52 protein-coding genes, 1 rRNA gene and 2 pseudogenes are annotated in these 57,671 nt (G+C 37.4%); 26 read left to right on the top strand and 29 right to left on the bottom strand.

The window, feature by feature from the left end; genetic code table 11:
• Window positions 1-219 precede the first annotated feature (219 nt).
• Together H4J52_RS07460 and H4J52_RS07455 are read right to left on the bottom strand one after the other, a co-directional pair.
• On the bottom strand, window positions 220-786 hold the full coding sequence (locus tag H4J52_RS07460) for a CHASE domain-containing protein (RefSeq protein ID WP_310649976.1): 567 nt from the start codon (window positions 784-786) through the stop codon (window positions 220-222).
• Window positions 787-827: 41 nt separating this feature from the next.
• Entirely contained in the window at window positions 828-1,262 is a 435-nt protein-coding gene (locus tag H4J52_RS07455) for an MASE1 domain-containing protein (RefSeq protein WP_182224458.1), read from the bottom strand.
• A 767-nt stretch (window positions 1,263-2,029) separates the two neighbouring features.
• Here H4J52_RS07455 and H4J52_RS07450 point away from each other — a divergent pair.
• Window positions 2,030-2,812: an ABC transporter substrate-binding protein gene (locus tag H4J52_RS07450; RefSeq protein ID WP_220461073.1), complete on the top strand. Its 783-nt coding sequence runs from the start codon at window positions 2,030-2,032 to the stop codon at window positions 2,810-2,812.
• A gap of 58 nt (window positions 2,813-2,870) precedes the next feature.
• Here the strand turns inward: H4J52_RS07450 and H4J52_RS07445 are convergent, their stop codons facing one another.
• Window positions 2,871-3,689 carry an ABC transporter substrate-binding protein gene (locus H4J52_RS07445; RefSeq protein ID WP_182177548.1) on the bottom strand — a complete coding sequence of 273 codons (819 nt, stop codon included), beginning with the start codon at window positions 3,687-3,689 and terminating at the stop codon, window positions 2,871-2,873.
• 355 nt (window positions 3,690-4,044) lie between these two features.
• Here H4J52_RS07445 and zur point away from each other — a divergent pair, with 355 nt between their 5' ends.
• The 4 genes from zur (at window position 4,045) to H4J52_RS07425 (ending at window position 8,063) form a co-directional block, all read left to right on the top strand.
• The gene (zur, locus tag H4J52_RS07440) at window positions 4,045-4,479 is read left to right on the top strand and encodes a zinc uptake transcriptional repressor Zur (RefSeq protein WP_182177550.1); all 435 of its coding nucleotides are present in this window, start codon (window positions 4,045-4,047) and stop codon (window positions 4,477-4,479) included.
• Window positions 4,480-4,644: 165 nt separating this feature from the next.
• A complete protein-coding gene (locus H4J52_RS07435) occupies window positions 4,645-6,999 on the top strand; it encodes a M1 family metallopeptidase (protein ID WP_182224438.1) in 2,355 nt (784 codons plus the stop codon).
• Window positions 6,999-7,523, top strand: a complete 525-nt coding sequence (locus tag H4J52_RS07430) for a DUF6702 family protein (protein WP_182177554.1) — start codon at window positions 6,999-7,001, stop codon at window positions 7,521-7,523. The genes H4J52_RS07435 and H4J52_RS07430 overlap by 1 nt, the downstream gene beginning before the upstream one ends.
• A 75-nt stretch (window positions 7,524-7,598) precedes the next feature.
• Window positions 7,599-8,063: a chemotaxis protein CheX gene (locus H4J52_RS07425; RefSeq protein WP_182177555.1), complete on the top strand. Its 465-nt coding sequence runs from the start codon at window positions 7,599-7,601 to the stop codon at window positions 8,061-8,063.
• A gap of 88 nt (window positions 8,064-8,151) precedes the next feature.
• Here the strand turns inward: H4J52_RS07425 and metE are convergent.
• The 3 genes and pseudogenes from metE to H4J52_RS20415 form a co-directional block, all read right to left on the bottom strand.
• Window positions 8,152-9,129 (bottom strand): annotated as a pseudogene (metE, locus tag H4J52_RS20425) (5-methyltetrahydropteroyltriglutamate--homocysteine S-methyltransferase).
• A gap of 2 nt (window positions 9,130-9,131) precedes the next feature.
• Window positions 9,132-9,497, bottom strand: a complete 366-nt coding sequence (locus H4J52_RS20420; protein WP_404851826.1) for a hypothetical protein — start codon at window positions 9,495-9,497, stop codon at window positions 9,132-9,134.
• A pseudogene (locus tag H4J52_RS20415) lies at window positions 9,455-10,345 on the bottom strand (hypothetical protein). Before H4J52_RS20415 ends, H4J52_RS20420 begins: the two are co-directional and overlap by 43 nt.
• Window positions 10,346-10,504: 159 nt before the next feature.
• On the opposite strand from H4J52_RS20415, the gene H4J52_RS07415 reads away from it, so the two are divergent.
• Window positions 10,505-11,272, top strand: coding sequence for a LysR substrate-binding domain-containing protein (locus H4J52_RS07415; RefSeq protein ID WP_182224437.1), 768 nt, complete (start codon window positions 10,505-10,507; stop codon window positions 11,270-11,272).
• Window positions 11,273-11,379: 107 nt separating this feature from the next.
• Here H4J52_RS07415 and alr read toward each other — a convergent pair whose 3' ends face one another.
• From alr to rpmE, 6 genes are all read right to left on the bottom strand, one after another.
• A complete protein-coding gene (gene alr, locus H4J52_RS07410; RefSeq protein WP_182177559.1) occupies window positions 11,380-12,546 on the bottom strand; it encodes an alanine racemase in 1,167 nt (388 codons plus the stop codon).
• A complete protein-coding gene (gene dnaB, locus H4J52_RS07405) occupies window positions 12,546-13,964 on the bottom strand; it encodes a replicative DNA helicase (RefSeq protein WP_182177561.1) in 1,419 nt (472 codons plus the stop codon). The genes alr and dnaB overlap by 1 nt, the downstream gene beginning before the upstream one ends.
• 138 nt (window positions 13,965-14,102) lie before the next feature.
• Complete coding sequence (locus H4J52_RS07400; protein WP_182177563.1) at window positions 14,103-15,050, bottom strand: DUF4097 family beta strand repeat-containing protein; 948 nt, start codon at window positions 15,048-15,050, stop codon at window positions 14,103-14,105.
• Between the two features lie 24 nt (window positions 15,051-15,074).
• A complete protein-coding gene (locus H4J52_RS07395; RefSeq protein WP_182177565.1) occupies window positions 15,075-15,611 on the bottom strand; it encodes a hypothetical protein in 537 nt (178 codons plus the stop codon).
• Window positions 15,608-16,174 carry a sigma-70 family RNA polymerase sigma factor gene (locus tag H4J52_RS07390; protein ID WP_182177700.1) on the bottom strand — a complete coding sequence of 189 codons (567 nt, stop codon included), beginning with the start codon at window positions 16,172-16,174 and terminating at the stop codon, window positions 15,608-15,610. The genes H4J52_RS07395 and H4J52_RS07390 overlap by 4 nt, the downstream gene beginning before the upstream one ends.
• A gap of 224 nt (window positions 16,175-16,398) precedes the next feature.
• Window positions 16,399-16,611, bottom strand: coding sequence for a 50S ribosomal protein L31 (gene rpmE / locus H4J52_RS07385; protein ID WP_070374999.1), 213 nt, complete (start codon window positions 16,609-16,611; stop codon window positions 16,399-16,401).
• A 255-nt stretch (window positions 16,612-16,866) separates the two neighbouring features.
• Between rpmE and priA the strand changes: the two genes are divergently transcribed.
• From priA to H4J52_RS07360, 5 genes are all read left to right on the top strand, one after another.
• Entirely contained in the window at window positions 16,867-19,083 is a 2,217-nt protein-coding gene (priA, locus tag H4J52_RS07380) for a primosomal protein N' (protein ID WP_182224436.1), read from the top strand.
• A gap of 159 nt (window positions 19,084-19,242) precedes the next feature.
• Window positions 19,243-19,797 carry an SPOR domain-containing protein gene (locus tag H4J52_RS07375; RefSeq protein ID WP_182177569.1) on the top strand — a complete coding sequence of 185 codons (555 nt, stop codon included), beginning with the start codon at window positions 19,243-19,245 and terminating at the stop codon, window positions 19,795-19,797.
• Between the two features lie 133 nt (window positions 19,798-19,930).
• Window positions 19,931-20,449 (top strand): ATP-dependent protease subunit HslV, encoded by a 519-nt coding sequence (gene hslV / locus H4J52_RS07370; RefSeq protein ID WP_182177571.1) that lies wholly within the window; start codon window positions 19,931-19,933, stop codon window positions 20,447-20,449.
• 55 nt (window positions 20,450-20,504) lie between these two features.
• Window positions 20,505-21,833, top strand: coding sequence for an HslU--HslV peptidase ATPase subunit (gene hslU, locus H4J52_RS07365; RefSeq protein WP_182224435.1), 1,329 nt, complete (start codon window positions 20,505-20,507; stop codon window positions 21,831-21,833).
• Window positions 21,834-21,952: 119 nt separating this feature from the next.
• Window positions 21,953-22,318 (top strand): gamma-butyrobetaine hydroxylase-like domain-containing protein, encoded by a 366-nt coding sequence (locus H4J52_RS07360; RefSeq protein WP_182177575.1) that lies wholly within the window; start codon window positions 21,953-21,955, stop codon window positions 22,316-22,318.
• A 137-nt stretch (window positions 22,319-22,455) separates the two neighbouring features.
• Here the strand turns inward: H4J52_RS07360 and H4J52_RS07355 are convergent, their stop codons facing one another.
• Together H4J52_RS07355 and H4J52_RS07350 are read right to left on the bottom strand one after the other, a co-directional pair.
• On the bottom strand, window positions 22,456-24,315 hold the full coding sequence (locus H4J52_RS07355; RefSeq protein ID WP_182223590.1) for a methyl-accepting chemotaxis protein: 1,860 nt from the start codon (window positions 24,313-24,315) through the stop codon (window positions 22,456-22,458).
• 102 nt (window positions 24,316-24,417) lie between these two features.
• Window positions 24,418-26,421 carry a bifunctional diguanylate cyclase/phosphodiesterase gene (locus H4J52_RS07350; RefSeq protein WP_182177579.1) on the bottom strand — a complete coding sequence of 668 codons (2,004 nt, stop codon included), beginning with the start codon at window positions 26,419-26,421 and terminating at the stop codon, window positions 24,418-24,420.
• A gap of 203 nt (window positions 26,422-26,624) precedes the next feature.
• On the opposite strand from H4J52_RS07350, the gene rraA reads away from it, so the two are divergent.
• A complete protein-coding gene (gene rraA / locus H4J52_RS07345; protein WP_182177581.1) occupies window positions 26,625-27,110 on the top strand; it encodes a ribonuclease E activity regulator RraA in 486 nt (161 codons plus the stop codon).
• Window positions 27,111-27,163: 53 nt separating this feature from the next.
• On the opposite strand, the gene H4J52_RS07340 is transcribed toward rraA, so the two are convergent.
• Together H4J52_RS07340 and hutI are read right to left on the bottom strand one after the other, a co-directional pair.
• On the bottom strand, window positions 27,164-29,263 hold the full coding sequence (locus H4J52_RS07340; protein ID WP_182177583.1) for a GGDEF domain-containing phosphodiesterase: 2,100 nt from the start codon (window positions 29,261-29,263) through the stop codon (window positions 27,164-27,166).
• 204 nt (window positions 29,264-29,467) lie between these two features.
• Window positions 29,468-30,703, bottom strand: coding sequence for an imidazolonepropionase (hutI, locus tag H4J52_RS07335; protein WP_182177585.1), 1,236 nt, complete (start codon window positions 30,701-30,703; stop codon window positions 29,468-29,470).
• Between the two features lie 236 nt (window positions 30,704-30,939).
• On the opposite strand from hutI, the gene hutC reads away from it, so the two are divergent.
• The 6 genes from hutC to H4J52_RS07305 all read left to right on the top strand — a co-directional run bounded on the left by hutC (window position 30,940) and on the right by H4J52_RS07305 (window position 38,249).
• Entirely contained in the window at window positions 30,940-31,662 is a 723-nt protein-coding gene (hutC, locus tag H4J52_RS07330) for a histidine utilization repressor (protein ID WP_182177587.1), read from the top strand.
• Window positions 31,663-31,677: 15 nt separating this feature from the next.
• On the top strand, window positions 31,678-33,186 hold the full coding sequence (gene hutH / locus H4J52_RS07325; RefSeq protein ID WP_182177589.1) for a histidine ammonia-lyase: 1,509 nt from the start codon (window positions 31,678-31,680) through the stop codon (window positions 33,184-33,186).
• Between the two features lie 11 nt (window positions 33,187-33,197).
• Window positions 33,198-35,210 (top strand): urocanate hydratase, encoded by a 2,013-nt coding sequence (locus H4J52_RS07320; RefSeq protein WP_182224434.1) that lies wholly within the window; start codon window positions 33,198-33,200, stop codon window positions 35,208-35,210.
• A 675-nt stretch (window positions 35,211-35,885) separates the two neighbouring features.
• Window positions 35,886-36,338, top strand: coding sequence for an NfeD family protein (locus tag H4J52_RS07315; RefSeq protein WP_182177593.1), 453 nt, complete (start codon window positions 35,886-35,888; stop codon window positions 36,336-36,338).
• A gap of 46 nt (window positions 36,339-36,384) precedes the next feature.
• On the top strand, window positions 36,385-37,302 hold the full coding sequence (locus H4J52_RS07310) for a slipin family protein (protein ID WP_182177595.1): 918 nt from the start codon (window positions 36,385-36,387) through the stop codon (window positions 37,300-37,302).
• Window positions 37,302-38,249: an SPFH domain-containing protein gene (locus tag H4J52_RS07305; protein ID WP_182177597.1), complete on the top strand. Its 948-nt coding sequence runs from the start codon at window positions 37,302-37,304 to the stop codon at window positions 38,247-38,249. The genes H4J52_RS07310 and H4J52_RS07305 overlap by 1 nt, the downstream gene beginning before the upstream one ends.
• Window positions 38,250-38,352: 103 nt before the next feature.
• Here the strand turns inward: H4J52_RS07305 and H4J52_RS07300 are convergent, their stop codons facing one another.
• From H4J52_RS07300 to H4J52_RS07285, 4 genes are read right to left on the bottom strand one after another with little or no spacing between them, the layout of a single operon-like run.
• Window positions 38,353-38,652 carry a hypothetical protein gene (locus H4J52_RS07300; protein ID WP_182177599.1) on the bottom strand — a complete coding sequence of 100 codons (300 nt, stop codon included), beginning with the start codon at window positions 38,650-38,652 and terminating at the stop codon, window positions 38,353-38,355.
• Window position 38,653: 1 nt separating this feature from the next.
• On the bottom strand, window positions 38,654-39,487 hold the full coding sequence (locus H4J52_RS07295) for an NAD(P)H-binding protein (protein ID WP_182224433.1): 834 nt from the start codon (window positions 39,485-39,487) through the stop codon (window positions 38,654-38,656).
• 8 nt (window positions 39,488-39,495) lie between these two features.
• Entirely contained in the window at window positions 39,496-39,996 is a 501-nt protein-coding gene (locus H4J52_RS07290; RefSeq protein WP_182177603.1) for a nuclear transport factor 2 family protein, read from the bottom strand.
• Window positions 39,997-40,015: 19 nt separating this feature from the next.
• On the bottom strand, window positions 40,016-40,906 hold the full coding sequence (locus H4J52_RS07285) for a bifunctional GNAT family N-acetyltransferase/hotdog fold thioesterase (protein WP_182177605.1): 891 nt from the start codon (window positions 40,904-40,906) through the stop codon (window positions 40,016-40,018).
• A gap of 48 nt (window positions 40,907-40,954) precedes the next feature.
• Here H4J52_RS07285 and H4J52_RS07280 point away from each other — a divergent pair, with 48 nt between their 5' ends.
• Complete coding sequence (locus H4J52_RS07280; protein WP_182224432.1) at window positions 40,955-41,707, top strand: spermidine synthase; 753 nt, start codon at window positions 40,955-40,957, stop codon at window positions 41,705-41,707.
• A gap of 11 nt (window positions 41,708-41,718) precedes the next feature.
• On the opposite strand, the gene dtd is transcribed toward H4J52_RS07280, so the two are convergent.
• The 3 genes from dtd to H4J52_RS07265 all read right to left on the bottom strand — a co-directional run bounded on the left by dtd (window position 41,719) and on the right by H4J52_RS07265 (window position 44,119).
• Window positions 41,719-42,156: a D-aminoacyl-tRNA deacylase gene (gene dtd, locus H4J52_RS07275; RefSeq protein WP_182224431.1), complete on the bottom strand. Its 438-nt coding sequence runs from the start codon at window positions 42,154-42,156 to the stop codon at window positions 41,719-41,721.
• Entirely contained in the window at window positions 42,153-43,121 is a 969-nt protein-coding gene (gene pip, locus H4J52_RS07270) for a prolyl aminopeptidase (protein WP_182177610.1), read from the bottom strand. Before pip ends, dtd begins: the two co-directional genes overlap by 4 nt.
• Before the next feature lie 140 nt (window positions 43,122-43,261).
• Entirely contained in the window at window positions 43,262-44,119 is an 858-nt protein-coding gene (locus tag H4J52_RS07265) for a virulence factor BrkB family protein (protein WP_182177612.1), read from the bottom strand.
• 100 nt (window positions 44,120-44,219) lie between these two features.
• On the opposite strand from H4J52_RS07265, the gene H4J52_RS07260 reads away from it, so the two are divergent.
• The gene (locus tag H4J52_RS07260) at window positions 44,220-44,453 is read left to right on the top strand and encodes a hypothetical protein (protein WP_182177614.1); all 234 of its coding nucleotides are present in this window, start codon (window positions 44,220-44,222) and stop codon (window positions 44,451-44,453) included.
• An 8-nt stretch (window positions 44,454-44,461) separates the two neighbouring features.
• A complete protein-coding gene (locus H4J52_RS07255; protein ID WP_404851973.1) occupies window positions 44,462-45,103 on the top strand; it encodes a DUF2959 domain-containing protein in 642 nt (213 codons plus the stop codon).
• A gap of 121 nt (window positions 45,104-45,224) precedes the next feature.
• On the opposite strand, the gene H4J52_RS07250 is transcribed toward H4J52_RS07255, so the two are convergent.
• From H4J52_RS07250 to typA, 3 genes are all read right to left on the bottom strand, one after another.
• Window positions 45,225-45,410, bottom strand: coding sequence for a hypothetical protein (locus H4J52_RS07250; protein ID WP_182177618.1), 186 nt, complete (start codon window positions 45,408-45,410; stop codon window positions 45,225-45,227).
• Window positions 45,411-45,461: 51 nt separating this feature from the next.
• Window positions 45,462-45,644: a hypothetical protein gene (locus H4J52_RS07245; protein WP_182177620.1), complete on the bottom strand. Its 183-nt coding sequence runs from the start codon at window positions 45,642-45,644 to the stop codon at window positions 45,462-45,464.
• Between the two features lie 311 nt (window positions 45,645-45,955).
• Complete coding sequence (typA, locus tag H4J52_RS07240) at window positions 45,956-47,770, bottom strand: translational GTPase TypA (RefSeq protein WP_182177622.1); 1,815 nt, start codon at window positions 47,768-47,770, stop codon at window positions 45,956-45,958.
• Window positions 47,771-48,112: 342 nt separating this feature from the next.
• Between typA and glnA the strand changes: the two genes are divergently transcribed.
• The 4 genes from glnA (at window position 48,113) to glnG (ending at window position 52,720) form a co-directional block, all read left to right on the top strand.
• Window positions 48,113-49,519 carry a glutamate--ammonia ligase gene (gene glnA, locus H4J52_RS07235; RefSeq protein WP_182177624.1) on the top strand — a complete coding sequence of 469 codons (1,407 nt, stop codon included), beginning with the start codon at window positions 48,113-48,115 and terminating at the stop codon, window positions 49,517-49,519.
• A gap of 113 nt (window positions 49,520-49,632) precedes the next feature.
• Window positions 49,633-50,154, top strand: a complete 522-nt coding sequence (locus tag H4J52_RS07230; RefSeq protein ID WP_259367834.1) for a DUF4124 domain-containing protein — start codon at window positions 49,633-49,635, stop codon at window positions 50,152-50,154.
• Window positions 50,155-50,229: 75 nt separating this feature from the next.
• The gene (gene glnL, locus H4J52_RS07225) at window positions 50,230-51,324 is read left to right on the top strand and encodes a nitrogen regulation protein NR(II) (protein ID WP_182177626.1); all 1,095 of its coding nucleotides are present in this window, start codon (window positions 50,230-50,232) and stop codon (window positions 51,322-51,324) included.
• Window positions 51,314-52,720: a nitrogen regulation protein NR(I) gene (glnG, locus tag H4J52_RS07220; protein ID WP_182177628.1), complete on the top strand. Its 1,407-nt coding sequence runs from the start codon at window positions 51,314-51,316 to the stop codon at window positions 52,718-52,720. Before glnL ends, glnG begins: the two co-directional genes overlap by 11 nt.
• Before the next feature lie 19 nt (window positions 52,721-52,739).
• Here the strand turns inward: glnG and H4J52_RS07215 are convergent, their stop codons facing one another.
• Together H4J52_RS07215 and epmA are read right to left on the bottom strand one after the other, a co-directional pair.
• A complete protein-coding gene (locus H4J52_RS07215) occupies window positions 52,740-53,123 on the bottom strand; it encodes a MerC domain-containing protein (protein ID WP_182177630.1) in 384 nt (127 codons plus the stop codon).
• 80 nt (window positions 53,124-53,203) lie between these two features.
• Complete coding sequence (epmA, locus tag H4J52_RS07210) at window positions 53,204-54,163, bottom strand: elongation factor P--(R)-beta-lysine ligase (RefSeq protein WP_182177631.1); 960 nt, start codon at window positions 54,161-54,163, stop codon at window positions 53,204-53,206.
• Between the two features lie 1,543 nt (window positions 54,164-55,706).
• Here epmA and H4J52_RS07205 point away from each other — a divergent pair.
• Window positions 55,707-55,946 (top strand): hypothetical protein, encoded by a 240-nt coding sequence (locus H4J52_RS07205; RefSeq protein ID WP_182224429.1) that lies wholly within the window; start codon window positions 55,707-55,709, stop codon window positions 55,944-55,946.
• 1,413 nt (window positions 55,947-57,359) lie between these two features.
• Here H4J52_RS07205 and rrf read toward each other — a convergent pair.
• A 5S ribosomal RNA gene (rrf, locus tag H4J52_RS07200) occupies window positions 57,360-57,474 on the bottom strand.
• Window positions 57,475-57,671: the final 197 nt, after the last annotated feature.

Genomic DNA, 57,671 nt, shown 5'->3' with positions numbered 1-57,671 from the left:
TTTAGTAGGGGAGTAATTAAAGTGATGATACCAATAGTACAAACGATAAACATGATGCCAAGGTTGCTCCAATCTATCAGGCCTTGTTCAAACTTCTTCGTACTCGAAAATGATAATTGAGCTATTTTATTGAATGAAATTATCTCCACGCTGCAGCTAAAAACCAGGTAGAGTCATAATTTTTTACTATGAAAAAATATTACTTTTGCCATAACTTAATTAGTAAGTAAAGTTATTTTGATCAAGACTTTGGTGCACACCAACGAGTAAAAGATCTAATTCAAAAACGGCCTCAACGAAGCCTTTTAATAGAACAGTGTTAGTTTGAAACTCTTTTTTGTAAACTGGGTAATAAACAACAACACCGGTAAATTTATCTTTTTGCTGTACTAGCGACAATAGAGGTGTAATAACATGTTTTTTAAGGCTGATGGCTTTATTGGCACTCGCACTTACAGGTGGGTGCGTCGAAACATCTAAACCTACTGCAGATTTATTTGCTTCAAGGGGATCGATAAAAGTAATGGGAAAATATTGACTCTGATTAGGTGAGCGTTGAAACCCTTGCTCGGTAGATTTTTTGATATAGCTTTCAGTAATCCCCTCTTCTGACAGTGCCAACTCAAATGCTTTTCTGCTGTCAGAGCTTATTAACGGTACCCAAGCTAATGCTCTTAGGCTGATGTTTCGTTGTTCTATTGTATTGGTGAAGGCTTTAAACTCTGCCCGTGTAACATTCTCACTTGCTTGGAATCGTCCGCCTAATGCGGTTAAATGATGCTTTATACTCGATTGAATAACATTAACCTGCTCTATAAATGGTTGAGTCAGATTAATAAATTACTGCTCTTTTCTAACTGTTTATTGTAGCTTGATAAAATATAAATCCAGCTAATAGCTCCTAATACAGAAAGGGTTGTTAAAATAGCGGCTGTTTGATGCTTTGCTCTTCTAACATAAACATTCTTCCTAAAAAATAAAATAACCGGGGTTAGAAAGATAATACCGATGAAATCGCCAACCCATTTTGCTGCCCATATATAATAAAGGACTTCTGTGGGAATTTTTAGCCATACCCAACGCGATATCATCACGATAGTACTCGTAACAAATGCTGATAAAGGCCCGGCGAAGATTAAAAACTTAATCATTTCATTAGGGATATGTGTTTTAAGTGGCAAGGTAATAAAACGTAAAACTAATTGCTTACTAATAACTAATTGTAAAACACTTACCAGAGATAAAATAATGATTAAATAGATTGAAAAAGAAGAGTTTTAATTGAGTTGGTAAATACTGACCAACGAGGATAACATCGACCCTATTAAAATGGTGTGCCCATATAAAAAATATAAGCCAAGCATTACACCCGGTACTGGCCAAATGAGACTCGCAACGCCAAAGGTGATGGTAAACAGCGAACCAAATTTTACCAATGAAAAATGAATGCAAAAAGCAATGATTACAAATAATATGTTTTTCACATAAAGTCGCTCATCTAACTTCCCTGAATAATTGAATTATCTCTTTAATAACAATCTGTTCTTAAACTGAACTTTCTTAGATATTGCTATTATCATTAAGGCATCATGGTTGCTTTTATTCTTGATATCAAGAGCAAAAAATACAAAAGAATACAATCTACCCTGCTCCATTTGATTACCCACAATTGCTATAGAATAACTTGATAAGGGTAAATAAATTATAGTTAGAGGTATCACTTTAGCTATTGCTTTGCTCATAAAACGTAAATTACCGCTAAAGCTTTAATTTTACTTTTGCGGTCCTCTTGTCGGATTTACTTCTGACGACTACAATCAGTTGGCACTGAAGTCCGTTTTTATGTTTAAGTCATTACCTCCCCTTGAATAAGTATCTACCTTTAAATTACGTTTCATCGCTCTTAGCGTATAATTAGATAATAAAGTAATTCAATTAGCTAAATTAAAAGCGTCTTTCGGGTCCACACTAAAAACGTTATAATTTTGTGCTCAACATGACACTTACTTATTTATTTATAAGGACAATGATGAAAATGTTCCCCATGACACTATTATGGATAATTATTTTTACTACGGATTTATTTGCTGAGACCATTCGTATCACTAATGGTGAGTGGGAACCATTTCTATCTAATTACAGTTACCAATATGGTCTTAACTCTCATATAGTCACTGAAGCATTTAAGTTGGAAGGTATCGAGGTAGAGTGGGGGTTTTTCCCTTGGAAACGAGCTAATGAATATGCCAAAGAAGCAACAGATTGGGATGCTTCTTGTTGCTGGTGGCCTGACGATGAGACAAAAAAAGAGTTTTTAGTGAGCGACGCTATAACAGAAACGTCTTTTGTTTTTTATCACCTAAAAAGCTATGAGTTTCATTGGCAATCAATGCAAGACTTAAAAGGAATGAAAATAGGAGGTACAACAACGTATGATTATGGCAAAGCGTTTATGGATGCTATTGCTACAGAATACTTTACTGTTGATTTCACCTCAAAAGATGAATTCAATTATAAGAAATTATTGGCTGGGCGCATACAAATATTCCCAAACGATCCTTCTGTTGGTGATGCTCAGATTAGAAACTACCTATCACCTGATGAAGCTAACCTTTTAACTCATAGCCCGAAAGAATTTGGTCGCAGCACACTCCATTTAATTATGAGTAAAGATCATAAGCGCAATCAATATTTTCTTGATAAATTTAATAGTGGTTTAAAAAAACTAAAGGCCAGTGGACGTTTTCAACAGATGTTGGAAGACTTGAAAGCAGGAAAGTATGATAAGAAAAAATTTATTTTTGAAGAATAAGGTGGGTCACCTCATGAGAATAAAAATTGCACCGTCGCAACGCTGTGTTTGCCTACAATCATTCTTTAGCTTGATTTACACCAAACCACTTAGTTTTTAACTTGTCGAGTGTGCCATTTTCAATGATTTTTCGTTTACCCTGACTATAAACTTTGAGCAAATTAGAATGCTGTTCCTTACCTTTCATGGAAACCACGTACTCTGAGCTTGAATCGATAATCGGTGTTTTTATAAATTCCCCTTCCCAACCTTCTTCTTTCAAAACATAATCCCAGGTGTCTTTGTAACCAATAAAACCATTTATATGTCCCTTTTGAAGCATTTGAAAGCCACTTGATATATTGCCTATTTGATATTTAATAACATCGCTAAGCGCATTCCAATTTTTTCCATAATTGAAGCCTCGTTTTTCGCCAATTATTTTTTCACTTAATGAATTAAAACCCTTCCATTTGATAGAAGCATTTTTGTGTGAGTAAATGACATAATCAACGGTATTAATGGGTTCCCTTGAATAATTATACTTTTTTAATCTTTCATCTGATTTACTCATAGGAAAGAGTAGTTCTGCATGACCAAATTCAAGAATTTTTATGGCTCTATTCCAAGGAACGATCGTATATTTGATTGCATAGCCCATAGCATGGAAACTCTCTTGAAAAACCTCCCAACTGAAGCCCTTAACTAGATCTGTATTCTTTTGAGTAGAGGTAACTCCTTTAACTGCTTTGTTACCGTCAACAAAAACATAAGGGCCGTAATCGACCAAACTTACCACAGACACAACTTTATCTAAGCGAACCGTTAATTGAACATTGGCGCTCACCACACAGGAAACTATTAATAGCATAGCTGTAAATATTCGTTTAAATCTCATCTGGAATTTCCCTTCACTTGAGAGACCTAACTCCTCGTTAATAACACAATATTTTTAACAAAAAAATTTGAGGGTAGAAGTAATACTTAGACCATAAATGTTTATTAATAAAGTGGGAAGGGTAAAAATATACAGCGATATAAAGATTCATATGGCGGTTAATTACTCGTATTCTTTGGCGATATGTCCAATCAAAAAATGACGAGTAATGTTATAAAGTAAACGCTGAAAAGCACTTACAACTACTTTTCCTTAGCATGGTTAAGCAATTAACCATTCAAGCATATTACATCATTAAAACCTCTGTGTTAGACTGATAAAAAATCATCCCATTAATGCAAGTACCTACGCCATAATGAATGCAGAAGAATTACTAAGCCAAGCAAAAGAGTCCTGCAAAAAGCGTGGCGCACGATTTACGTTGGCTCGCGAGCAAGTATTTAAACTATTAACTAGACATAGCGGTGCTGTTGGCGCTTATGATCTTCTTGATGAGCTAAAGTTGATTGACCCCGCAGCAAAACCTGCCACTATCTACCGCGCCCTAGACTTCCTTAACAAACAAGGATTTGTCCACAAAATAGAGTCTCTCAACTCTTTTGTTATGTGCCATCACTTTAGTGAATGTAATCATCCTGTACAGTTATTAATTTGTGACACTTGCGGGCATGTTGAAGAGATTCAATCCTCTAATTTAGACCTTGCTTTACGTTCAATGGCAGATGCAACAGGCTTTACGATTAGCCATCAAATTGTTGAAGCTCACGGCGCCTGCCAAACCTGCAGTTAAAGTAACTTTATCGAATTGTAATTAATACTTTACCCTCGCCCATTGGACCTATATATCGAGCGATTGGTCGCATAAAAACGACTTCCCCCCTTAACTTTTTGAGCCTATTCATGTTATAAATATGCGGTTAAGCGTGTATACATTATAATAATACTCAGGAAGCCTATGAAACATTCAATCAAATCAGCATTGCTTTGCTTATTTGTTGCTGCCAGTAGTGGTAGTGCGATAGCAAAGAATACGGTCGATACCGATAAATTTCGACAATTAGAAGAAATCTTACCAACACCCAATACTTACAGAACAGCATCAGGTGCGCCGGGACATCAATACTGGCAACAACAAGTTGATTACAAAATTAACATTCAACTTGATGATAAAACGCAAACATTAAAGGGTAGCGAAACAATTAGCTACACCAATAACTCTCCAGATACTTTAAAGTACTTATGGATACAGCTTGATCAAAATCGCTTAAAGCGCGACTCAGACAATCGCTTAACAAGCACTGCGCCTAATAAAAAAGTAACTTACAACGGCTTGCGTGGCGCCATTGAGTCAACTGAATTTGACGGTGGTAATAAAATCACCGCGGTTACCGCGTCAAACGGTAGCGCACTTGACTACACGATTAATGGCACGATGATGCGCATTGATTTACCTAAAGCATTAAAATCAGGTGACGATGTTGAATTCAACATCAGCTGGAACTACAACCTACACGAACAAAAAGTGCTGGGTGGCCGTTCAGGTTACGAATACTTTAAAGAAGACGACAACTACTTGTATGAACTTGCAGGCTGGTTTCCTCGTGCAGCAGCATACTATGACGTTATGGGCTGGCAAAACAAACAGTTTTTAGGTAACGGTGAGTTCACTTTAGAATTTGGTGACTACGACGTTAAAATTACGGTACCTGCTGACCATATTGTTGCCGCTACTGGTGAATTACAAAATGAAAGTAAAGTCTTAACAAAGACACAACAAAAACGCTTAATAAAAGCTAAAAAAGCGAAAAAGCCTGTCTTAATTGTTACGGTTGAAGAGGCACTTGAAAACGAAAAGTCTCGTTCAACAAAAACAAAAACCTGGCATTTTAAAGCGAAAAATGTGCGTGATTTTGCTTTCGCTTCAAGCCGTAAATTTATTTGGGACGCTCAAGGTTATAAAGAAGGCGGTACCGATACCATGGCGATGTCTTTTTACCCTAATGAAGGTAATCCATTATGGGAAAAGTACTCGACTGAAGCGATTATCCACACTATGCAGCAGTATAATAAATACACTTTTGCTTACCCATACCCTGTGTCAATTTCAGTAAATGGTCCTGTTGGCGGCATGGAATACCCGATGATAACGTTCAACGGCCCTCGCCCTACACTTGATAAAAAGACCGGTGAAAAAACTTACTCTCGCAGCACTAAATACGGCTTAGTGGGTGTTATTATCCATGAAGTAGGTCATAACTACTTCCCAATGATCGTTAACTCAGACGAACGTCAGTGGACTTGGATGGATGAAGGTTTAAACACTTTCCTACAGTTTTTAGCACAACAAGCATGGGAAGAAGGTTATCCTTCACGACGTGGACATGCTGCTGATATTACTAACTACATGAAAAGCACGAACCAGGTCCCCATTATGACTAACTCTGAATCAATTCTTCAGTTTGGTAATAATGCCTACGGTAAGCCTGCAACAGCATTAAATATTTTACGTGAAACGGTAATGGGCCGCGAATTATTTGATTTTGCCTTTAAAGAATATGCACAACGTTGGATGTTTAAACGCCCAACACCTTCAGACTTTTTCCGTACGATGGAAGATGCCTCAGCTATTGACCTAGATTGGTTCTGGCGCGGTTGGTTTTACACAACAGATCATGTTGACATCGCTTTAGGTAATATTCATTTATACCGTCCTAATAGCCAAAACCCTGATACAGAAGCGGCTTGGAAACGGGCATTAGAAAGTGAAAAACCAACTTTTATTAGTGACCTGCGCGATAAAGGTCAATGGCTTAGAACGACTGACAAGCCTGAATTGTTAGACTTTTATAATGAAAATGACAAATTTACGGCAACCAATAAAGCACGTAATACCTACAACAGCGCAAATAAAAAGTTAAAGCAATGGGAAAAAGACCTACTTGTTGATGAAAGAAATTTCTACATCGTTGATTTTGAAAATAAGGGTGGCTTGGTCATGCCTATTATTGTGCACTTAACTTTTGCAGATAAAACAACAGAACAAGTACATATTCCTGCAGAAATCTGGCGTAAAAATAGCAGTAATGTTTCTAAATTATTCATTACTGATAAAGAAATTACCGCGATTGCCATTGATCCAAACTGGGAAACAGCTGATGTAGATGTTAATAATAACTATTGGCCAGCACGCCCTATTAAATCAAGCTTTGAGTTATACAAACGTAAGAAAAAAGATATGATGCGTGACTACAATGTAAAATTAAAGTCTGCAGATGATGAGAAAGAAGACAAGGAAGAAGAAGATAAATAATGATAAAAATTTCATTATTTAAAAGCTTTATTTTTTGTTTATTGTGTGGGGTTGCGCTTTCCAGTGCAGCCCACCGCTACTTCTTTGGATTAACTGACTTGTCAGTTAATCCAAGAACCCATAATATAGAAGTGATTCATCAACTAACGGCTCACGACATCGAAAACGCCATTGCTGAACAGCAGCAAATACACTTTTCACCCGAGCACGCAGCATACGAACAGATGATCCAAAACTATGTCGAAGCGCACTTCAAACTTATTGACGTTCAAGATAATAAGTATCACGAAATAAAACTTAATTGGATTGGTTTAGAAATAACTAAAGGTAACGTTTATATTTACCAAGAAGCTAATTTTGAAAAATTTTTATCGGGATTAGTGGTAAAAAATGATTTACTCGTCGATACTTACGTTCAACAGATAAATACTGTAAATTACAAAGACGAAACGATTATTGGCAGTTTAACTTTTTCGAAATCCGTTAAAACGGCGAAAATTGCGATAATAAAAAACAATAACTAGTAGGAACGATTTATATTTGCTAAATTAACATGCAAAATCAATTTACTAGTATAACTAAGCCCTTGGGAAACATTCATGAATGTAGAGTTTATCAACCCTTTCTTATCTTCAATGCTCAATGTAATGTCTACTATGGCACAAATGGAATTAGTACCAGAAAAACCTCGTTTGAAAAAAAATGAAGTTGCTATGGGTGATGTTTCAGGTTTAATTGGCATGGTGAGCACGCAAACTAAAGGTTCACTATCCATTACTTTTGAAGGAAAGTTGGCACTTGCGACCATGAAAAAAATGGTGGGTGAAGGTCCTGACGAAATTAATGAAGAAATTACTGATTTAGTCGGTGAAATTACTAATATGGTTACCGGTGGCGCTAAGCGCATGCTTAGTGAAAAAGGTTTTGAGTTTGACATGGCAACGCCTATGGTTGTTTCTGGCAAAGATCATACCATTAACCATAAAGCTGACGGTCCTATTATTATTATTCCGTTAAATTCTGAATTTGGTAAAGCTTTCATTGAGTTTAGTTTCGACAAATAATAATGTAGTTATTTTCAACGCCTTTAATCTAAAGACCCAAACCTCGTTTAGTCATAAACGAGGTTTTTTATTTTTATACGCTATAACACTATTTAGCGCGTAACAATTTAGCGGTAGTGACCATATTAGCTAAAGCTAATTCTCTTTCCAGCCACCTTCTCGTTTTCAAGCCACAATCTGGATTTATCCATAAACGCTCTTTAGGAATTTATTGTTGCGTCTGCTCAGCTAACTTAGTCATCCACGCAAAGCTAGGCACATTAGGTGAATGAATATCATAAACTCCGGGGCCTAAATCATTGGGGTAGTCTTGTTGCTCAAATGTATTGAGTAATTGCATATTTGAACGAGATGTTTCTATAGTAAGTACATCCGCATCTAATTTGATAATTGCCGCCATTATTTCATTAAACTCTGAATAACACATATGACTGTGAATCTGTGTTTCAGCTTTAACATTAGCCGCGGTTGCCCAGTGTAAATACTCTTGCCATTGGCTGTTCTTTAACGGCATTGCTTCACGTATTGCGGGTTCATCTATTTGAATAATCGCTGCGCCATTTTCTTCAAGTTCCTTGACTTCATCAGCAATCGCTAGCGCTATTTGCAGAGTGACCTCTTTGCGTGAAATATCGTCACGTACAAATGACCAAGAAAGGATAGTAATAGCTCCCGTGAGCATCGCTTTTACAAGCTTCATGGTTAAAGACTGTACGTATTTTATCCACTCTAAGGTCATTGGCTGCTTTCGGCTTACATCACCAAAAATAATTGCTGGTTTTACACAATGGGACCCATAACTTTGCACCCAGCCAAATTGACTAAACACGACACCATTAAGTTGCTCACCAAAATATTCAACCATATCGTTACGTTCAGCTTCACCATGAACCAGCACATCGAGATCTAACGTCTCTTACTTCGCAATTGTCTGTCTGATCTCTTTCTTAATAAGCCACTGATATTCAACTTCAGAAATGACGTTATTACGCCATTGACCACGTATTTTGCGAATATCACCTGTTTGTGGAAATGAACCTATCGTTGTGGTCGGATAGTGAGGCAAATTTAATTTTTTTGTTGGACTGCTTTTCGATCGGTAAATGACTGAGAGCGATAAACGGCATTAGTATCAATATTTTCAGTACGCTTTCTCACCATTAAATTTTCAACAGCGGGTGAGTTTATTTTTTGTTGGTGGCTAGCAGAGTAATTTGAAATATCGTCAATATTTCCTGATTGAAACGCTACTTTTAATAATGAAAATGCCTGACATTTTTGTTTCGCAAAGGCTAACCAAGACTTTACCCCATCATCAAGTTTGAGTTCTTGGTCTAAATCTACGGAGCAATGCACTAAAGAACAAGAGGGTGCAAGCCATAAGCGTTCAGCTAAAAGATCAGCAATATCTTTATATTTTTGATAGTTTGCCAATAAATTATTTTTCCAAATATTTCGACGCCCAATGATATCACCCAGTGATCAGGTAATTCGTTAATAATATGTTTAACCGACGTTGGCTCTGCAATGGTGTCAATATCTAAACCATCAACATTAAATTGCTTTATTTCACTAATAACATGATCGATTGATGAAAAATAAGTAGCAAGTAAAATCTTTTATGAGGCATTTTCTAGAGTTTTATAAGAGTCTTTAAAAGCGACTACCCATTCAGAAGAAAGCTCTAGCCCTAAAATAGGCTCATCAATCTGTCACCATTCAACATTGGTTGCTGTTAGTTGTTTAAAAATAACTTGATAAGTCTTAATAAGTTTTGGGAGATACTGTAGTTTTTTATCAGCATCGCCAGCACTTAAGTACAAATAGGTTAAAGGGCGTATGAGCACTGGTTTAATAGCAGTTCCCAACGCTTTGGCTTCGACAGTCTGTGCTAAAAGCCCTGTTAAATCGACGTTAAACTCAGTATTTTCATCAAGTTCAGGAGTGATATAATGATAATTGGTGTCAAACCACTTAGTCATGTCACTGGCTGAACAATCACAACCACTAGGAGCTTTACCCCGAGCGATTCTAAACTCAGTATCGATCATATCATCACTTCCTTGAAAACGTTGCGGAATTGAGCCTAATATCATGGTTGTATTAAGCATTTGATCATAATATGCAAAGTCGCCAACAGGTAAAATATCGATTCCAGATTTTTGTTGAACTAACCAATTACTTTTTCTTTGTTGCTTACATGATTCAATAAAACTTTCTTTGGTTAAACGCCCTGCCCAGTAGTTTTCTAATAAGAATTTTAACTGCCTTTTTACGCCAATTCGCGGAAAACCTAAATTATGAATTTGTCATATTATCTCCATGATATATTAATATTTACATCAATCACAAAAGGCGTCTAGATGGCTATATAGTTACAATTATTGAATATGATGTACTTAACAAGCGCATAAATTTCAACAAGGAGATGAAGAAAACTCATGAGCTTTGAATTAAAACAGCTAAAATCAATTTTGGCTCTGGAAGCCGGTGGTAATATGCGTAAAGCAGCTTATCAACTGTGTTTGAGCCAATCGGCACTCTCTCATCAATTTAGAGAATTAGAGCACAGGGTCGGTGGAGAATTATTTATTCGAAATTCAGTACCACTAATTTTTACTCAAAAAGGCCAAGTATTGTTGAGCTTAGCTAAAAAAATATTGCCACAGGTAAGCAAGGCTCATCAGCAATTAATGCAGAAAAATATGACTCATCACAACATAGTTATCGATATACAATGCCATGCTTGCTTTCAATGGTTATTACCGATAATCCAAAAGACCAGTAATACCTTTCATTATTATGAGTTTGAGTTTGAGTTTGGTAATAGCTCTTTTTTGTCGAATCATCAATCACAAGCAGGTTTGCTATTTAGTGATGATGAAAATAATAATACTTATAACGCGACACAAAAAATAGGCAGCGTTGAATTACTCGCTATTTTACCTAAGCATCATGCATTAACACAAAGAAAGTTTATTGATGCTGAAGACTTTGCTTTGCAGACGTTACTCACTTACCCCGTTGAAAAGGATCGACTTGATATTTTCAATTTATTGTTACGACCAAAGCATGTACAACCAGCTCAGATAAAACAAGTGGATAATAGTCATGTGATTTTACAAATGGTGGCAGCAAATATGGGGATTGCTATATTACCTAATTGGTTGGTTACCAGCATGGCTGGTTCAATCGTTAGTCGACGTTAAACTACTAACAAAAAAAGGAATAACAAAAATACTCTATCTTCATTACGACAGCAATAATATCGGAAAAAAATGACTAAGCATTCGATTACCGGATATAAGAGATGCCTTTACTGCACTGACAAGGTAATGTGTACTCGGCGAGTAATATTACATAAAAGCTCATAAGGAATCGTTGTCGCACATTTGGCTATTTCAGCGACCGATAATTGCTCTCCCCATAACGTCACCACATCACCGACTTGCTCTTGTGAATTAATCCCTAAATCAATCGTTATCATGTCCATTGATACACGTCCTACTAAGGGCACCCTGCGCCCATTAACCAGCACAGGGGTGCCATTTTGGGCATGCCGCGGATAACCATCGCCATAGCCAATAGCAACAACACCAATAATGGTTTTTTCTTCACTTTTCCATGCGTAGCCATAACCAACAGACTCTCCCGCAGCTAATTCTCGTATAGCAATCAAGCTTGATTTCAATGTCATGACAGGTTGGAGGTCGCAGCTTTTATGCTTATTAATCAATGCGCTTGCTGAGATACCCTTTGCTGTGTTTTCAAGTGGCAAAGGAGAAACCCCGTAAAGCAATAGTCCTGGGCGGATCCATTGATAGTGGCTCATTGGCCATGCAAAAATACCCGCAGAATTTGCTAATGTTCGCTCTTCATCACAGCCCATTGTGACCTTTTCAAAGAGTGATATTTGCTCACTCGTCGCTTTACTACTTTTATCATCCGCACAACCTAAATGACTCATCAGTACCATGTTCTCTTGGACGTTTTCTGAGCCTAATAGTTGCTGATAAAAATGCGTAAATTCTTCAGGGTTAATACCTAATCGATGCATACCCGTATCGATTTTTAACCAGACTTTCAAGGGAGATGCTAGCTTTGCCAATAAAAGGGCATCAAGTTGTTGACGGTTATGAATAACCGTTTGTAAATTATTTTCCGCAAGTATGGTTAAGTCTTTTGCATTAAAGAAACCTTCTAGCAACACAATCGGCTGAGTGATACCTGAAGCTCGAAGTGCCAACGCTTCATCAATTCTTGCCACCGCAATGGCGTCAGCAGTCATCGAAGAGTCTCCGTACTCATTTATCATACCTTGATCAGAAAATAATGCGTGAGCAATACGTTCTAAGCCATGGCCATAAGCATTTGCTTTTAGCACCGCCAGCACTTTTGATCTCGGTGCTAGCGACTTAAGTTGCGCTAAATTATATTTTAGCGCTGATAAATTAATGATTGCTGTTGCTGTTGTTAGCGCCATTAATCTTCATCTAAAACATGCGGACCCGCATAATTGTCAAAGCGTGAAAATTGCCCTTGGAAAGTTAGTGGCACACGACCAATTGGGCCATTACGTTGTTTACCAATGATTATTTCTGCCATACCTTTAAATTCAGAATCATCATGATAAACTTCATCACGATAAATAAACATGATCAAATCAGCATCTTGCTCAATAGAGCCCGACTCACGAAGATCCGAGTTAATAGGACGTTTATCTGAACGTTGCTCCAAACTACGGTTAAGCTGAGAAAGCGCAACAACTGGTACTTGCAATTCTTTTGCTAATGCTTTTAATGACCGTGATATTTCTGCTATTTCTAGCGTTCGGTTATCAGCAAACTGTGGTGCACGCATTAACTGTAAATAATCAATCATTATCATACTTATACCACCATGATCACGAGCAATACGACGTGCACGAGAGCGAACGTCAGTAGGTGTTAAACCAGCGGCGTCATCAATAAACATTTTACCTTTATCAATAAGTAAACCCATCGTTGATGACAAGCGCGCCCAATCTTCATCACCTAATTGTCCCGTACGAATTTTGGTTTGATCAATACGACCTAAAGAGGCAAGCATCCTCATCATCAATTGTTCTGCGGGCATTTCTAAACTGAAAATCAATGCAGGTTTATCTTCTGTCATCGCCGCATTTTCTGCAATGTTCATCGCGAATGTGGTTTTCCCCATTGAAGGACGTGCAGCAACAATAATGAGGTCTGATTTTTGGAAACCAGCCGTCATTTTATCTAAATCAGAAAAGCCACTAGAAACACCAGTAACACCATTATTAGGCGCAGAACAAAGCTGCTCAATACGATCAACCGTTTTTTCTAAAACCGAGGTAATGTTTTCTGGTCCCTCTGATTTATTAGCGCGCTGCTCAGCAATAGCGAATATTTTAGTTTCAGCAAAATCAAGAAGTTCTGCACTCGCACGTCCTTGAGGATCATAACCCGCTTCAGCAATTTCATTCGCTACACTGATCATTTCACGTGTAACAGCACGCTCTCGCACAATATCCGCATAAGCAGTAATGTTAGCAGCACTAGGCGTATTCCTCATCATTTCTGCGAGGTAAGCAAAACCACCAGCGTCTTCGAGTCGTTGCTCGTTTTCTAGTGCTTCAGATAAGGTAATTAAATCAACAGGGTTGCCTAATTCAATTAACGCAGCAATGGTTTCAAAAGTGATACGATGCGAACGACTGTAAAAATCTTGGGCAACAACACGTTCACCGACACGGTCCCAAGTCTCGTTATCAAGCAGTAAACCACCCAGTACAGATTGTTCAGCCTCAAGTGAATGAGGCGGAACTTTTAAAGCATTCATCTGACTATCTTGAGAATACTTCTTATCTTTAAAAAATTTATTTGGCTTGCGCTCTGCCATTTATATACCCTAAAACACTATCGCAAATGCGAGATTAAAACTTTTCGTAGGTTAGCAGAATTTCCTTTGAAACAGAATAAAAAAACGAGCTAGCATCGTCCCTAACTCGTTCTATTTTAAATGCCTGAACAATAAAGATTAATGGCTAACATTAATCACACCACTTACTGTACTTGCACGTACATTGGCATTAGCACTACCAGTTTCAAATTGTAATGTTGAACTTGGGCCATACTTAGCTTTATTGGCTTTTTGACCGGTAACTTTATTAATAATATCACCGCTAGCACTTGTAGATAAACGAAAACTTGCGTTCACATTTTTCTGGAGTTTTAAGGCTAAGCCACCGCTAATACTCGACATTTTTACCTCTCCCCCATCGTTTAACGATAAACTTCCTGAAAAATCACCACTGATATTTGAAACCGTTAGTTCGTCAACCTCGTTCAGTGAGATTTTAATATCACCACTGACATTCTCGATCTCCACTTCTTTTGCTGTTGATTGTGAATCAATTTCGCCACTGATCACACGCAAACTCAAGCGTCCGCTAGATTGACGATCTTTAATATTGCCACTAACCGTCGACAAACTTACTTTACCAGATAATTTTTTGCTGTCGATATCGCCACTCACTGAAATTAATTCAATGCGTTCGCTTAAATTAATTGCGTTAACGTTACCACTGACTGTTTTTCCTTCTGCACTGGCATGTAAATTTTCAAAGCTAATATCACTCGAAATACCATCAAAGCTGACACGAATGTTTTTTGGCATGTGTATCGTTAGTATCGAACCTTTATGGTGGCCCCAAAAGTTATTGTTATGCTTTTCAAGCTCAACTTTAATTTTTACACTTGAACCTTGCTGCTTAAACAGTAAACCTTCTGCTTCATCTTCCAACTCTCCTTTAACCGCAATGATATTTTTGTCCCAACCAATAACGGTAACCTTGCCGCGCAAATTTTCGATATTAACACTACTCACATCCCTTAGCGTTAATGACTTATCTATCTGCTCACCAGCAAAACTTGAACAAGCCACAGAAAATAACATCATCGGAATAACTTTTTGTAAAATACTCATAACTACCTCTATATATTACTACTTTTAAATACTTTGCCATTTAGGACTGTACAATTGACTCAATAAGTCGAGCTCTTTTTTTTGTGTCCAGCGTAATAAGTTCAGTAAATCATTATTACTAGGATCTTCGGTTAACGCTTTTTCAATGGTTGTCTGAGCAGAGCTAAGCTTACTTAATTCTTCTTGAATTTCTTTGGGTAACTCCGACACTTTTGGCTGACCAAAACTCACCAACATAGTTTGTTTTGTTTGTTTAAAGTTTTCTTGCATAGCCATAACTAAGTTCAATGGAGAATGATCTTGTTTCGCTAAATTTACTGATTTATCTGCAAGTTGTGGGGAAAAAGAAAACCAAGTAACCAATACTGCTACAACGAGTGATGCTGCCCATGCTGTCGAGATGAAAGCTGCTTTTTTAGGTGAATCAAATGACAGTTTATCTTGTTGCTTTGTCTGAATAGCACGTTCAATACCTGCCCATAAATCGCGTTGCGGTGTCATTTCATCAGGTAATTCAGCCACGGTTTTTTGCAAATCTTGCTCTGACAATAATTTACTCATATCTCGACCCACTCTCTTAATAAACTTTTTGCTCTATGGTATTGTGCTTTACTTGTGCCTACTGCCATATCTAACATTTTTGCAATTTCTTCATGACGATAACCCTCAACAGCGAACAGAACAAATACTAATCGTGCCCTTTCTGGCAGCCTTGCTATTTGTGTATCTAATGCAGTTAACTCAATCGTATCTTCCATTTCTACGGCCACATCTTGAATGGTTTGATCTTCAATACTGAAAATACGTTGCAACCAGTTTTTATGCTTACGTAAATGCCCAAGTACAATGTTGCTCGTTACACTGTGTAGCCAAGTGGAAAATTTACTGTCGCCACGAAAATTAGATATTTTTTGCCAAAGTTGCACAAATACTTCTTGGCAAACATCTTCTGCGCTGTCTTTATCCGCCAGCATACGCCAGCAAATGGCATAAACTTTTCTATGATACTTTTGATAAAGTTGATAGAAAGCTTGCTGATCACCTTGTTGCGCTCGGCATATTATAGCTTGCTCTTCCGCTATTTCAGGCGAAGTAGTTAGCTGACTATCAGTCCAACTTTTAATGTTAATAACTTTCGGATTATCCAAAGGTTAACTCTCAGTAATAGTGTTGTTATAAGGTAAGATACGTGATCTAAGAAAAGGGTTTAAATAAAAGATAAATAAATTTATCTTTTATTTGCGATTACATGAACACATAGTTGTATTCTTAGGAGGTAAACTTGAATTTCAGACATAAAAAAAGCGTCTTAAGACGCTTTTTTATACATTTTGATTTTAGCGTAATATTACTTGCTGCTAAGAGCACCAAAACGTTTGTTGAATTTATCAACACGACCACCGGTCTCAGCAGCTTTCTGCTTACCAGTGTAAAATGGGTGACAAGCTGAACATACGTCTAAGTGAATATCTTTTTTCGCTGTAGAACGCGTTACGATGATGTTACCGCAAGAACATGTTGCTTTGAACTCAACGTAATTAGGATGAATACCGTCTTTCATAGAAACCTCTGTATAAGGCCGTATCGCCACTTAGTCAGTCATTATTGCTGCTAAGCACCATACGAGTTAAAAATAATGGAGGCGAATTTTAAATCATCACCACATGCTTAGCAATAGCCTAAGGATACTAATTGCTAAAAAATGAACAATTAATCAATAACGGGGATTAAAGTGGAACTTTGTACAAAATCGCACTTGGCATCTTAACAACAAGTCGGCAGAATAAGCGTAATTATAGTCAAAAAAGTGTTCTCTATGCAGGTGAGTTATATTCAAGTCGCTATTCCTGTTCCCATGCGTCAGTTATTTACTTATATCGTTCCTGCAACCATCAATGGTGAAGATATTCAAACAGGCGCACGTGTAATCGTCCCTTTTGGTCACCGTCAAGTCATTGGTATCATCATAAGTACCAGCACAACATCTGATATTGAAGACAAAAAACTTAAATCCATTATTAGTTTAGTGAATGACAATTTTCACCTTCCCCCTACTTTATTAAAATTTTTATTGCGCTGTGCCGATTATTATCATCATCCTGTTGGCGATGTATTACAACTTGCTCTGCCAGTTTTACTTCGACAAGTTGAACAGCCTACTATTGATTTAGCCACTACATGGCATAGCCAACAATTTGAACAGGTAAATGAAGAAACAGTTACGCTTGAGAAAATTACCAAGCGAGCACCCAAACAAGCTGAACTCTATGCTTTAATCAACACTCATCAGGGACTCACTTGGGCAGAAATTCGTACCTTAGGCTTTACAAAAGCGCAATTGAACACCCTTGAAAAGAAACAGCTCATTGAGGAAAAAGAACAAAAATCTGAATGTTTTGTTTATCACGACGATGCTTTAGCCGAAGATGAAAAATTAACATTAACCGTTGAACAAGCCGTTATTGTTTCAGCGGTGAAAGCATCTTTTGATCAATTTTCTTGTCATCTGGTTGATGGCATAACAGGAAGTGGTAAAACTGAAGTTTATTTACAAGCCATGGAAAAAACCTTAGCGGCAAATAAACAAGTTCTTGTACTCGTGCCTGAAATTGGCTTAACACCACAAATGCTCAGTCGCTTTGAACAGCGCTTTAATTTACCTATTTGTTTACACCATTCTGGGCTAAATGACAAAGAACGCTTACAAACCTGGCTCGCCGCACAGCGGGGTACCGCAGCAATAATCATTGGTACACGTTCAGCGGTTTTCTCTCCACTACATCACTTAGGCTTAATTATTGTCGATGAAGAGCACGATGGCTCTTTTAAACAACAAGACAGTTTTCGTTATCAAGCACGCGACATTGCTATTTTACGAGCGGGTCAGTTAAATATTCCTATTGTGCTAGGTAGTGCCACCCCCAGTTTAGAGACATTACAAAATGCGCTATCCGGTAAGTACCAATATCATCAATTAACCAAAAGACCGGGCCAAAGTACGCAATCTAAAATAACGCTTATTAATGTTGCACAACAGCAAATGGAACATGGTTTATCCGGCACCTTAAAAAAAGCGATTGGAACGACCCTTAAGCGTGGCGAGCAAGCATTAATATTTCTCAACCGTCGAGGCTATGCTCCTGCCATAAATTGCCAAGAATGTCATTGGATAGCAGATTGTCAGCGTTGTAATAAGCCTTATACCTTGCACCAAGGGCAAAAATTACTCATTTGTCATCACTGTAGTAGCCAGAAACGCATTCCTTATCAATGCCCAAGTTGTGGAAGTGTACGTATTAAACCTATGGGACAAGGTACAGAGCAATTAGAAGAACGTATCGGTGAACTATTCGAGAACTACAGTACGGTAAGAATTGATCGCGACAGCACTCGTAAAAAAGGAGAACTGGCAAAATTATTACAAGAGGTCAGCGATAAAAAACATCAGTTACTTATTGGCACGCAAATGCTAGCAAAAGGACATCATTTTCCAGATGTGACACTCGTTGCTGTTTTAGACGTTGATGGTGCTTTATTTAGCTTTGATTTTCGTGCTGCTGAGCACATGGCACAGCTGTTAGTACAAGTTGCAGGTCGTGCAGGCCGCGAAAGTAAACCAGGCCGGGTATTAGTACAAACCAATTTCCCAGATCATCCACTGTTACAAGATCTAGTGAATAACGGTTATCCTCATTTTGCCAAATATGCATTAACAGAGCGCAAACAAGCATTATTACCGCCGTTTAGCTATCAAGCCCTTTTTCGCGCTGAAGCTAATTACCCCTCTTACCCTGAAAAATTTTTGAGCGCATTAACAGACGTTACTTTTGATGGTTGTCAGTTCGCAGGCCCAGTGCCTGCTGCAATGGAGAAAAAAGCAGGAAAATATCGTTACCATTTAATTGTACAAGCTAAGTCACGTAAACAGCTTCACTTTGCCGTTTATCGACTCATTCATACTATTGCTCAAAATGAATGGCAAAAAAAAGTGCGCTGGACAGTGGATATTGATCCCCTTGATTTAAGCTGGTAATTACCTGCTGATCCCATTCACCAACGAGGTAGCTAAGTAGCGTACTTTGAATGGCAATGGCGAGATATTGCACTCTATTACAATTTTCTATTTAAACTAGTGTTATTTCTTTACCAGTTGGTTAGAATTAGTTGATGTTTACCGGTATATTATTATTTAATGGCTCATCAAGATTACGTTTCCCGCGCTCAAAATAAAAAGAAAAGTCCTTATAAAAGTAAAGTGGCTCCTAAACCAACGTTCACTGTAAAATTTAAACTTGTCTTGTTGCTCGCTATTTTATTGATTGGTGGCTTTAGTTACGGTTTATGGGCGATAAAAGATAAAAAACCATCAACTTCTCCTGTAAAAGTAGTCAAAGAAGACACACGCGTTGTCAAAGAAAAAGCATTACCTGCGCCACCTAAAGAGATATGGGCTTATGTGGACAATCTCCAAAGTAAAGAGGTTGAAGTGGGTAAGTATGAAGTTAAAGACAAAGGTCCCTATAAAATGCAATGTGCTTCATTTAGAACAATGAAACAAGCAGAGATATTAAAAGCAACGATTGCCTTTACTGGCTTAACGTCTCAAATAAGTGAATCAAAAGGCAAGAACGGTATTTATTACAAAGTATTCTTAGGCCCTTATGAGCGAAAACGTGAAGCAGAAAAAGATAAACATAAGTTAAAAAGCAATAATGTAAATGGTTGTCAAATCTGGTTTTGGAAATAAAACGAAACAGATTAATGAGCGATAAATTAGTTCGATTGACATAATAGCCACATTTATCTAGTTCCCTCCTTGAAAAAGTCATAATGAGCCTTATCTATTCTCCATAGATGTAAATAAATATTTGAGGTTAATTGTGACGACTATTGTATGCGTAAGACGTAATGGCAAAGTAGCTATTGGTGGTGATGGACAAGTTTCACTTGGAAATACCGTAATGAAAGGCAACGCTCGTAAAGTTCGCCGTTTGTATAATGGTAAAGTACTTGCTGGTTTTGCTGGTGGTACTGCTGATGCTTTTACTTTGTTTGAGCGATTTGAGAGTAAGCTTGAACAGCATCAAGGACACTTAACGAAAGCCGCGGTGGAACTTGCTAAAGATTGGCGAAGTGATCGCGCATTACGAAAGTTAGAAGCCTTACTTGCTGTTGCCGACGAAACAGCTTCATTAATTATCACGGGTAATGGTGATGTTGTACAACCAGAGCACGATTTAATTGCTATTGGTAGTGGCGGGAATTTTGCTCAATCAGCAGCCACAGCGTTATTACAAAACACCGAACTAAGCGCTAAAGAAATTGTTGAGAAGTCATTAACAATCGCTGGTGACATTTGTGTATTCACCAATCATCAGCATACGATTGACGAGCTATAAGGCTCCCTCTTGCTTAGTAAAATATAAAACAAGTAACAATGCTTAAGGAATTATCATGTCGAATATGACACCTCGTGAAATAGTCAGTGAATTAGACAGCCACATTATTGGTCAAAGTGACGCCAAACGTGCTGTTGCCATCGCCTTAAGAAATCGCTGGCGCAGAATGCAGTTAAACGAAGAATTACGTAATGAAGTTACCCCTAAAAATATTTTAATGATTGGCCCAACAGGTGTTGGTAAAACAGAAATCGCTCGTCGTTTAGCCAAGCTTGCCAACGCTCCTTTCATTAAAGTTGAAGCAACTAAATTTACCGAAGTAGGTTATGTAGGTAAAGAAGTTGAAACGATTATTCGCGATTTAGCGGATATGGCAATAAAGATGACCAAAGAGCAGGAAATGACTCGCGTAAAACATATCGCGGAAGAAGCGGCTGAAGAAAGAATTTTAGATATATTACTGCCACCACCACGTGACGGATTTGGAGCGGAAGGCGCTACTGACAATAGTAGTACTCGCCAAGCTTTTCGTAAGAAGTTTCGTGAAGGTCAACTGGACGACAAAGAAATAGAATTAGATTTAGCCGCCAGCCAAATGGGCGTTGAAATTATGGCACCTCCTGGCATGGAAGAAATGACTTCGCAGTTACAAAACATGTTTCAAGGGATGTCTAATGAAAAAACAAGTAAGCGTAAATTAAAAATTAAAGATGCTTTCAAAGCTTTGCAAGAAGAAGAAGCCGCAAAAATTGTTAACAATGAAGATATTAAAGAAAAAGCTATTTATGCTGTAGAACAAAATGGCATCGTCTTTATCGATGAAATTGACAAAATTTGTAAACGTGGCGATAGCACAGGCCCCGATGTTTCTCGCGAAGGTGTTCAACGAGATTTATTGCCACTTATTGAAGGCTCAACGGTAAGCACTAAACATGGTATGATTAAAACTGATCATATTTTATTTATTGCTTCTGGCGCCTTTCAAATGTCAAAACCATCTGATTTAATTCCTGAATTGCAAGGTCGATTACCGATTCGTGTTGAACTAAAACCGCTAACAACCCATGATTTTGTTAGAATTTTAACCGAACCCAATGCATCATTAACAGAACAATATATCGCTTTATTGGCAACAGAAGGCGTGCACGTTTCATTTAGTGAAGATGGCATTCAAGCTATCGCAAGTGCGGCATGGCAAGTCAATGAAAGTACTGAAAATATTGGTGCTAGGCGCTTACATACGATGATGGAACGTTTGATTGAAGACTTATCATTTAATGCGGACAAGCGCGCTGGCGAAACAATTACTATTGATGCAAAGTATGTAGACTCTACTATTTCTGAACTCGTTAAAAATGAAGATTTAAGCCGTTTTATCCTATAGAAAATAAAGAGTAGGAGGTTATTCTTCTACTCTTATGCCCTACCAAATAAGATGTATGCTTAAAAGTACTTTAAAAAGATACGCGCCTATAATCAAACCCATTATGAACGAGGGAATTAATGAATATCATTCAGTTTACGCTTAATCGTCAGCAAAAAAAACTGACCCTTAATTTTGATAGTAATCATCAGCTTAGTTTCGACTTTGAATACCTAAGAGTATTCTCTCCAAGCGAAGCCAAGCCTAAAAGTGGTGCTAAAACACCAGAAGTTTTTCATAAAAAAGAGGTACAATTAACACGTATTGAACCACTGGGTAAATATGGCCATCGCTTAGTATTTGATGATAAACATAGTGCCATTTTTACTGATCAAACATTCAAAATATTGTTCGAAGATTATAACGTTAACTGGCAAGACTATTGTGAAAGCTTAACCGGTAACCAGAATAGAGAAACATCGATTAACTTTGTTGAAGTGAAATAAACTATTTTATATCTGTTGCCAACCGTATGCTCTTTCCGTGGGCATTATTAATTGTAACAGATATAAATAGATAATTTTTTAGGGGCATTTTCTCTCGATAATACAAAACGCTATATATTCAAGAGAAAATGATAGTCTTAAACTTTAAACTGACTCACCTCTTTGTTTAACACAGCCGCCTGCTGAGATAACTCTTCACTCATTTGTGCATTTTGATTAGATATTTGACCCGCTTGCTCCGCAACATCTCTTATTTCAACAACATGTTTATTAACTTCCGAGGCAACCGTACTTTGCTCTTGAATGGCGGAAGCAATAGCGGTATTCATTTCCATTATTGTTGAAACATCTTGTGTTATTTCTTCTAACATTTTACCGGCTGAACTTGCTTGGTCAGCACTATCTTTCCCTTGCGTTCGACAAATAGCCATGTGTGAAACAATTTCTTTCGTTCGTCCTTGTAACGAACTAATGATTGTTTCAATTTCTTGAGTAGAGTCTTGTGTACGGCTTGCTAATGTTCTAACTTCGTCCGCAACGACAGCAAATCCTCGCCCTTGTTCACCCGCCCTTGCCGCTTCAATAGCCGCATTTAACGCGAGTAAGTTTGTTTGCTCAGCTATACCGCGAATAACATCTAATACAGAGCCTATGGTGTCGCTATCTTTAGCTAGCTCTTGAACTATGTTTTCTGATTCTCTTAATTTTTCAGAAAGCTGATCAATCTTTGCGATTGTTTGTGTTACGCCTTCTTTACCAATAATTGCATTGTTATTGGTCGCTTCAGCTTTACTCGCTGCAGCATTAGTATTATTAGCAATTTCGTCAACTGTAGCCACCATTTCAGTCACTGCTGTTGCAACCATATCAGTTTGTTGAATTTGTGAGTCAACGCCAGAATTAGCAAAATGAATATTTTTTGATAAACTATCAGTTGCCTCGTGCACACTATCAACCGACAGATTCACTGCGGTGATTAAGTTTCTAAACTTACCAAGCATATCATTAAAGCTATTGGCCATTTCCCCAACTTCATCATCGCTATTTATTAATACGCTCAGCGATAAATCTTGAGTCTCTGAAACTCGCTTCATTGTCTCGTTTAGCTGATTGATGCCTGATAGAATGCTACGACTAACAAATAGCGCAAAACCGAATGCAATAATTAAGACAACAAAAAAGACACTATAAGCGACTAAATCAACAAACTTGGAGTGTGCTACAACTTCATTTTTACTCAGTGTTACAAGTTTATCCAAAATATCATCAACTTGATGAACTACCTTGCGCATATCACCTTTAATACCTTCTTTAGCAGTTAAGCCAAGTCGTTTTTGACCCGCGACAAAATCTTTAAAAGCTTGTTGATATGATGATAAATTTTTTATTATTTGTACTTTTAGATCCGCTGATAATTCACTTGAGTCAATATCTTCGACAAAAGTATCTGCCGTATTATTCCAGCGAACGACATATTTATCATCAAGGCGCAACATAAAGTCTTTTTCATTACGTCTTAATTTCAGCATATTAGTCAGCAGTTTGTAATCATTATTACCGATTGATTCTTCAATAACATGAACCGAAGCTCTTAACAGCCCGTACAAACCGTCTTTTGGGGATAATCCTATTTCTTTTTGTGCGTCAACTAACGCGGTAAAAAGCTCTTGATAGTCACTGACTATTGAGTGCAGCTGATCTAATTCAGAAAGATCTCTGCCAATACTTTTATAAGTACTATCAAGTACCATTATATCTTTTACAAGCCCGTTATATTGTTGACTAAATTTCTCAAAGTATTTTAGTTCTTTCCTTGCTAAAAAATCCTTTTCATTGCGGCGTAGTTGTAGAATGTCAGTTTCGATATTGCCAATTTCTCGAGCAATTTTAATATCACTCCCCAAAGAAGACATCGCAAAGTTAAGTAAGCCCAACATAAACAGCATAGATAAAACCAAAATTCCGGTGTTAGCAATAAGTTTGTGCTTGATTAGCATAAAGAAGTTCCTAGAAAAATTAATTAATAATTTTGAGTATAGTTAGGTTAAATAAATTAGTAACCATTTATCTAACCTTTTTATAAATAATTATGTGAGGTGTTATATACGGGTAAAATATTTTTTCAATTCATTTTCAGGTATAGGTTTACTGATATAATATCCTTGTACAGCATCACAACCAATATTACGTAATAAACGTAATTGCTCTTCAGTTTCAACACCTTCAGCTAAAACACGCTTACCTAGCCCGTGAGAAAGCTCGACCATCGACTTAACAATGGTTAAGTCTGAGTCATTACTCGCCACTTCTTCAATAAAGCTTCTATCAATTTTAATTTTGTCTATAGGTAATTTACGCAAATAGGCCAGCGAGGAATACCCGGTACCAAAGTCATCAATTGAAACGTTTATCCCCATATTCTGCAAAATAAAAATGGTATTCATCGCTGTTGCTATTTCTGTCATAACAACATTTTCTGTTATCTCTAAATCTAAACATCGAGGAGTAATTTGATACTTAAAAAGTAGTGCTTGAATATTTTCAATTAATTGGGGATCTTGAAATTCCACCGCGGTAATATTAACCGCAATGGTCACTCGCCGATGATACGATTTTTGCAAACGTGCTATCGATTGACATGCACACTCAAGCACATAACTATCAAGGTCGCTCAGCATGTTAAGAGATTCTATATCAGGTAAGAAACTTCCTGGTTGTAACAATCCTCGCTCTGGGTGTTGCCAACGAACAAGCGCTTCGAAACCTTCTATTCTATTATTTAACAAGTTCAATTGAGGCTGAAAATATAAAACAAATTCATTCTTTTCAAATCCATCACGAATTTCTTTTTCCATCGCCAGCAACCTTCGACCATGTGATTGCATACCCGATTTATATTTAACCGTTGCTATATTTTGGCTTTCGGCTTGTGCTAGTGCTAAATTTGCTTTTTGTAATAAGTCTTCTGCTAGTTTGGCATCCTGCGGATATAGGCAGTAGCCTACTGAACATTGTAATAACACTTTATGTTGTTTGATAAAATACGGGCGATTTATTAACCCATGTAAATGTTCTATTGCAGCACTTTGCTGTTGTTGATCAACATTATTAGTAACAAAAACAAACGAATCACCACTTAAACGCCCAATCACTTTTGGCAAAAATATACTTCCATCTAACCGATTGGCTATTTCACCTAAAATTGCATCGCCAACTTTAAGACCATAAGTATCATTTACAAACTTAAAGCGTTTAATATCTAATAAGAAAACCGCTAAATTTTGTTGATTACTTTTAGCTTCCTCTATGATGAAAGGTAGTTTTTCCATGACTTGCTGCCGATTTAGTGCCCCCGTCAATGAATCGTGCTTACCCAAATATTGGGCCTTATTCATCGCTGAAATAGCAATACTTCGCTCGGCACCTTGCATCCAAATAAGCATCGAAAAAGCTAAGAGGGTAAAAGCGCCCATATCAAAATAAACGAGCACTTCAGCTAATGGTCGAAACCAATACTCGTTAATCAACATAATAGAAAGAAAGGAAAATAAGACATACCTTAAGCCCATAACAAGACTATAGATGATAAAAATATACGCTGAAAAATATTTTTTTGGAGAGTTATAGAGATAAAAACCAGCTAAAAGTAAACTACAACCCATCAAAAATGCGGGTAAGCTTTCTCGCAAGTAGAAGCGGTTGTAAACTTCATTTTCATTAAAGCCATAAAGTAAGGTTGCTGTTATAGCAAGGCAGGTACTCAGTATAAAAGTGGCACACGTAATTTTTTTTGAAAGGATTTTTTTCGAAACGGCGCTATAAATACCGAGTAAAAGTGCAGTTAAATGGAAGTAGAGGCTGAGTTGAATAAAGCACTTAAGAATAATTTTTTCTAAAGCGACATCACTTACATCAGTAATTTGGGTTTCGATAGCCAACAATAATTGATGAACACTTAAGGAGCATAAACTCAGCATCCAGTATTTTACATAATGCCGCCCTAATCCACGATAATAGATCAACAACAGTGTAGCCAATAATCCAAAAACTATAGCTTCAACAGAAAATAATAAACTGTGGTAAAAGTTTTTTTCACCCATCATGCTATATTCTCTATTAAGTTATTAGAATCTATTAAGTTATTAGAATCTATTAAATATTCTTTTTTAAAGCAATACAAGTCAGTCACTATCATTATTTACTTTTTAGCTGTTATTTTACAACAAAATATATTTAAAAGAACGGTTGTACCTAAAAGACATCAAGCTATACTAAGTTTTCAATCATATAAATTAAGAGAAAAACCATGGAATACAATACCTCAGAGCTTTGTAATATTTATGCCGACTTAATTGATGTTGTTGATCCTATCTTTTGTAATTTTGGTGGCCGTAGCTCTTTTGGTGGTCAAGTTGTTACCATAAAGTGCTTTGAAAATAATGGCTTAATCCAACAAACTTTAGCAACAAATGGCCGTGGAAAAGTACTAGTTATTGATGGCGGCGGCTCGACCCGCAGAGCACTGATTGATTTTACACTAGCAGAAACCGCTACTGAGAATGCTTGGGAAGGCATTATCTGTTATGGCAGTGTACGTGACGTTGATGCCATCGAAGAGCTCGACTTAGGTATTCAAGCCTTAGTCTCTATTCCTGTCGGTGCTAGCGATCAAGATATTGGCGAAAGTGACTTAGCAATTAACTTTGCGAGCGTGACATTTTTACCTGAGGATCACCTTTATGCTGACAATACCGGTATTATTTTATCGCCTGAGCCATTAGATATTGAATAATGGCCCGCTATTACGCCAAATACATGAACCAGAGCCCAATATTGACATTGGGCTCAGTTACTTGATTCACTCTCAGGGTATTGTTCTAACCAACGCTTGATCCATATCTCAATTTCATCGAAAATAACTCCTCGACTTAAGTGTCGACCTTGCGCATGTTCTCCTCCCATAGTGATAAATTCCTGTTCAGCATGACTATTATTAATGGAAGTACCAACAAGGGGTAACTGCATTGCACGTGTTAAGTTAATCAATGCATTTATAATCGCTTTATCTGAGCCACCAGTTTCAATATGCTTGTGACTATCACTTAAGAGATCACAATTAATTTTTATTTGATAAATACTCAATTTTCGTAAATATCGTAATGACTCATAGCTACCAGAAAAATCACCTATGGCTACCTTGATATCTAAAGACCTAAGCTGATCAATAATCGCTTTTACCCTTTGGCTAGCAGATAAAATTAACGCTTCTTTAAACTCGACAATTAAATACTTTTTTTCAACATTATACTTTTTTGCCTGTAAAATAATATAGTCAATCAGGGCTGGCTCTAGGAGCTCTTTACTTGCCAGCGAAATGGTTACTGGTTTTTTAAACCCTATTTTTTTCAACTGAACAATAGTCTTACATGCTTCAACAATCATTTGTTTTGATAACTGATAAATATCGCCGCTGTGTTCTGCAATATCAACAAACTGATCCAACGTCCAAGGCGTAACACTATCGTGGTACCAATGTACTTCCATTTGAAAACCCAACACTTTCCTATTTGCTAAGGCGACTTGAGGTTGCATATACCAATATAATTTTTCATTGGCTACATCTTGCTTTAATCGCTCCATACGTTGCAGCTGCTGATCAGTGTAAAGCGTACTATTATGATCAAAATAGCTGATAAGTTGTTGCGTCTGTTCTGAAACGAGCAAAGCGTCTTCGGCAAATGAAATGACCTCACTCAAATTATGGCTATACTGTCCAATGTAAGCTACACCAAAGGCTAACTCAAAATTAAGGGAAAAACTTTTAAAGCTCATCGCAGTGGGCACAGCTGCAGTCAGCTCACGGCAAAGCTGCTCAACTTTAGTGTTGTCTGGGTAATTATCTGCACTTAAATCGAGCACAACCAAAAAATGCAACCCTTGCAGTCGAGCTATTTTTATTGGCGACTGTTCATCTGAAAAGTTAACCAACAAGTTATTTTCAGCGACTTTTTTCTGTAAGCAATATGCTAACTGTAATAATAAGATATCAGAATTATGGCGCCCTAAAACGGTATTAACCGCTTGAAAATTTATAGGTTTAAATACTATAGTGACAAACTGGCTCTTCGATTTTTGCTTAACAATGCGGTCAAGCTGCTCAAGTGCTTGCTGGTAAGAGGGTAAATTTGTCGCTGGGTCTAATGAGTGTGAGGTCGATATTTTACCAGTTGTTTCATCGATGCCAGTAAGTTCTTTGCGAATGGCTTCTACCAAAAACCAACAACCATTAATTAAAGCGGCTAAGTAAGAAATAATAATAGCTGACACCAGCCATGTCATATTAATAAGAGCATTTAGCCAAGCGAACACAATGAGCACAAAACTAAGGTGAATCAGCCACTGTATCGTTAACCTTAAGCTGCTAGAATCTTGTATCTTTTTTGCTGAAATAACAGCCATTCCTGCAGATAAAAGCACTATAACACTGGCAGCCAGCCATGCTAAATAGCCATTAATACTGGGAAAAAACCATAAACAAAAAACAAAAGATATCGCGGTTGCCACAACAATAAAATTGATCAAATAATTAACTTTTTCAGTCGGTGCTGAATATGTACTTCGTAACCAAAAATATAGCACTGAAGAGAACACCATAGCCGATGAAAGTATCAGTTCACTTTGATAGCTTTTCGCATAAGCTAATGCATAAAGCATTAATAAAACACTGAAAGAAATTAAAAGTGGATAACAAACACGAATATTCTTAAGGGGTTTAACTAAGGCGATAATCAAGATCACAGGGAACGTTAATCCTAGAACAAAGGCAATATTAAATTCGGTGAAAGAAAAAGTGGCGGCTTGCGCAGTACTGGAAAATAAAAATAAACTCACCGCGGAAAGCAACACTTCAGGTATTGAAAAGTACCTAAAACTAAAATATTTCATATATAACCTTTACGTAATGACAAAAGACTTATCACGCACCTCTTCAATTTATAATTTACATTGACTCTAGGCTAATGCGGTATATTGAAGTGCAAAGATACATATACCATGACTAAACAACAGAGTGAATTTTGTATCCTGCCTTTTATTAATAGACTAACGGTGGAACCATAAGCGTCTTCATTATTTGCCTATGAATTTAAGTTAAATAACCTTATGTCCAGCAACGAATAATTCATCAAGTGGGTTAACACCAAATTGATAACAAAGCTCAGCGGGTTGTTCTATATTCCACATAGCGATATCTGCATCAAAATCCACAGCTAATTGTCCTTTTTTATTTGATAGCCCAAGTGCTTTTGCGCCATGGCAAGTAACACCTGCTAGTGCTTCTGTGGGAGTTAATCGAAAGAAGGTACATGCCATATTAAGCATCAGTTGAATATTATGAATGGGTGATGAACCAGGGTTTGCATCGGTCGCTATGGCCATCGGCACTTCATGCTTTCTTAATAAATCCATTGGAGGTAATTGTGTTTCACGTAAAAAGTAGAAAGCGCCAGGTAATAGTACAGCGGTCATATCTGCATTTTTCATGGCTTTAATACCGGCTTCATCTAAAAATTCGATATGATCAGATGAAAGTGCATTATATTTTGCCGCCAAGGCTGTCCCCCCTAAATTTGACAACTGTTCCGCGTGTACTTTTATCGGTAGTTGATGTTTTTGAGCTGCAGCAAAAACACGTTCAGTTTGCTCTAAACTAAAACCAATGCCTTCACAAAAAACATCAACCGCATCAGCTAAGCTTTCTTTGACTATGAGTGGGATCATTTCATTACACACTAAGTCAATATATTCATCAGGCTTTTCTTTATATTCAATAGGTAATGCATGTGCACCAAGGAAAGTACGCTTTATAGTAACCGGCAGTTTTTCAGCTAACTGCCCAGCCACTTTAAGCATTTTAATTTCGTTCATCGTATCTAGACCATAACCAGATTTAATTTCAATACTGGTCACACCTTGTTGATGTAATGTTGTTAATCGAGGTAATGCGCTGGCTAATAACTGACTTTCACTGGCTTTTCGGGTTGCTGATACGGTTGAGATTATGCCTCCGCCGGCATTAGCAATTTCTTGATAACTTTTACCTTGTAACCGCATCTCAAATTCATTGGCACGGTTACCGCCGTAAACTAAATGAGTATGACAATCAACTAAGCCAGGTGTTAACCACTTACCTTTTCCATCAATAGTTTGTACTGATTTTTCATTATATTTGGGTAAATCAGTTTTCTCACCTAACCAAGCAATTTTACCTTCACTTATGGCTAAAGCTCCATTTTTTATAGCACCATAGCTATTAGCACCATCGGTCATGGTCGCTAGATTTACATTAATGAAAAGAGTTTGCCAAGCAGAGGAATTAATCGTCATATAAGATCCAAAAATTGATTTTAACGCTAGGCTTATAACCAGCATTTATATCGAAAGATGGCGGTACCATAAGCATAGTGTCTGATTACTGATAACGCCACTTTACGTGATAGATAATAGACAAGCAAGCTTGTATATACAACCATTGACTTTAACAACAAGAAGTGAGATTGTATATACAAGTTATAGCATCAAGACTCTTAATGGTCTTGTGAACAAGAACCTAGCGAATTAACATGACTCAAGTAAAAACAGCCAAGTTTACCGTAATAAAACAGCATATTTGCCAAAAGATTGAATCTGGCGAATGGAAACAACATGCCAAAGTGCCTTCTGAAAATGAATTAGCTGAACAGTTTTCTGTCAGTCGCATGACTGCTCGTCGCGCATTACAAGAACTTACCGAGCAAGGTTTACTTATTCGTTCACAAGGGTCCGGTACTTTTGTCGCTACCTTTAAGTCACAGTCTTCATTATTAAAAATTCGTAATATCGCAGATGAAATTCAAGAACGTGGTCATATCCACCATGCGAAACAGCTTACCTTAAAAGCCGTTTCTGTTAACGAGGAAATCGCTATTTTACTTAACTTAAAAGCTAATTCAATCACTAGTGAGTCAGTATTTTATTCTGAAGTGCTGCATTTTGAAAATAACCAACCTATTCAGTTAGAGCAACGCTATGTAAATAGTAAATTAGTCCCTGATTATTTATCACAAAATTTTGCCAAAATTACGCCTCATGAGTATTTATCAAGCGAAGCCCCATTAACAGAAGCAACACACGAAATTGAAGCTGTTTTAGCTGAAAACGAAATCTGTCAGTTACTGACAATAGAACCACAAATCCCATGTTTACAGGTTAAACGACGCACTTGGTCAAGCCAAGGTGTGGTCAGTTTAGCTATTTTAACGGCACCTGGTAATAAATACCGTTTAGGCAGCCACTTAACTTTTTAATTTCGGAGCATTAAGATGACATTTAAATACGGTGTTGATCGCCTGAACCTTGATATTGTAAACGGTATTGCAGATGGCAGTATTCAAGCTGAACTTTGCCAAGAAGCTATAGATAAAATCAACATAAGCCGCCAAAGAGTAGAGAAAATGGCTGCGTCAGATAAAGCGACATATGGTATCAATACGGGCTTTGGCCCGTTATGTGATACTCAAATCTCACCTGAAGATACTAATTTATTACAAAAGAACCTACTTATTACCCACGCCGTAGGTGTCGGTAAACCCATTGAAAAAGCAATTTCAAAGCTAATGTTAATCACTAAGGTACATGCATTAAGTCAAGGTTTCTCAGGTATTCGTCTGGAAGTTGTAGAACGTATGTTAGCGTTTCTCGAACTCGATTTAATCCCCGTTGTACCAGAACAAGGTTCTGTAGGCGCATCAGGTGATTTAGCACCACTGTCCCATTTATTTTTACCGCTTTTGGGCGAAGGTGAATTTTGGCAAAGTGAAGAGGATCAAAACGACGAAATAGTACCTGCTGCATCACTTCTGCGTGCTAATGGTTTAGACGTTATGGACCTGCAAGCGAAAGAAGGCTTGGCGTTAATTAACGGCACGCAATTTATATTATCTCATGGCATCACAGCGTTAACTAAAATGCGTTATTTATTAGACCTAGCTGATATGACGGGTGCAATGAGTATCGAAGGGATGCAAGGCAGCGAATCTCCCTTTAGAGATGAGTTACATCAAACGCGTGCATTTAAAGGAAACCTTGTTGTTGCAGCGCGTATGAGAAGTTTTTTTAAAGATTCCCAAAACATGGCTGCACATGAAGGATGTGAACGTGTACAAGACCCTTATTCATTAAGATGTATTCCACAAGTACATGGCGCATCACGTAATGCGTATTATCATTTAGAAGAGTTAGTTGAAATTGAGATGAACTCTGTCACTGATAACCCCATTGTTATCAGTAGCGAAGAAGCGATTTCAGGTGGTAACTTCCATGGCCAGCCACTAGCTATGGTTCTTGACTATGCGTCCATTGCTGCTTCAGAATTGGGCAATATTTCAGACCGCCGTTGTTACCTCTTATTAGAAGGTATTCATGGTTTACCAAGATTGTTGACCTCCGCAGGTGGTTTAAATTCAGGCATGATGATCCCGCAATATACAACAGCAGCATTGGTAACAGAAAATAAATCGCTTTGTTTCCCACCATCGGCTGATAGTGTACCGACCTCTATGGGTCAGGAAGATCATGTCTCTATGGGGAGTATTTCGGGTAGACAATTAAATCAAATATTAGGTAATTTAGAAAAAATATTGGCTATCGAGTTAATGTATGCCGCACAAGCTATAGAATTTAGACGCCCTAATAAGTGCTCTGATATCATTGAGAAAAATCATCAAGTGATCAGATCAAAGGTTGCTAAACTCGAAGAAGATAGACTTTTAAAACCTGACATTGATGCCATGATCAGATTAGTACAATTACAAGTGTTTACCGTTAAATAAGGGCTACTTCTATGACAACAACGATGAATTTTAAAGAAGAAATAATGCAAGGTATCCCAAGCCAATTGCCACAAGCAAAAGCTTATCCTGCAAATGCAAATCGGGCACCTAAACGTAAAGATATACTATCACCTGACGAAAAGCAGCTGGCGTTAAGAAATGCGTTGCGTTACTTCCCTAAAGAATGGCATCAAGAATTAGCGACTGAGTTTGCTCAAGAGCTAAAAGATTTTGGCCGTATCTATATGTATAGGTTCAAGCCAAGCTATGCTTTGAAAGCACGTTCGGTTTCTGACTATCCCGCTAAATGTACTCAAGCAGCAGCAATCATGTTAATGGTTGAAAACAACCTAGATCCTGCTGTTGCACAGCATCCTGAGGAATTAATTACTTATGGTGGCAATGGGGCAGTTTTTCAAAACTGGGCGCAATATTTGTTGTCGATGAAGTATTTAAGTGAAATGGAAAGTGACCAAACGTTGCATCTTTATTCCGGCCACCCTATGGGCTTATTTCCGTCTTCAACAGAAGCGCCACGTGTTGTTGTAACCAATGGCATGATGATCCCTAATTACTCGAAACCTGATGACTGGGAAAAATTCAATGCTTTAGGTGTAACGCAATACGGGCAAATGACAGCGGGTTCTTTCATGTATATTGGGCCACAAGGCATTGTACATGGCACCACTATTACGGTAATGAATGCGTTTCGTAAGGTACTAGACAAAGGCGAAACATCTCAAGGAAAAGTATTCCTAACAGCTGGCTTAGGTGGCATGAGTGGTGCACAACCTAAAGCAGGCAATATTGCTAATTGTGTTACTGTTTGTGCTGAAGTGAATGCAAATGCCGCCACTAAACGTCATCAGCAAGGTTGGGTTGACGAGCTAATTGATAACATGGATGAACTTGTTGCCCGTGTGAAAGAAGCACAAACCAATGAAGAAGTGGTATCAATTGCCTATATAGGTAATATCGTTGATGTTTGGGAAAGTTTCTATGAAAAAGAAATTTTCATTCACTTGGGTTCAGATCAAACGTCATTGCATAACCCTTGGTCAGGCGGTTATTACCCGGTAGACATTAGTTATGAAGAATCTAATCGATTAATTCGAGAAGAGCCTGAAGTGTTTAAAGTTAAAGTACAAGAAACACTTAGACGCCATGCTGCCGCCGTAAATAAGCATACCGCTAAAGGTACTTATTTCTTCGATTATGGCAATGCTTTCTTACTCGAAGCGTCACGCGCCGGTGGTGATGTTATGGCGGAAAATGGCATTGACTTTAAATATCCATCATATGTTCAAGACATATTAGGCCCCATGTGTTTTGACTATGGTTTTGGACCCTTTCGCTGGGTATGTGCTTCGGGTAAACCGGAAGATTTAGATAAAACGGATGCTATTGCAGCAAGCGTTCTTGAAAGAATAATGCAAGAGTCGCCTGAAGAGATTCAGCAACAAATGCAAGACAACATTACTTGGATTAAAGAGGCGAAACAAAATAAGTTAGTCGTTGGCTCGCAAGCTCGAATTCTTTATGCTGACGCGCAAGGCAGAATCGAAATTGCGAAAGCCTTTAATGATGCAATTAATAAGGATGAAATTGGCCCCATAGTTTTAGGCCGTGACCATCATGATGTAAGTGGCACCGATTCGCCGTATCGTGAAACGTCTAATATTTATGATGGCAGTCGTTTTACCGCTGATATGGCAATACACAATGTTATTGGTGACAGCTTTCGTGGTGCTACTTGGGTTTCTATCCATAATGGTGGCGGTGTTGGTTGGGGTGAAGTAATTAACGGTGGTTTTGGTCTGTTACTTGATGGCAGTGAAGATGCTGAACGTAAACTAAAATCTATGCTGCTGTTTGATGTTAACAATGGTATTGCAAGACGGAGCTGGGCGCGAAATGCAGAAGCAAATTTTGCTATAAAACGCGAAATGGCAAGAACACCTAAGCTTAAAGTAACTTTAGCTAACCTAGTTGATGACGATATCTTAAATAACTTATCTCTGTAAGGTGCCAATGCTTCATTAAACAATACGTTTATTGTTAAAATATTTTAAAGCCGAGTTTACCCTCGGCATTTGATTTATTAGCAACTAGATACTTTATCTTTACTAGCCTGTCATAAAGGTGGTGTTATAATGACGTAAGGCTTTTCTCGCTAATATTAACGTTATTCTTCATGTTCCTTAACGAAATATAAAGTAAATACTTTTGGGATCTCATTTGCGCACTAGTCAATTACACAAGCTCAGTACTAATTTATCCCCAGAGCGCGTTAAATATTTTGTAAAGACAATGGCTGGTCAGAGGAGCTTTTAGTGAAAGTACCCAGCTTAGAGCTTACGTACTATTTACCGTACGGAAAAAGATGACAATAGCTTAGTGAAAAAAAATTAGCGCTATGGCGGTGAATATACTCATCGTCTTATACGCAGCGATTATAGCTGAAAGTATTTTCCGCCCATTAGCAACAAAATTAGAAAGCAGATAATTACAGACTAACGCTAGCTAATCTATTGCCCCTGAAATACTCCAACAACAAGCTTGACATAATATGTCGCATTTGCTAATTTTAGATTAACAAAGTAGATCATATATTTTACTTAATTATAATCATGTAACAACAGTATCTATATTTATTTAACCTGTTAATCTAATGATCTATTAATGACAAGGAGTTAGCGGTGGAGTACATTCTTTTCTTTGAAACCTGGATCGTTTTAGCCATTTTATTTGCTTGCGCTGAAATTTTTGTTCCGGGTGGCATACTATTAAATTTGGGCATCGCTTCATTGTTAGTCGCAATTGGCGTACAACAACAACTACTCGATACATGGACATTAACCTTAACGACTTGGTTTATACTGGCTTCATTTCTACTATTTGTGCTTTATTTTGTCACCGATCGTTTTTTTAGTAGTGAATATACAGTCGATAATATTTATGAAGAATTAGACATTTATGGCAGAGAAGTCACTGTCTTAGAAAAAATTGGCCCAGGCACACATGCTGGGCGCGTAGAGTTTCAAGGCACAACATGGACAGCACTGGGCGATGGTTCAGAGCTAAGCAAAGGTAGCCACGCCACAATCGTTTGTAAAGAAAATATCTCTCTCGTTGTTGAACCAATAAAGTAACAACAGCAAAAAACCTAAAATGATAACTAAAATATAGGAACAACCTATGCTAGCCACACTCACCTTTATATTTCTTGGATTACTCTTTATTGTCGTAAAACTTGTACTTATTGTGCCGATGAAAGAAGTTTGTATTATCGAACGTTTAGGTAAATTTCGCGCAATAATGAGACCAGGATTACACTTTCTTATTCCTTTTATTGACCGCGTTGCTTATCGCCATGAGACAAGAGAACAAGTCTTAGACATTCCGTCACAAAGCTGTATCTCGCGCGATAACATACAAATTGAAGTTGACGGTTTAGTTTACATCCAAGTAATGGACGGCGCAAAAGCAAGCTACGGTATAGAAGATTATCGCCGTGCCTGTGTCAATTTAGCGCAAACCACTATGCGTAGTGAAATAGGTAAATTGAAACTGGGTCAAACGTTTTCAGAACGAGACACTCTTAACGAAACCATTGTCCGTGAAATAGACAAAGCGTCAGATCCTTGGGGCATAAAAATGTTGCGTTACGAAGTAAGAAATATCACCCCTTCTGCAAATGTTATTCATACCCTTGAAAAGCAAATGGAAGCCGAGCGAAGAAAGCGTGCAGAAATCACCTTAGCAGAAGCTGATAAAGAGTCGACGATCAATTTGTCTGAAGGAGAGCGTCAAGAGGCGATTAATATTTCAGAAGGCGATAAGCAGCGACAAATAAATGAAGCACACGGTTTCGCAAAAGAAATTGAAATATTAACACAAGCAACCGCTGAGGGTATGAATATGATCGCAAAAGCATCAATGACCCCAGGGGGCGATAAAGCAATAAAAATGCGCTTACTTGAGCAATTTATCAAGCAAACAGGCTCTATATTAAAAACGGCAGATGTTTCGATTATGCCAGCTGAAATGGCCAAGTTAGAAGGTTTCTTCGAAGGCATGGACAAAGTAACGCAAACTGTTCAAGGAGCGAAATAATGATAGAACAAACAATAAGTAATATTGGCGCTGACAGTAATCTTGATATCGTGATACTCGCTATTTGGGGCGCTATATTTATCTTTTTAGCTTATAAGTTTGTACAAGCTATTTGCTTAGTACCAACAAAATCTGCCTATGTGGTTGAACGTTTAGGGAAATACCGTTGCACATTAGAAGCCGGGTTTCATATTTTATTGCCATTTATTGACCGTGTTGCTTTTATTCAAGACTTAAAAGAAGAAACAATCGACGTACCACCACAAGAATGTTTTTCAAAAGATGAAGTCAATGTTGAAGTTGATGGCGTAATTTACATTGAAGTTATCGACTCATTGAAAGCAAGTTACGGGATCACTGATTATCGTTTTGCAGCAATGCAATTAGCACAAACTACCACGCGTTCTGTTATTGGTACTTTGGATTTAGACCGTACTTTTGAAGAGCGAGATATTATCAGCGCAAAAGTGGTAGAAGTCTTAGATAAAGCAGGTGAAAGCTGGGGAATACGAGTACATCGCTATGAGATAAAAAATATTACCCCACCTGATACCGTTAAAAATGCCATGGAGTTACAGGTAAATGCAGAACGTGAACGTCGTGCAATTTTAGCAAAAAGTTTGGGAGACAAAGCTAGCCGTATTAACCGCTCTGAAGGCTTAATGACTGAGATGATAAATATCTCAGAAGGCGAAAAGCAACGTCGTATTAATTCAGCAGAAGGTAAAGCAGCACAAATAATAGCTATCGCTCAGGCAACTGGAGATTCCATCACTAAAATCGCTATTGCTATTGAACAACCGGGCGGGCAACAAGCACTTGATTTACAATTAACTGAACAGTATCTCCAACAAATGCAAGGTCTTAGCCAGGCAAACAGGAAAGTTATTCTACCGGCGAACTTGCTTGACTTTAACCAGTGGTTATCAATATCTGGTATTAAATAAGTTAAAGGTGTAAAAATCACAAGAAAAAAAAGTAATAAAACACGTAGTGAAGGAATCTTTTAGCTACGTGTATTTTTTTGATAAAATAGTACAATATTTTGGCTTAAAAGAGGAAAAAGCCAATTAACGCCAACATAACAGCCGAACCAAAAACAAATACATTATTGCCCAAAGTTAATTTTTTTTCTGCTAAACGTAGCCGTATTTTAATTATCGCGATATAAAAAAGTGTTGCGGTTAAAGCTGTAACAAAATGAGTCAGTAAGGTATTAATTTCGCTATTATTTTGCCATAAAAACACAATGCCCCGCTTATTAACAAAGAACAGATTTAAAAGCGAAATATGAAACCATAGAACAAAAAACAACTGAGTCGTTTTGTTTTTCAACCAATCTTTAAACATCCTACAGCCTTACTACTGACTTATATAACCAAACAATTAAATCATCATGAGTGAACTGATAATTAAAGCGATAACGAAGCTTTGCATCATCAATGCGTTTACCAAAACGCATTGATGATGCAAACGAGAACTCTGGTGCAGGTAAGTTTAAGGCGTTAGCGGCCGCACGATAATAATGTTGTTTACTGGTTTCAGTCGCACTTACCGCATTATAAGTACCGCGAATGTCTTCATTAGCGATAATCTCCATAAGTACACCTACCGCATCATCTTGATGAATTAGATTAATAAAAGACTGAGGCTCAGCAAGCACCTTCTTTCCTTGGAGAAATCGGCCTGGATGACGTTCAGGGCCAACTAAGCCTGCTAGGCGTAATATGACTGATGTGCCCGAGAAGGAACGCACTGTTTGCTCTGCCGTATTAATAATAGCGACTTTATCTGCATTCATGTCCAAAACAGATTGTTCATCAACTAAACCAGACAAACCATTATAAACAGCCGTAGTGCTGAGCAGTACGATCTTATTGACATTACCCAGTTCTGCCATTTCAACTAACTGAGCAACTTTTTCAGGGTAATCACTGCGACCTTGACGGAGCTGTGGCGTAATAGAAATAATCAGCGTGTCATGAGTAAAGACGCTCAACACCAAAGATTTAGGGTCAAGAACTGGCAAACTTAATTGTTCAGCATTAATATTCTCTTCGCACAGTTTTTGCTTTTTTTCTTCACTTTGTACCGTTACAGTCACACGGTATTGTTTAATCAGTAATTGCTTTGCTAAAGCGTGGCCTAACCAACCACAACCTATAATCGCAACACTTTTTAGCATGGAGACCCTTAATTTTTTTGCGAGGTTTGTTGTTGATGATGCTGCTTAATTTTATGTACAACGTCATCAGAAATAGCGTTTGGAACAGGTATAGAAAGATTATACTGTAAAATTCTCCACCCCTGTGGCGTTAGTCGAAGCACACCAGAACCTCGGCATTCACCGTAATTTTTACTGTCGAGTAACTCATCAAAAAAAGCCAGTCTTTCGTCTTTTATATCCGTTTGAATGAGTGTGATATTTCTTTGACGCGGCTTATATAGCCAGCCTCGCCCTTGACTAAAATAGGGGGTTACGAAGTCAATAAATTGTTTTTTGGTCCAGCGTTCTTCACCATCAGTTCCTAAAAAAATAGCTTGCTCATCAAGTAGGCTTAAATAGAGTTTTTGGTTAGCACTTGCTGCCGCTTGATGGAAAGTATCAAGCACTTTGTTAATGTCGTTATTTGCAAATAAAGTTAAACTAAAGAAGTAAAGACTTAACATAAATCCTATTTTTTTAATTATCATTCCAACCCCTAAAGTGTCGTTATTTCGACAATACAAAATATAAACCGTTAAAGGTTGCCGCAACATTTTCACCACTAAAGACTTCCACCTCTACAGATAATTTTATTTTATCTTGGCTGAGTAAATCATCAACACAACCCGTGGTGTGCACCTCGCCTGTCTTAGCAAAGGCAACTCCTGCTACTGGGCTATGATATCGAATTTTTGCATCCGCTAACACTATATTGCCCTTAAGGTTGTGCTGTTGAATCAATAAATGAACCCAGCCCCACCCTGTTAATGTCGCAAGGGTGTAAATACTGCCTGCAAACATAGTGTTATGTAAATTTTTATTAAATGCTTCATCACAAGTAGTAACTAATTTTTGTTGATCATAATAGCCAATGGTCACCCCCATAGCCTTGCTCATCGGAATAGTGTTAGACCAAATATCTTGCAGGGCTATCGATAAGCTATTGTTATGTAAATAATGTGTCTGAAGCTTTTTTTCCATATTGAAATGTTTAACGTTATTGAACAATAAATGTGAAAAGCTAATATTTTGATAAGAAAGTTTTTCATAGAAATTAATAGCTTGTTCACGTGCTTTTAATGAGAGTTTCTTTATACCTAGGCTTATCGCAAACTGCTCGAGGGCGATGACTAATTGCTTGCCTAACCCCTTGCCCTGAAAGTCATCAGCAACCGCCATATAGCGAATTTGTCCTTGCAACATTCCACTAAAATGAAGGCGAGCCACCGCTATAATGTTACCATCACTGTTAAAGATAGCTCGATGAACCGCCTGCGTTTCGAGTTCGTCTCTTTCACTCCCTTTTTCTTGCTGTAATGGTTTACGCAATATTTTCCAGCGTAGATGGTAGTATTGCTCAAACTCTTGCTGGCTTATGGGTGATCGACACTCAAACATTCGCTATGCTTACCTATAATAATTAAAAAAATTCGTTTATACGCTATTATGAAATTAGTCAAACATATCCAACAAGGTCACTTGAGTTACTTTACGCAAAATAATGATGCGATTTCAGTCAGTGAAAATCAGCATTATCGTTGGTTAGCTTTCGACAATGTCGTTCAAAGTATGATGCTCAAGCGAAACCCTTCACAACTTACCTTTCCTCATCAAATCAGCTTATTATCACCTTTACTTTTTTTTCGCCCTAAACGCGTGGTTGAATTTGGTCTAGGCGGTGGTAATTTAGCACGATTTTTATTACATCATTCTCCTGATCTAACTTTAGATACTATTGAATATTCTCAAGAAGTTATTGAATGTTTCGAACGTTTTTTTAATCCACAGACAGCAAACGTTCATTTACATCATTGTTCTGCGCTCGATTGGCTTCATTATCATAAAAAAATAAAACCTGATTGGTTCATTTGTGATATTTACCAAAAAAATCAATCGATTAATGATTCATTAATCTTAACTAAAAACATATTGAAAAAAGTAGGAGAGCAAGCAGTCTTATCACTTAACTTACCGAGTCCATCAAACGAAGAGATTAACTATTTTCTTTCGGAATTAAAAGTACTCGCTCCAAATAAACAGTTAGTTTACTTTCACATACCGCATTACTTGAATGTTATTATTCATTTATTACCCAAAAATATGGTGAATCAACCTGAAGGTTTTTTAATGGACACCACCATTTTACCTACTAGAACCTTTAACCGTTGGCGCAAATATTGGCGACACGGTATGCAGTAGTTAACCTTAAATTAGCACGTTAATGTAAATGTAACGGGGCCATCATTAACTAAAGCCACTTTCATATCAGCACCAAATTCGCCGGTAGGTACAACAAAACCTTGTTCCCGTAATTGTAGACAAAAGTATTGATATAATGGGATGCTGATTTCTGGTTTCGCTGCATTAGTTAAGCTTGGCCGCATTCCTGAACGCGTATCTGCTGCTAGTGTAAATTGTGAAACAACTAATATTTTACCATTGATTTGGCCGACATTAAGATTCATCTTTCCCGCATTATCTTCAAAGATACGGTAGCCAGCGACACGTTCTGCCAACCGCTTCGCTTTAGCTTCATTATCGTCTGATTCGATCGCAAGAAAAACTAAAATACCGTGCTCGATTTCCCCTATTATTTTTTGATTAACAGTAACACTTGCTTGTGAAACTCGTTGGATAACTGCGATCATATTGGTTGTTCAGCTAGAAAATTTGCCATAGTATCGCTTGCCCGACAAAAAGCATCAATAGTTTGTCGCTCAAAACCACTATGGCCCGCAGCGGGTAAAATTTGTAATTGGGCGTTATCCCAATGCTTAGTTAGTAAATAGGCATGATGAAGCTGACAAACCATATCATAACGACCATGAAGAATAATTGCAGGTATTGCCGTTAGCTTAACAATATTTTCAAGAATATAATTTTCTTTAATAAAACAATGTTGAGTAAAATAATGACTCGAAATCTTTGCCATACATAATGCTTGATGTGCATCTTCGACCTGCGCCATACCAATGTGGTGATGCTCGATTGTTGATAGCCTTAATTCCCATAATGCCCAGGCTTTGCTGGCAGAAATTACTGCGACCTCATTACTTGAGTGTAAGACTTGGTGATAACCTGCAAGTGGGAACTTTTGTAATTCACCCGGTAAATGATCAACAAATTCTTGATAGTATTCTGGAAAGAAACTTTGTGCTCCGTACGACCCATAAAGCCATTGATATTCAGTTTCAGTGGCAAGAAATATGCCTCTTAAGATAAAACCTAAAACCTTTTCTGAATGCTCTATACCATAATTCAGTGCTAGTGTTGTACCCCATGAGCCCCCACACACTAGCCACTTTTCAATATTTAGATGCTTGCGAATCACTTCAATATCATTAACCAAATGTGCTGTCGTATTGTCTTTTATCGACGGAGAAGGCTTTGAGCGACCACAACCACGTTGATCAAATAAAATGATACGATATTGTTCAGGATCAAAATAACGGCGGTGGTTCTTACTTGTACCGCTACCAGGGCCACCGTGAAGGTATAACACTGGAATTCCTGTTGGATTACCTGATTGCTCAAGATATATTTCATGCTGTTCGCTAACAGAAAGAAACTCTTGTGCATACGTGGATAATTTAGGATATAAAGACCGTGACATTTATTTACTCAATATTTTTTTGCGCCATAAATATGATTATGGCGCAAAATAGTAAAACTGTCAGTTTGAGTTAAGTATAAATAAATTTAGTTTGCGGGTGCTATTCTTGGTGATAACTTGCTAATAAAGTAATGAATATTTTAACTTTGATCGTGTTCTTCTGGATTAAAATTCTCTAATGAAACGGTAAATAAGGCGCCAATAAGAACAACTAGCCAAGATAAGTAAACCCATAAAAAAAGAATGGGAATACCCGCTAAAGCGCCGTAAATACGTTCATAAGAAGGTAGTTGCGTTATATAAAAAGCAAAACCTTTTTTGGCGACTTCAAATAAAAGTGCGGCTAAAGTTGCCCCTAATAAAGCGTGTTTAATAGGGACGACTTTATTAGGAACAACGATATATAAAATAAGAAATGCACCGATTGAAGCAAAAACGGGTAAGGCTCTTAAGGCAATATTAGTAAGGCCAAAAATATCATAAGTTCCTATCGATATTAATGAAACGATATATGAGGTTGCCGCGATACTGCTTCCCATTAAAACAGGGCCTAATGTCAGAACCATCCAATACATAGAAAAAGCAGTAACAATACGCCTTTTTGCTGTTACTCGCCAAATTTTATTGAGGCTCGTATCAATAGCTGAAATCAATAACAGCGCGAATAAAAATAAAAAAGTAATAGCAATAGCTGACATTTCTGATGCATTAGTCACAAAACCCGTAATATGCTCTTTAACAACGTCACCTGCAGCAGGCATGAAATTTTGATAGACAAAGTTTTCAATGATGCCTTTTATCTCAGTGAAAATAGGAAAGGCTGTCATGACTGACAACATCACAACAATTAATGGTACGAGTGACATTAAGGTAACGTAAGATAAATAGCCGGCGGTAATATGCACCTGCTCTTTTGATATTCTCTTTAGAAAAAACAATATAAAATGCCAAATAGCCTGATTTTGGCGGTTGCTTTTAATCGTTTTAATCCAGTTCATTACAAATTAATTATTATCTTATGATGAACAATATATTATGATAATTACTAAGCAAGTGATAGTGATAATAATACTAATCAAATTTAACTTAGGAGTGATCATGTCTAATCAAGGTTCAGGTGGTAATGTTTTAGCAGCAATATGTAGTTTTTTTATTGCGGGTTTAGGTCAATTAGTTCAAGGGAGGATCCTCGCAGCAATCCTGTTTTTCTTGTTAACTTGGGTTAACTACACATTAGCAGCGACAGGAATATTATTTTTTATGGCGATTCCTGGCATTACTTTTCATTTTTGGGCAATTATTGATGCTGCACGCTACCGAGGTAGGAGTTAATGAGAGGTATGACGATAAACGTATCGTTATTTTTTCTTTTGCTTTCAATAGTAGGCTGTCAGTCAGCCTACTATTCAGCAATGGAGAAAGTAGGGAAACATAAACGTGATATATTAATTGATCGTATTGAAAGCGCGACAGGCTCGCAAAAGGAAGCAAAAAAAGAATTTAAAAACGCGTTAGATCAATTTTCTGCATTAGTAAATTTTGATGGTGGCGAGCTACAGCAGCAATATGAAATAAGTAATGACCGTTATCAAATAAGTAAAGTTGCCGCTGACGATGTTACAGCACGCATTAATGCTATTGAGGATGTTGCGGAAGCTTTATTTAATGAATGGCATGATGAATTAGATCAATTCACCAATCAATCACTAAAACGACAAAGCCAATCTCGCTATAAAGAAACCCAAGGTCGCTATGCATCAGTCATTAAATCAATGCGGAATGCAGAAAGAAGAATGCAGCCTATTCTTAATGCACTTAAAGACAATATGCTTTATTTAAAACATAATCTGAATGCTCGAGCTATTGGTGAATTAAAAACCGAATATAAATTAATTAAGCAAGATGTTGAGCGATTGATTAATGATATGAATAGTTCAATTAACAAATCGCAAACATTCATAAAATCACTTAAGGCGACTTAATTAAATTAAGCCGCTGAATTAACGGTACCTTCATCACTAAATGATGTCAGATGGTAACTTAGCGAGTTAAGTTACCATCAATATTATTTTTTGTTACTGTTCTTTCCCTAGGCAAGGTCAATTAAAGCGTTTTGACATTCGCTCTAGAGTGGTTCAAAACTGAATGAGACAATATATCATCTTGCTCTTGGTTTTGATTGATGGAAGCAAGTAAACTAGAGAGCTCTTTTATTTGAGTGGGTCCAGCAATACCTTGTTCAAAAAGTTCACTCAAGTGTTGTAACATTTTTAGTTGCTCTGCAGACATCTTAGAATTCCTTTTCTCGTGTTAATAAGTAAAAATAAACAGTGCTTTTAGTTATGAAGCAGTGGCATGTTGATATTGACTGGGTGCTTTCATTGGTAGTCCTATTTCTCTGCCATCGTCGATGTATTCTTGATAAAGAATATTTAACTCTCTGCGCTCTATAAGGCTAGCGCTATCAGAAACTACTTTTTCAAATAAATCATTTAACTGTATTAATTTTTTTTGCTCCATCATAAGTTTTCTCCCTGCACTCATATTTTAGAAATTAGATTTATAAAATAAGCGTAACAGTAAAACAGATATTCACCAGTAAAATATAATGGATGACGTTGGCTATATAACTTTCAACCACTTACCTCTAAAATTATTTTTAATTTAAAAACAATAAGTTAGTGAACAAAAACAAACTTCACCTGCAGTTACTTATGCTATTTCCTATGTAAGCTTAAGACATCTCTTACAGCATATGACGTTTAAGCTTACTAAAATTTACTGACAAAAAAACCAGCCGAAGCTGGTTTTTATCAACCGTCTACATAAGAGGTTTATTTAGGACGAGTATCACGCTTACGTTCATTCTCTTTTAAAAGCTTTTTACGAATACGAATGCTTAATGGTGTTACTTCTACTAGCTCATCGTTATCAATAAATTCAAGTGCTTGCTCAAGTGACATAACGATAGGTGGTGTTAACGTTTGTGCTTCATCAGTACCTGATGAACGAACGTTAGTTAACTGCTTACCTTTAAGAGCGTTTACGGTTAAATCATTGTCACGACTATGAATACCAATAACTTGACCTTCATAAATATCAACTCCGTGTCCGATCAACATACGACCACGTGATTGCAAGTTGAATATTGCATTCGTTAATGCTTTACCCGTTGCATTACCGATCATTACACCATTTTTACGCTGGCCAATATCGCCACCCTTATGAGGTCCGTATTCAAAAAATGTATGATAGATTAAGCCAGAACCTGACGTTAATGTCATAAATTCAGTTTGGAAACCGATCAAACCACGACTTGGCATGATGAAGTCCATACGAATACGACCCGTTCCATCAGGTGCCATATCTGTTAATTCAGCTTTACGAACACCCATTCTTTCCATAATAGGTCCTTGATGTTGTTCTTCAACATCAATGGTTACGTTTTCGTAAGGTTCTTGTATTTGGCCGTCAATTTCACGAATAATAACTTCAGGGCGTGATACCGCTAACTCAAAGCCTTCACGACGCATGTTTTCAATTAAAATGCCTAAGTGAAGCTCACCACGACCTGAAACTTTAAATTTATCAGCATCAGGAAGTTGCTCAACACGTAAAGCAACGTTGTGAATTAATTCTTTGTCTAAACGGTCTTTGATGTTACGTGAAGTAACAAACTTACCTTCTTTACCACAAAATGGTGAAGTGTTTACTTGGAAAGTCATATTGATAGTAGGTTCATCAACAGATAACGCTGGTAAGCCTTCAACTTCTGTAGGGCAACAAACTGTATCTGATATTTTTAACTCGCCTAGACCCGTAATGGCAATAATATCGCCAGCAAAACCTTCAGCAATATCAAGACGCTCTAAACCTAAGTAACCAAATACTTTACCAACTTTAGCGTTATGAACCTTGCCAGTTGCTAATTTAATTGTCACTTGTTGGTTTGGTTTAACAGAACCACGAGTAATACGACCAACACCGATTACGCCTAAGTAAGAACTGTAATCAAGTTGAGAGATTTGCATTTGAAATGGACCATCTGGATCCGCTTCTGGCTGTGGCACTTCTTTAAGAATAGTATCAAATAAAGGAGTCATGTCAGTGCCGGTTACGCCCTCTTCGAGCGAAGCCCAACCATTTATTGCTGAAGCGTAAACAACTTTAAAGTCAAGCTGTTCATCAGTAGCGCCAAGGTTGTCAAACAATTCAAAAACTTGGTCCATAACCCAATCAGGGCGAGAGCCAGGCTTATCAACTTTATTGATAACAAGAATTGGCTTTAAACCTTGAGCAAACGCTTTTTTCGTTACGAAACGCGTTTGTGGCATAGGGCCTTCTTGTGCATCAACAATAAGTAACACCGAATCTACCATTGACATAACACGCTCAACTTCACCACCAAAATCAGCATGGCCAGGAGTATCTACGATGTTTACACGGTAACCGTTCCAGTTAATAGCCGTATTTTTAGCTAAGATTGTGATACCACGTTCTTTTTCGATATCATTCGAATCCATCGTACGCTCTTCAAGACCGCCGCGGGCATCAAGGGTACCTGATTGTTCTAATAATTTATCAACCAAAGTTGTTTTACCATGATCAACGTGGGCTATGATGGCAACATTACGTAATTTATCTAACACGGGTTTTACTCACTTCTTGCAAGACTTTTTCATCAAAAGAATATAGGGCTATAATTGGGCGCGAATTATACAGTAATGAATTCAACAAAGACAGCAACAAATATTTCAATGCTTATTAAAATCTCCATACACTAATTGTTACGCCCTGTTATACTCTTAAGCACCAAAAGCCAGCAAACGCACCACCTTGAAGCAATGGATGCACGCTAATGGTGCATGGCGTTATAGTTAGATAGCTTAACACCTTATATACAATGACTTTTTCTGTTGGCATGAATTTCGCTTTATGCCAATCATGCAATGTGCAAACGTATTTTATTTTAAAGACACTGGAGACTTTACATGTCACAAGCCGTATTAGATTTAATCAAAGACAACGACGTTAAATTTGTTGACCTACGTTTTACTGATTCAAAAGGTAAAGAGCAACACGTTTCAATTCCTCACCACCAAGTAAATGAAGATTTCTTCGAAGACGGCAAAATGTTTGATGGTTCATCTATTGAAGGTTGGAAGGGTATTAATGAATCTGACATGGTGATGATGCCTGACGCTGAGTCAGCAATTCTAGACCCTTTTACAGATGCAGTAACATTAAATATTCGTTGTGACATATTAGAGCCAAGCACAATGCAAGGTTACAGCCGTGACCCTCGTTCAGTCGCTAAACGCGCTGAAGAGTATTTACGTAGTACAGGTATTGCTGATACGGTATTAATTGGACCTGAGCCAGAGTTCTTCTTATTTGATGATGTGCGTTTTAGTACTGATATGAGTGGTTCTTTTTATAAAATTGATGATAAAGAAGCGGCTTGGAATTCAGGTACTGAATACGAAGAAGGCAATATGGGTCACCGTCCAGGCGTTAAAGGTGGTTACTTTCCAACATCCCCAGTAGATTCCTCACAAGATATACGTTCAGCCATGTGTTTAGTTATGGAAGAAATGGGCTTAGTTGTCGAAGCACATCACCATGAAGTAGCAACGGCTGGTCAAAACGAAATTGCATGTCGTTTCAATACGTTAGTAAAAAAAGCTGATGAAGTTCAAATTTATAAATATGTAGTACATAACGTTGCACATGCTTATGGTAAAACAGCGACTTTTATGCCAAAGCCTTTAGTAGGTGATAACGGTTCAGGTATGCACGTTCATCAATCTCTCGCGAAAGATGGTGTAAACTTATTCGCAGGCGATAAATACGGTGGTTTATCTGAGATGGCACTTTATTATATTGGCGGCATTATCAAGCATGCTAAAGCATTGAATGCTTTTACTAACCCAGCAACTAACTCTTACAAACGTTTAGTGCCACATTTTGAAGCGCCAGTAATGCTTGCATATTCAGCACGTAACCGTTCTGCATCGATTCGTATTCCAATTGTTCCATCACCAAAAGCAATGCGTATTGAAGCTCGCTTCCCTGATCCAGCAGCAAACCCTTATTTAGCTTTCACTGCATTACTAATGGCTGGCCTTGATGGTATTAAAAACAAAATTCATCCTGGTGATGCGATGGATAAAGATTTATACGACTTACCTGCAGAAGAGGCAGCAGCTATCCCACAAGTAGCAACATCGCTTGAAGATGCATTACAAAGTTTAGAAGCCGATTATGAGTTCTTAACGGCGGGTGGTGTTATGGATAAAGACATGATTGATGCCTACATTGCGATTAAACGTGGTGAATCACAACGTGTAAACATGACAACTCATCCATTAGAGTTTGAATTGTATTACAGTGTGTAACCTACATTAAGTGATTAAATAATAAAAAAGCTCACTTCGGTGAGCTTTTTTGTGGCAAAAGGGCCATTATTTATATAAGTTTAAGAGAGACATTTTTAAATTGAGCTAACTTTTTGCGCTATTCATTGTTGCTATTAATCTTAATCATCACATTACTCAGTAGTCATGTCTTTGCAGCGTCAACAAAAATTTATGTTTGGAGAAGTGATGATGGTGTTTTAGTTTTTTCTGATAGCCCTATACCTGGCGCTGAAGAAGTTGAAATTAGCGAACCTAATATAGGCTCTTCTGTTGATACCTCAATGCTTGATTTAACGCCAAAAGTTATAAAAAATGACTATCAAGTTGAAATAGAGCAACCTAAACAAAAGGCAACTATTAGGGACAACACTGGCTCAGTATATATAGCGGGAAGTATTAAACCTATATTTAAACAAGGCTTAAATATTCAATTATATTTGGACGACAGTCCTTATGGCCCTCCCCAGTCCCACTCTATGTTTGTACTGCGAAATATCGACCGTGGTGAACATATCATAAAAATGCAATTACTTAATGAAAAAGGCAAGGTAATTGCATTATCTAAATCTATAACGTTTTATATGCATAGAGCATCAGTAAATAACGCTAATTGATTAGTATTTAGTGCAACTTGCACCAAATATAATTACATTGATATTTTTCGCACTAAATGAGTGCAAAAGGTTTGTATGTCCAGTATCAGCACTAAAGATCAACAATTAAAACTTCATTATCAACAAAAACTGCCAAACCAGATGGTAACGGCACTCGTTGTGCTGGACAGTAAGTTGGCGATCCAATATGCTAATCCTGCAGCTGAAGCCCTCTTAATTAAGAGTTTCAACAAGCTATACAACTTACCAATTACCACGGTCTTCTATAATACCCCCATTAAAAAAGAGCGTTTAGAACAGCTTCTCACTTCTGGACAAGAATTTAGTGATAGTGATGTCACTATTGAATTTTTTGATCACAGCCGTATTACCGTAGAAATTACAGCTTCCTCTGTTGAATTTAGCAAACAGCCTCATATCATTTTAGAATTCAAACAAATTGACCAACAAAAAAAAATGAGCATAGAAGCCTTTCAGCACCAGCAGTGGGAGTCTTCTAGAGATTTGATACGAGGACTTGCTCATGAAATTAAGAATCCACTGGGTGGTCTTCGCGGTGCAGCTCAATTATTAAGTAAAGAACTGACGAAAGAACAACAAGAATATACTGAGATAATTATTGAACAAGCTGACCGCTTAACTAATTTAGTGGATAAGCTCTTAGGACCCAATCAATTACCTCAGATGGCAGAGCAAAATATTCATATTGTTTTGGAAAAAGTTTATAAGTTAATTAATTTTAATAACCCTAGAAATATTAAAATTATTCGGGATTACGACCCTTCAATTCCTGAGATAAGTTTTGACCAAGATAAATTACAGCAGGCTGTTTTAAATATTGTTAATAACGCCGTTCAAATTATTGATGAACATTGCAACATAACATTAAAAACAAGAGCCGCAAGTAATAAAACCATCAATGGCCGTCGCATAAAACTATGTGTTCAAATTAGTATTATTGATAATGGTCCCGGAATTCCAAAAAAAATTCAAGACACTTTGTTTTACCCTATGGTTTCTGCACGAGATAATGGTACCGGATTAGGTTTATCTATTTCACAAACATTAGTGCAGCAACATAAGGGAAAGCTTTCCTGTTATAGCCGACCTGGTCATACCGAGTTCCTAATTTTACTACCTTTACAAGAAGAGAATTATAATGAATGTTGAGCAAGTTTGGATAGTAGACGATGACAGCTCTATTCGCTGGGTATTAGAAAAAGCTTTATCCGGAGCAAGTATTTCAGTCGCTTCTTTTGAAAAACCAGAAGATTTACTTGTTGCACTTGAACATCAGCAACCTGAAGTTATTATTTCTGATATAAGAATGCCTAATATCGACGGTATGACGCTACTAAGTCGTATTAGTGAACAATTCCCTAATCTCCCAGTAATAATAATGACTGCTCATTCAGATCTAGACAGTGCTGTAAATGCGTATCAAGGGGGAGCTTTTGAATATCTACCAAAACCATTCGATACCGACGAAGCCATTTCACTTACAAGACGAGCGTTAACATATGCTCGAGAGCAAACAGCTAAACGTAAGCACTCGATAGCCGTACCTGATCCAGTGGGCATAATTGGGGCAGCACCCGCTATGCAAGAGGTATTTCGAGCCATTGGACGATTATCACGTTCGAGTATAAGCGTACTAATTAATGGCGAGTCAGGCACAGGGAAAGAATTAGTTGCTCATGCTCTTCATATTCACAGTCCGCGTTCAGATGCTCCATTTATTCCTTTAAATATGGCTGCAATACCAAAAGACTTAATCGAATCTGAATTATTTGGTCATGAAAAAGGCGCATTTACTGGCGCAAATGCGGTGCGTCAAGGTCGTTTTGAACAAGCACATAAAGGCACATTATTTTTAGATGAAATAGGCGATATGCCATTAGATATCCAAACCCGCTTATTACGTGTTTTAGCTGATGGCCAATTTTATCGGGTCGGTGGTCACTCACCGATTCAAGTTGATGTAAGAATAATTGCAGCAACGCACCAAAACCTGGAAGTTCAAGTGAGTAACGGAGATTTCCGCGAAGATTTGTTTCACCGTTTAAATGTTATAAGAATACAATTACCTAGTTTGCGTGAACGAAAAGAAGATATTGAACAGCTGATTAATCATTTTCTACACTTAGCCGCAAAAGAATTAGAAGTCGAACAAAAGACATTACAAAAATCAACCCTTAACTATTTACAGCAATGCCCGTGGCCTGGAAATGTTCGGCAACTTGAGAATATTTGTCGTTATTTGACAGTCATGGCGAGTGGTAAAGAAATTTTATTAGATGACCTTCCTAGCGAGCTCACAGAAAAAAAAGCACTATCTAACAACGCCAGCGAGGTTTCATCTTGGCCGGTTGCTTTACAAAAATGGGTTGACGAAGAATTAGTAAAGGGTAACAGTAATATTATAGAGTGTGCGTTACCAGAATTTGAGAGAATATTGTTGGAGCGAGCACTCCATTTTACTCAAGGAAGGAAGCAAGAAGCTGCTAAAAAGTTAGGATGGGGGAGAAACACGTTAACAAGGAAATTAAAAGAACTTAATATGTAAAAGATAGGTGAAAGTACCGTTAGGTGCTTTCACATGCTTCATTTATACAACGTTTGCAACTGTTACATAATTTCAAATTAATTAAATGAGCTGCAACAATAAGACTAGCACCCAACACAATAAAATAAGGTTGAATATCTTCAGAAAAGTCATGTTTTATCCAATAAATACCAACGCCTAAGAATAACAAGTAGAAAGGATAAATTTTTCTATGGTACTTTTTAAAGCCCGAAAATAACGCTACAGTACCTAGTATAGCTGTCATCATTAAAAAAATATGTTCCCATGCATGATCAGCTAAAAAGCTTAATCCTAATAAAGGGAGTGCAGGTAGTAAAATGGGCAATAGAATACAATGAAGAGCACAAAGCGAAGTTGCGGTTATTCCAATTCGATCAAGCACTGTATACTTCCCTTGGATTCAAATAGTGAGTAGATTTAAAAGCGGATAGTATCACAATTGATATAGTATCACAAAAATTTTTAAGCGTGATCGATTGGAAATGAAATAATTTGATCAATAGCGCTTTTATCTAGGGCTATCATCATCAGACGATCAATACCCAGCGCTACACCTGCACATTGAGGTAAACCATATTGCAGTGCATCAACAAAGTTTTTATCTATCTCTTTAATGGTTAGCCCTAAGCGTTTACGTTTTTGATTGTCCTGTTCAAACCTTTCAACTTGAGTATCCGCATCAGTTAATTCATTAAAGCCATTCGCTAACTCAATACCTTTAAAGTAACATTCAAATCGCTGTGCGACACGCATATCTTCAGTGCATTGCTTAGCTAATGAAGCTTGCGCTATTGGGAAGTTGTAGACAAAACACGGGCTAATCTTGCCAATATTTACTTCAATTATTTCTGAGAAAATAAATTGCAATAATAAGTCGCAATCATTCGAATCATATAACCAATCATCAGCTTTATCATATAACTTAATGACATTATACAACTCAGTAAAACTTGCTGTTAATGGGTCCACACTCACAAATTTAATAAATAATTCTTGATAAGATATTTTTTCAGATTGTGAACATTTTAAGACGGTAGTCAGTAACTCATCTACTTCTTTAATTAAGTCGTGTTGATCAAAACCTAAACGATACCATTCTAATAAAGTGAACTCAGGATTGTGATGACGCCCTGAATCCTCATGACGAAATGCTTTACAGATTTGGAAGATACAGCCATAACCTGAGGCAAGTAGTCGTTTCATATGAAATTCTGGAGAGGTTTGTAAATATAGCTGTTGAGATTGATTTATATCGCTGTTATTCAGATAGTTGTATTCGGTACTAAAGGCCTCAAGGTAAGGGTCTGTTACTGTTCCCATAGAGAGTGATGGCGTTTCAACTTCAATAACATTTTTATATTTAAAAAAATCTCTGATCTCATTAATAACATTCCCTCTAGACTTAGCTACTTCCCACTTCATTTACGTAAACTACTTAGAATAAAAAATTATAATTCTATAGAGTATATACGAAAAGCTAATCATCTGAGAAGTAGACAGATAACTATAAAAAATATCTAAAGCGAAATATTGAAAAGGATGGGAAGAACTCTTCAACGCTACCGTATATTTGTTAACGATTTACGCTCAACGTTCTTAATAATCAGGGAGTAACAAACCGCAAACATCTGCTAAGCGTATATTCAATTGGTACGTTGAATGTCCTCCACCGAGATAGGTATGTTAAATATAAATCCACTATCGTAGGCGCTACTCCTTTATAGTTAGAAAATATTTATAAATGCTTTGTATCAAATGCCAAAAACAAAAAAACGTTACGTTAATAACGGGTTTATGACATGTAGGGATATACGCATGTCACGTTACCAAGGTTTACAAAGAGCACTCTTGGACAATGACATCTGTTGTGCCACCCAGTTGCATCAGAACTACCAGTTATTATCATCTAACACTGCCCCTAGTAACATTTACTGTTACCACTGAATAACGTTAGGTTTACTATTCAGAAATTAAGTTCCCGTTGTTCCAAAGTGGAACTAATTATTTGATAGTGTCAGATTTTTGTCGTCAGCTAAAGGTCATATTGCTAAACTTATATAGTAACGAAAATTTTTTCATAATGGTTACAGCGATAACACTTCTTACCTAGTTCATTGCTGTAACCTTTAATCAAGTTAGTGTGACAGTGAAGGTATTAAGATTTCACCATTAAAAGCGGTTCCAGTTGGTTAATCAAATGTAGTGTTTGATCTTTATTTTACTGTATTGACAAATCTTCTTATCTTGCTAATCGGTTAGCGTAGACGATTTAGGTTTTAGTGATGAAATCAGGGGGTGCATCATGGCTGTCAAACCGAAAATCAGCTAACGAACTGACTACAAGAGGCTTCATGGAGCATAGCCAATGAAAAATAAAAAACGTCTTTAATGTCAGGTTATTTTACACTTCTAACTGACTTTTATTAGCGATTTTATATGTCATTGAAGTTTAGCTATATTAATGTGTTGGCATGTGTTTCCCCCTTGGCTGGATATCATAAAGTGATGACGTTTTGCTTTTTAACATTTCCGTTCGAATAACAGTATTGTTGAAGAATAAAAAAGGAATATCAATAAAATCTAAATTTTTAAGCTCCATGCGCGCTGGCATCGCACTCACTCTTAGTAACCAATCAGCAATAGCAGCACTAATTCCCTTAGATTACAAAGGACAGGTTATTCAGTATACAACAAGTATCTGCGAGATATTCTCGCCAGGAGCAAGCGGGGATTATTAAAGCTTAACACAAGGGGGAGCTCGCGCAGTTAAAGACGGCTGTCTACTCCTAACTGCAGGGCAGATGCTCTTCATTGCTTTTGGTGGCAAAGGTATAAACGGTAATAAGAGTGGGCCGATGGTAATTAATCCGGTGGTGGTGGTGGCCGTTTTGTTCCTTTAAATTCAGGCACCACTTTTGATCCTTTAGTTATCAGCGGAGGTGGAGGTAACTACAGCTCTAGTGGATTGGGTCAAGATGCAAATTTAGGCACCTACGGTGATTCAGGGAATTGGTGTTTTAGGGATAATGACCCCAGTATTGGCAGAGTAAATGGCAATGGTGGTGAATATGCCAACTGTAGAAAAAACGAATCTCCACAGAGGAACACTGCCGGTGGTGGTGGTTTCCTCACGAACGGGGGTAGCTGTGGACAGTCCTTCCTCAATGAGCTTGCAGGGGCACTAACTATTATCAGAATGGGATAGCCAGATTTGGTGGCGGTTATAGTGGTGGCGGCTTTTTAGCACTAATGTCGCTTTACAACCCAGTGAATTTACCCTATTGGAGGCACTGGACACCGTGGTAATGGCTACGTAACACTTGAAATAATATAGGACACTGTGCCCTGTGACAGAACAGACCACGCTTGTTATATTAGGGCTAGGGCTTGCTGGTCTTTTATTGTCACGCCGTAATAAATCGTAAATATAGCCTACAAAAAAGCCTGCTAGCGTCTAGGATTTTTTATTCCTGTACGTTGGGAAAAATTTCTAATGAGCAAATAATTAACGTAAGGTTCCCACTAATTAACATCCGCTTATATGCCCTAGTTTAGAGCCCCTTATATGTATTTCCGAAAAGTAGCATAAATGATTGTTAAACCAATTTCCCAATCAGTTTAGTTTTTAGCACTAATCTCAGAATTTTTTTACAGTCAGCAAAGTGGTAAATAAAGAGCTTAGAACAATTAACACAGGTAGCTTTTCTTTCTTCAAAGCTAACATTAAGTGAGTGCATAAAGTGGAAGTAACGATATAAAAAGCTGAATGGCTGTTTAGCCGTCGAACGTTGTCATTAACAGCGCCTCAATATAATGATAAAAATTAGTATTATTTAGATTACATTACCCAAGTTTATTCAATAAACTAATCTGTTACGAATGTGTTTATCATATCCACTATGAATGATCCCCATTCACCATTATAAATTTATTACTTTTAAAGATTCCTGAATTTTACCCACAATACCCTATGTTATCTAACTTTATTAGAAAGAAGGTGATAGTAAATTAGTTAATACAAATCTGGACTAACGGTGTGTACTAAAAGTTTTAAAAGTTATCGAGATATTCTAGGTAACCCTTTCTATTTTATATACCAAATCCAATTGCCAGTAATTATCAATAGCTACTGTTTTGTCACTTAGTTGGTGTGATCAACTGAAAAGCTTAATGCGATGAGCCAACATTCTTTCATATCAAACCTGTTATCACTTCTGTCACAGGATGAACGGTTAATCTTTTTATTGATCTAATCTTCTAATGGCACAAAACGACTGAAAAATACTCCCATGATTTATTCTTGCTAATTACTGTAAATTTGGCAAAAGTGTGCATTAGCAGTTATCAATTTATCCAGAGGTAACAGCCTTAGTAAGGCCGAAATATCGTGGCACAGTTAAATGTAATTGGTTTGCTTAGGTAAATGCAATTAGCCGGCACTGATGCTAGAGATTTTTCCCCCGTAATGGGAAGCGGAGAATGCCCAACGCTCACATCAGCATGTCGAACATAGATCACAATAATTTTGTTATTAATGCATGCTGTCTACGGCTCTTATATTTTTTGAACGCAGAAAGCAAAAAACCCGTTACGCTAGTAACGGGTTTTATAAATAGGCGCCTAGCAATGTCCTACTCTCACATGGGAACTCCCACACTACCATCGGCGCTAACACGTTTCACTTCTGAGTTCGGAATGGGATCAGGTGGTACCATGTTGCTATTGTCGCTAGACAAAAATTTTAATATCAAAGATATAATTTAATTTATACTTATAAAAATATAAAGTAAATTAGAACCTTGGAACAAAAAGCCCGACTCTTTCGAATCGGGCTTCTCTTAATAGGCGCCTAGCAATGTCCTACTCTCACATGGGAACTCCCACACTACCATCGGCGCTACTGCGTTTCACTTCTGAGTTCGGAATGGGA

Origin of the sequence: Colwellia sp. MB02u-14 (genome assembly GCF_014076915.1) — a bacterium.
In the GTDB taxonomy this organism is placed as follows: Bacteria; Pseudomonadota; Gammaproteobacteria; order Enterobacterales; family Alteromonadaceae; genus Colwellia_A.
This window is presented reverse-complemented; position numbering and strand designations above follow the sequence as displayed.

Bases quoted from the DNA above. Each gene is read 5' to 3' on its own strand.
- H4J52_RS07450 (WP_220461073.1), top strand. From the start codon at position 2,030: ATGAAAATGTTCCCCATGACACTATTATGGATAATTATTTTTACTACG.
- H4J52_RS07445 (WP_182177548.1), bottom strand. From the start codon at position 3,689: ATGAGATTTAAACGAATATTTACAGCTATGCTATTAATAGTTTCCTGT.
- zur (WP_182177550.1), top strand. From the start codon at position 4,045: ATGAATGCAGAAGAATTACTAAGCCAAGCAAAAGAGTCCTGCAAAAAG.
- H4J52_RS07435 (WP_182224438.1), top strand. From the start codon at position 4,645: ATGAAACATTCAATCAAATCAGCATTGCTTTGCTTATTTGTTGCTGCC.
- H4J52_RS07430 (WP_182177554.1), top strand. From the start codon at position 6,999: ATGATAAAAATTTCATTATTTAAAAGCTTTATTTTTTGTTTATTGTGT.
- H4J52_RS07425 (WP_182177555.1), top strand. From the start codon at position 7,599: ATGAATGTAGAGTTTATCAACCCTTTCTTATCTTCAATGCTCAATGTA.
- H4J52_RS07415 (WP_182224437.1), top strand. From the start codon at position 10,505: ATGAGCTTTGAATTAAAACAGCTAAAATCAATTTTGGCTCTGGAAGCC.
- alr (WP_182177559.1), bottom strand. From the start codon at position 12,546: ATGGCGCTAACAACAGCAACAGCAATCATTAATTTATCAGCGCTAAAA.
- dnaB (WP_182177561.1), bottom strand. From the start codon at position 13,964: ATGGCAGAGCGCAAGCCAAATAAATTTTTTAAAGATAAGAAGTATTCT.
- H4J52_RS07400 (WP_182177563.1), bottom strand. From the start codon at position 15,050: ATGAGTATTTTACAAAAAGTTATTCCGATGATGTTATTTTCTGTGGCT.
- H4J52_RS07395 (WP_182177565.1), bottom strand. From the start codon at position 15,611: ATGAGTAAATTATTGTCAGAGCAAGATTTGCAAAAAACCGTGGCTGAA.
- rpmE (WP_070374999.1), bottom strand. From the start codon at position 16,611: ATGAAAGACGGTATTCATCCTAATTACGTTGAGTTCAAAGCAACATGT.
- priA (WP_182224436.1), top strand. From the start codon at position 16,867: ATGCAGGTGAGTTATATTCAAGTCGCTATTCCTGTTCCCATGCGTCAG.
- H4J52_RS07375 (WP_182177569.1), top strand. From the start codon at position 19,243: ATGGCTCATCAAGATTACGTTTCCCGCGCTCAAAATAAAAAGAAAAGT.
- hslU (WP_182224435.1), top strand. From the start codon at position 20,505: ATGTCGAATATGACACCTCGTGAAATAGTCAGTGAATTAGACAGCCAC.
- H4J52_RS07360 (WP_182177575.1), top strand. From the start codon at position 21,953: ATGAATATCATTCAGTTTACGCTTAATCGTCAGCAAAAAAAACTGACC.
- H4J52_RS07355 (WP_182223590.1), bottom strand. From the start codon at position 24,315: ATGCTAATCAAGCACAAACTTATTGCTAACACCGGAATTTTGGTTTTA.
- H4J52_RS07350 (WP_182177579.1), bottom strand. From the start codon at position 26,421: ATGATGGGTGAAAAAAACTTTTACCACAGTTTATTATTTTCTGTTGAA.
- rraA (WP_182177581.1), top strand. From the start codon at position 26,625: ATGGAATACAATACCTCAGAGCTTTGTAATATTTATGCCGACTTAATT.
- H4J52_RS07340 (WP_182177583.1), bottom strand. From the start codon at position 29,263: ATGAAATATTTTAGTTTTAGGTACTTTTCAATACCTGAAGTGTTGCTT.
- hutI (WP_182177585.1), bottom strand. From the start codon at position 30,703: ATGACGATTAATTCCTCTGCTTGGCAAACTCTTTTCATTAATGTAAAT.
- hutC (WP_182177587.1), top strand. From the start codon at position 30,940: ATGACTCAAGTAAAAACAGCCAAGTTTACCGTAATAAAACAGCATATT.
- hutH (WP_182177589.1), top strand. From the start codon at position 31,678: ATGACATTTAAATACGGTGTTGATCGCCTGAACCTTGATATTGTAAAC.
- H4J52_RS07320 (WP_182224434.1), top strand. From the start codon at position 33,198: ATGACAACAACGATGAATTTTAAAGAAGAAATAATGCAAGGTATCCCA.
- H4J52_RS07310 (WP_182177595.1), top strand. From the start codon at position 36,385: ATGCTAGCCACACTCACCTTTATATTTCTTGGATTACTCTTTATTGTC.
- H4J52_RS07305 (WP_182177597.1), top strand. From the start codon at position 37,302: ATGATAGAACAAACAATAAGTAATATTGGCGCTGACAGTAATCTTGAT.
- H4J52_RS07300 (WP_182177599.1), bottom strand. From the start codon at position 38,652: ATGTTTAAAGATTGGTTGAAAAACAAAACGACTCAGTTGTTTTTTGTT.
- H4J52_RS07295 (WP_182224433.1), bottom strand. From the start codon at position 39,487: ATGCTAAAAAGTGTTGCGATTATAGGTTGTGGTTGGTTAGGCCACGCT.
- H4J52_RS07290 (WP_182177603.1), bottom strand. From the start codon at position 39,996: ATGATAATTAAAAAAATAGGATTTATGTTAAGTCTTTACTTCTTTAGT.
- H4J52_RS07285 (WP_182177605.1), bottom strand. From the start codon at position 40,906: ATGTTTGAGTGTCGATCACCCATAAGCCAGCAAGAGTTTGAGCAATAC.
- H4J52_RS07280 (WP_182224432.1), top strand. From the start codon at position 40,955: ATGAAATTAGTCAAACATATCCAACAAGGTCACTTGAGTTACTTTACG.
- dtd (WP_182224431.1), bottom strand. From the start codon at position 42,156: ATGATCGCAGTTATCCAACGAGTTTCACAAGCAAGTGTTACTGTTAAT.
- pip (WP_182177610.1), bottom strand. From the start codon at position 43,121: ATGTCACGGTCTTTATATCCTAAATTATCCACGTATGCACAAGAGTTT.
- H4J52_RS07265 (WP_182177612.1), bottom strand. From the start codon at position 44,119: ATGAACTGGATTAAAACGATTAAAAGCAACCGCCAAAATCAGGCTATT.
- H4J52_RS07260 (WP_182177614.1), top strand. From the start codon at position 44,220: ATGTCTAATCAAGGTTCAGGTGGTAATGTTTTAGCAGCAATATGTAGT.
- H4J52_RS07255 (WP_404851973.1), top strand. From the start codon at position 44,462: ATGACGATAAACGTATCGTTATTTTTTCTTTTGCTTTCAATAGTAGGC.
- H4J52_RS07250 (WP_182177618.1), bottom strand. From the start codon at position 45,410: ATGTCTGCAGAGCAACTAAAAATGTTACAACACTTGAGTGAACTTTTT.
- H4J52_RS07245 (WP_182177620.1), bottom strand. From the start codon at position 45,644: ATGATGGAGCAAAAAAAATTAATACAGTTAAATGATTTATTTGAAAAA.
- glnA (WP_182177624.1), top strand. From the start codon at position 48,113: ATGTCACAAGCCGTATTAGATTTAATCAAAGACAACGACGTTAAATTT.
- glnL (WP_182177626.1), top strand. From the start codon at position 50,230: ATGTCCAGTATCAGCACTAAAGATCAACAATTAAAACTTCATTATCAA.
- glnG (WP_182177628.1), top strand. From the start codon at position 51,314: ATGAATGTTGAGCAAGTTTGGATAGTAGACGATGACAGCTCTATTCGC.
- epmA (WP_182177631.1), bottom strand. From the start codon at position 54,163: ATGAAGTGGGAAGTAGCTAAGTCTAGAGGGAATGTTATTAATGAGATC.